The 56,465-nt window shown below is 67.8% G+C and carries 54 protein-coding genes and 1 pseudogene; 33 read left to right on the top strand and 22 right to left on the bottom strand.

Annotation, left to right across the window (positions count from 1 at the left end; genetic code table 11):
* Positions 1-89: 89 nt before the first annotated feature.
* The 5 genes from ACZ7KI_RS37880 to ACZ7KI_RS37860 all read left to right on the top strand — a co-directional run bounded on the left by ACZ7KI_RS37880 (position 90) and on the right by ACZ7KI_RS37860 (position 3,877).
* Positions 90-398 carry a lactococcin 972 family bacteriocin gene (locus tag ACZ7KI_RS37880; protein ID WP_470277824.1) on the top strand — a complete coding sequence of 103 codons (309 nt, stop codon included), beginning with the start codon at positions 90-92 and terminating at the stop codon, positions 396-398.
* An 86-nt stretch (positions 399-484) separates the two neighbouring features.
* Positions 485-2,434, top strand: a complete 1,950-nt coding sequence (locus ACZ7KI_RS37875) for a hypothetical protein (RefSeq protein WP_470277823.1) — start codon at positions 485-487, stop codon at positions 2,432-2,434.
* 17 nt (positions 2,435-2,451) lie between these two features.
* Positions 2,452-3,117 carry an ABC transporter ATP-binding protein gene (locus tag ACZ7KI_RS37870; RefSeq protein WP_470277822.1) on the top strand — a complete coding sequence of 222 codons (666 nt, stop codon included), beginning with the start codon at positions 2,452-2,454 and terminating at the stop codon, positions 3,115-3,117.
* 113 nt (positions 3,118-3,230) lie between these two features.
* On the top strand, positions 3,231-3,527 hold the full coding sequence (locus ACZ7KI_RS37865) for a hypothetical protein (RefSeq protein WP_470277821.1): 297 nt from the start codon (positions 3,231-3,233) through the stop codon (positions 3,525-3,527).
* Positions 3,528-3,643: 116 nt separating this feature from the next.
* Positions 3,644-3,877 carry a hypothetical protein gene (locus tag ACZ7KI_RS37860; protein ID WP_470277820.1) on the top strand — a complete coding sequence of 78 codons (234 nt, stop codon included), beginning with the start codon at positions 3,644-3,646 and terminating at the stop codon, positions 3,875-3,877.
* 30 nt (positions 3,878-3,907) lie between these two features.
* Here ACZ7KI_RS37860 and ACZ7KI_RS37855 read toward each other — a convergent pair whose 3' ends face one another.
* The 4 genes from ACZ7KI_RS37855 to ACZ7KI_RS37840 all read right to left on the bottom strand — a co-directional run bounded on the left by ACZ7KI_RS37855 (position 3,908) and on the right by ACZ7KI_RS37840 (position 7,318).
* A complete protein-coding gene (locus tag ACZ7KI_RS37855) occupies positions 3,908-4,132 on the bottom strand; it encodes a hypothetical protein (protein ID WP_470277819.1) in 225 nt (74 codons plus the stop codon).
* A 58-nt stretch (positions 4,133-4,190) separates the two neighbouring features.
* Complete coding sequence (locus ACZ7KI_RS37850; RefSeq protein ID WP_470277818.1) at positions 4,191-4,340, bottom strand: hypothetical protein; 150 nt, start codon at positions 4,338-4,340, stop codon at positions 4,191-4,193.
* Positions 4,341-4,356: 16 nt separating this feature from the next.
* Entirely contained in the window at positions 4,357-6,009 is a 1,653-nt protein-coding gene (locus ACZ7KI_RS37845) for a glutamate--tRNA ligase (RefSeq protein ID WP_470277817.1), read from the bottom strand.
* Between the two features lie 367 nt (positions 6,010-6,376).
* Positions 6,377-7,318 carry an MBL fold metallo-hydrolase gene (locus tag ACZ7KI_RS37840; RefSeq protein WP_470277816.1) on the bottom strand — a complete coding sequence of 314 codons (942 nt, stop codon included), beginning with the start codon at positions 7,316-7,318 and terminating at the stop codon, positions 6,377-6,379.
* A gap of 82 nt (positions 7,319-7,400) precedes the next feature.
* On the opposite strand from ACZ7KI_RS37840, the gene ACZ7KI_RS37835 reads away from it, so the two are divergent.
* The gene (locus tag ACZ7KI_RS37835) at positions 7,401-8,285 is read left to right on the top strand and encodes a LysR family transcriptional regulator (RefSeq protein WP_470277815.1); all 885 of its coding nucleotides are present in this window, start codon (positions 7,401-7,403) and stop codon (positions 8,283-8,285) included.
* A 29-nt stretch (positions 8,286-8,314) separates the two neighbouring features.
* Entirely contained in the window at positions 8,315-8,731 is a 417-nt protein-coding gene (locus ACZ7KI_RS37830) for a hypothetical protein (protein ID WP_470277814.1), read from the top strand.
* Positions 8,732-8,743: 12 nt separating this feature from the next.
* Here ACZ7KI_RS37830 and ACZ7KI_RS37825 read toward each other — a convergent pair whose 3' ends face one another.
* The 3 genes from ACZ7KI_RS37825 to ACZ7KI_RS37815 are packed head-to-tail and all read right to left on the bottom strand — an operon-like array spanning position 8,744 to position 10,387.
* Positions 8,744-8,953: a hypervirulence associated TUDOR domain-containing protein gene (locus tag ACZ7KI_RS37825; RefSeq protein WP_470277813.1), complete on the bottom strand. Its 210-nt coding sequence runs from the start codon at positions 8,951-8,953 to the stop codon at positions 8,744-8,746.
* A gap of 2 nt (positions 8,954-8,955) precedes the next feature.
* Positions 8,956-9,444 carry an MSMEG_6728 family protein gene (locus ACZ7KI_RS37820; protein WP_470277812.1) on the bottom strand — a complete coding sequence of 163 codons (489 nt, stop codon included), beginning with the start codon at positions 9,442-9,444 and terminating at the stop codon, positions 8,956-8,958.
* 37 nt (positions 9,445-9,481) lie between these two features.
* Positions 9,482-10,387, bottom strand: coding sequence for a glutaminase (locus ACZ7KI_RS37815; RefSeq protein ID WP_470277811.1), 906 nt, complete (start codon positions 10,385-10,387; stop codon positions 9,482-9,484).
* Positions 10,388-10,557: 170 nt separating this feature from the next.
* On the opposite strand from ACZ7KI_RS37815, the gene ACZ7KI_RS37810 reads away from it, so the two are divergent.
* Complete coding sequence (locus ACZ7KI_RS37810; protein ID WP_470277810.1) at positions 10,558-11,940, top strand: amino acid permease; 1,383 nt, start codon at positions 10,558-10,560, stop codon at positions 11,938-11,940.
* Between the two features lie 76 nt (positions 11,941-12,016).
* On the opposite strand, the gene ACZ7KI_RS37805 is transcribed toward ACZ7KI_RS37810, so the two are convergent.
* A complete protein-coding gene (locus ACZ7KI_RS37805) occupies positions 12,017-13,513 on the bottom strand; it encodes a CoA-acylating methylmalonate-semialdehyde dehydrogenase (RefSeq protein WP_470277809.1) in 1,497 nt (498 codons plus the stop codon).
* Positions 13,514-13,533: 20 nt separating this feature from the next.
* On the bottom strand, positions 13,534-14,403 hold the full coding sequence (locus tag ACZ7KI_RS37800) for a Cgl0159 family (beta/alpha)8-fold protein (RefSeq protein ID WP_470277808.1): 870 nt from the start codon (positions 14,401-14,403) through the stop codon (positions 13,534-13,536).
* A 117-nt stretch (positions 14,404-14,520) separates the two neighbouring features.
* Here ACZ7KI_RS37800 and ACZ7KI_RS37795 point away from each other — a divergent pair, with 117 nt between their 5' ends.
* Positions 14,521-15,270 carry a GntR family transcriptional regulator gene (locus ACZ7KI_RS37795; protein WP_470277807.1) on the top strand — a complete coding sequence of 250 codons (750 nt, stop codon included), beginning with the start codon at positions 14,521-14,523 and terminating at the stop codon, positions 15,268-15,270.
* Here the strand turns inward: ACZ7KI_RS37795 and ACZ7KI_RS37790 are convergent.
* Positions 15,250-16,707: an APC family permease gene (locus ACZ7KI_RS37790; protein WP_470277806.1), complete on the bottom strand. Its 1,458-nt coding sequence runs from the start codon at positions 16,705-16,707 to the stop codon at positions 15,250-15,252. The two genes, ACZ7KI_RS37795 and ACZ7KI_RS37790, sit on opposite strands and share 21 nt — an antisense overlap.
* A gap of 355 nt (positions 16,708-17,062) precedes the next feature.
* Here ACZ7KI_RS37790 and ACZ7KI_RS37785 point away from each other — a divergent pair, with 355 nt between their 5' ends.
* The 9 genes from ACZ7KI_RS37785 to ACZ7KI_RS37745 all read left to right on the top strand — a co-directional run bounded on the left by ACZ7KI_RS37785 (position 17,063) and on the right by ACZ7KI_RS37745 (position 26,765).
* Positions 17,063-18,052, top strand: coding sequence for an AraC family transcriptional regulator (locus ACZ7KI_RS37785; protein ID WP_470277805.1), 990 nt, complete (start codon positions 17,063-17,065; stop codon positions 18,050-18,052).
* Between the two features lie 47 nt (positions 18,053-18,099).
* Positions 18,100-18,933 carry an EamA family transporter gene (locus ACZ7KI_RS37780; protein ID WP_470277804.1) on the top strand — a complete coding sequence of 278 codons (834 nt, stop codon included), beginning with the start codon at positions 18,100-18,102 and terminating at the stop codon, positions 18,931-18,933.
* Positions 18,934-19,239: 306 nt separating this feature from the next.
* Entirely contained in the window at positions 19,240-20,370 is a 1,131-nt protein-coding gene (locus tag ACZ7KI_RS37775; RefSeq protein WP_470277803.1) for a hypothetical protein, read from the top strand.
* Positions 20,371-20,390: 20 nt separating this feature from the next.
* The gene (locus ACZ7KI_RS37770) at positions 20,391-21,224 is read left to right on the top strand and encodes a prenyltransferase/squalene oxidase repeat-containing protein (protein ID WP_470277802.1); all 834 of its coding nucleotides are present in this window, start codon (positions 20,391-20,393) and stop codon (positions 21,222-21,224) included.
* The gene (locus ACZ7KI_RS37765) at positions 21,221-22,015 is read left to right on the top strand and encodes a tryptophan synthase subunit alpha (RefSeq protein WP_470277801.1); all 795 of its coding nucleotides are present in this window, start codon (positions 21,221-21,223) and stop codon (positions 22,013-22,015) included. The genes ACZ7KI_RS37770 and ACZ7KI_RS37765 overlap by 4 nt, the downstream gene beginning before the upstream one ends.
* A 9-nt stretch (positions 22,016-22,024) precedes the next feature.
* On the top strand, positions 22,025-23,206 hold the full coding sequence (locus ACZ7KI_RS37760) for an acyl-CoA dehydrogenase family protein (RefSeq protein ID WP_470277800.1): 1,182 nt from the start codon (positions 22,025-22,027) through the stop codon (positions 23,204-23,206).
* Positions 23,206-25,791, top strand: coding sequence for an amino acid adenylation domain-containing protein (locus ACZ7KI_RS37755; RefSeq protein ID WP_470277799.1), 2,586 nt, complete (start codon positions 23,206-23,208; stop codon positions 25,789-25,791). The genes ACZ7KI_RS37760 and ACZ7KI_RS37755 overlap by 1 nt, the downstream gene beginning before the upstream one ends.
* Positions 25,791-26,456: a thioesterase II family protein gene (locus ACZ7KI_RS37750; protein ID WP_470277798.1), complete on the top strand. Its 666-nt coding sequence runs from the start codon at positions 25,791-25,793 to the stop codon at positions 26,454-26,456. The genes ACZ7KI_RS37755 and ACZ7KI_RS37750 overlap by 1 nt, the downstream gene beginning before the upstream one ends.
* Positions 26,457-26,468: 12 nt before the next feature.
* Positions 26,469-26,765, top strand: coding sequence for a GYD domain-containing protein (locus ACZ7KI_RS37745; RefSeq protein ID WP_470277797.1), 297 nt, complete (start codon positions 26,469-26,471; stop codon positions 26,763-26,765).
* 215 nt (positions 26,766-26,980) lie between these two features.
* Here the strand turns inward: ACZ7KI_RS37745 and ACZ7KI_RS37740 are convergent, their stop codons facing one another.
* The 3 genes from ACZ7KI_RS37740 to ACZ7KI_RS37730 all read right to left on the bottom strand — a co-directional run bounded on the left by ACZ7KI_RS37740 (position 26,981) and on the right by ACZ7KI_RS37730 (position 29,353).
* Positions 26,981-28,288, bottom strand: a complete 1,308-nt coding sequence (locus ACZ7KI_RS37740; protein ID WP_470277796.1) for an APC family permease — start codon at positions 28,286-28,288, stop codon at positions 26,981-26,983.
* 30 nt (positions 28,289-28,318) lie between these two features.
* Complete coding sequence (locus ACZ7KI_RS37735; RefSeq protein ID WP_470277795.1) at positions 28,319-28,780, bottom strand: MoaF C-terminal domain-containing protein; 462 nt, start codon at positions 28,778-28,780, stop codon at positions 28,319-28,321.
* Positions 28,781-28,879: 99 nt separating this feature from the next.
* A complete protein-coding gene (locus ACZ7KI_RS37730) occupies positions 28,880-29,353 on the bottom strand; it encodes a carboxymuconolactone decarboxylase family protein (RefSeq protein WP_470277794.1) in 474 nt (157 codons plus the stop codon).
* Positions 29,354-29,579: 226 nt separating this feature from the next.
* On the opposite strand from ACZ7KI_RS37730, the gene ACZ7KI_RS37725 reads away from it, so the two are divergent.
* The 10 genes from ACZ7KI_RS37725 (at position 29,580) to ACZ7KI_RS37680 (ending at position 43,190) form a co-directional block, all read left to right on the top strand.
* Positions 29,580-30,461: an SIS domain-containing protein gene (locus ACZ7KI_RS37725; protein WP_470277793.1), complete on the top strand. Its 882-nt coding sequence runs from the start codon at positions 29,580-29,582 to the stop codon at positions 30,459-30,461.
* A gap of 7 nt (positions 30,462-30,468) precedes the next feature.
* Positions 30,469-31,359 (top strand): 1-phosphofructokinase family hexose kinase, encoded by an 891-nt coding sequence (locus ACZ7KI_RS37720; protein ID WP_470277792.1) that lies wholly within the window; start codon positions 30,469-30,471, stop codon positions 31,357-31,359.
* 9 nt (positions 31,360-31,368) lie between these two features.
* A complete protein-coding gene (locus ACZ7KI_RS37715; protein WP_470277791.1) occupies positions 31,369-32,250 on the top strand; it encodes a class II fructose-bisphosphate aldolase in 882 nt (293 codons plus the stop codon).
* A gap of 81 nt (positions 32,251-32,331) precedes the next feature.
* A complete protein-coding gene (locus ACZ7KI_RS37710; protein WP_470277790.1) occupies positions 32,332-33,723 on the top strand; it encodes an ABC transporter substrate-binding protein in 1,392 nt (463 codons plus the stop codon).
* Positions 33,723-34,664 (top strand): carbohydrate ABC transporter permease, encoded by a 942-nt coding sequence (locus ACZ7KI_RS37705; protein WP_470277789.1) that lies wholly within the window; start codon positions 33,723-33,725, stop codon positions 34,662-34,664. Before ACZ7KI_RS37710 ends, ACZ7KI_RS37705 begins: the two co-directional genes overlap by 1 nt.
* A 10-nt stretch (positions 34,665-34,674) precedes the next feature.
* Positions 34,675-35,604: a carbohydrate ABC transporter permease gene (locus tag ACZ7KI_RS37700; RefSeq protein ID WP_470277788.1), complete on the top strand. Its 930-nt coding sequence runs from the start codon at positions 34,675-34,677 to the stop codon at positions 35,602-35,604.
* Positions 35,605-35,610: 6 nt separating this feature from the next.
* Positions 35,611-36,678, top strand: a complete 1,068-nt coding sequence (locus ACZ7KI_RS37695; RefSeq protein ID WP_470277787.1) for an ABC transporter ATP-binding protein — start codon at positions 35,611-35,613, stop codon at positions 36,676-36,678.
* Complete coding sequence (locus ACZ7KI_RS37690; protein ID WP_470277786.1) at positions 36,675-38,531, top strand: DUF5107 domain-containing protein; 1,857 nt, start codon at positions 36,675-36,677, stop codon at positions 38,529-38,531. Before ACZ7KI_RS37695 ends, ACZ7KI_RS37690 begins: the two co-directional genes overlap by 4 nt.
* Before the next feature lie 125 nt (positions 38,532-38,656).
* Complete coding sequence (locus ACZ7KI_RS37685) at positions 38,657-39,442, top strand: DeoR/GlpR family DNA-binding transcription regulator (RefSeq protein WP_470277785.1); 786 nt, start codon at positions 38,657-38,659, stop codon at positions 39,440-39,442.
* Positions 39,443-40,094: 652 nt separating this feature from the next.
* The gene (locus ACZ7KI_RS37680; RefSeq protein ID WP_470277784.1) at positions 40,095-43,190 is read left to right on the top strand and encodes a TIM-barrel domain-containing protein; all 3,096 of its coding nucleotides are present in this window, start codon (positions 40,095-40,097) and stop codon (positions 43,188-43,190) included.
* Between the two features lie 271 nt (positions 43,191-43,461).
* Here the strand turns inward: ACZ7KI_RS37680 and ACZ7KI_RS37675 are convergent, their stop codons facing one another.
* Positions 43,462-44,016, bottom strand: a complete 555-nt coding sequence (locus ACZ7KI_RS37675) for a hypothetical protein (protein WP_470277783.1) — start codon at positions 44,014-44,016, stop codon at positions 43,462-43,464.
* 34 nt (positions 44,017-44,050) lie between these two features.
* The gene (locus ACZ7KI_RS37670) at positions 44,051-44,692 is read right to left on the bottom strand and encodes an FMN-dependent NADH-azoreductase (RefSeq protein ID WP_470277782.1); all 642 of its coding nucleotides are present in this window, start codon (positions 44,690-44,692) and stop codon (positions 44,051-44,053) included.
* Between the two features lie 82 nt (positions 44,693-44,774).
* Between ACZ7KI_RS37670 and ACZ7KI_RS37665 the strand changes: the two genes are divergently transcribed.
* Genes ACZ7KI_RS37665 through ACZ7KI_RS37655 form a run of 3 tightly spaced genes read left to right on the top strand, consistent with a single transcriptional unit; the run spans position 44,775 to position 46,423 of the window.
* On the top strand, positions 44,775-45,254 hold the full coding sequence (locus ACZ7KI_RS37665; RefSeq protein ID WP_470277781.1) for a MarR family winged helix-turn-helix transcriptional regulator: 480 nt from the start codon (positions 44,775-44,777) through the stop codon (positions 45,252-45,254).
* A 42-nt stretch (positions 45,255-45,296) separates the two neighbouring features.
* The gene (locus tag ACZ7KI_RS37660) at positions 45,297-45,890 is read left to right on the top strand and encodes an ATP-binding protein (RefSeq protein WP_470277780.1); all 594 of its coding nucleotides are present in this window, start codon (positions 45,297-45,299) and stop codon (positions 45,888-45,890) included.
* On the top strand, positions 45,887-46,423 hold the full coding sequence (locus tag ACZ7KI_RS37655) for a DUF4352 domain-containing protein (RefSeq protein WP_470277778.1): 537 nt from the start codon (positions 45,887-45,889) through the stop codon (positions 46,421-46,423). Before ACZ7KI_RS37660 ends, ACZ7KI_RS37655 begins: the two co-directional genes overlap by 4 nt.
* 46 nt (positions 46,424-46,469) lie before the next feature.
* On the opposite strand, the gene ACZ7KI_RS37650 is transcribed toward ACZ7KI_RS37655, so the two are convergent.
* From ACZ7KI_RS37650 to ACZ7KI_RS37630, 5 genes are all read right to left on the bottom strand, one after another.
* Entirely contained in the window at positions 46,470-47,183 is a 714-nt protein-coding gene (locus tag ACZ7KI_RS37650; RefSeq protein WP_470277777.1) for an ABC transporter ATP-binding protein, read from the bottom strand.
* Positions 47,173-47,946: an ABC transporter ATP-binding protein gene (locus tag ACZ7KI_RS37645; RefSeq protein WP_470277776.1), complete on the bottom strand. Its 774-nt coding sequence runs from the start codon at positions 47,944-47,946 to the stop codon at positions 47,173-47,175. Before ACZ7KI_RS37645 ends, ACZ7KI_RS37650 begins: the two co-directional genes overlap by 11 nt.
* Positions 47,943-49,082 (bottom strand): branched-chain amino acid ABC transporter permease, encoded by a 1,140-nt coding sequence (locus tag ACZ7KI_RS37640; RefSeq protein ID WP_470277775.1) that lies wholly within the window; start codon positions 49,080-49,082, stop codon positions 47,943-47,945. The genes ACZ7KI_RS37645 and ACZ7KI_RS37640 overlap by 4 nt, the downstream gene beginning before the upstream one ends.
* Positions 49,079-50,050, bottom strand: coding sequence for a branched-chain amino acid ABC transporter permease (locus tag ACZ7KI_RS37635; protein WP_470277774.1), 972 nt, complete (start codon positions 50,048-50,050; stop codon positions 49,079-49,081). Before ACZ7KI_RS37635 ends, ACZ7KI_RS37640 begins: the two co-directional genes overlap by 4 nt.
* A gap of 116 nt (positions 50,051-50,166) precedes the next feature.
* Positions 50,167-51,321: a branched-chain amino acid ABC transporter substrate-binding protein gene (locus ACZ7KI_RS37630; protein ID WP_470277773.1), complete on the bottom strand. Its 1,155-nt coding sequence runs from the start codon at positions 51,319-51,321 to the stop codon at positions 50,167-50,169.
* Positions 51,322-51,959: 638 nt separating this feature from the next.
* Here ACZ7KI_RS37630 and ACZ7KI_RS37625 point away from each other — a divergent pair.
* Positions 51,960-52,139 carry a hypothetical protein gene (locus ACZ7KI_RS37625; protein ID WP_470277834.1) on the top strand — a complete coding sequence of 60 codons (180 nt, stop codon included), beginning with the start codon at positions 51,960-51,962 and terminating at the stop codon, positions 52,137-52,139.
* Here ACZ7KI_RS37625 and ACZ7KI_RS37620 read toward each other — a convergent pair.
* A pseudogene (locus tag ACZ7KI_RS37620) lies at positions 52,064-52,723 on the bottom strand (LysR family transcriptional regulator); the annotation flags it as partial. The gene ACZ7KI_RS37625 and the pseudogene ACZ7KI_RS37620 overlap by 76 nt on opposite strands.
* Positions 52,724-52,815: 92 nt before the next feature.
* Positions 52,816-53,244: a PaaI family thioesterase gene (locus ACZ7KI_RS37615; protein ID WP_470277772.1), complete on the bottom strand. Its 429-nt coding sequence runs from the start codon at positions 53,242-53,244 to the stop codon at positions 52,816-52,818.
* 131 nt (positions 53,245-53,375) lie between these two features.
* Here ACZ7KI_RS37615 and polA point away from each other — a divergent pair, with 131 nt between their 5' ends.
* On the top strand, positions 53,376-56,117 hold the full coding sequence (polA, locus tag ACZ7KI_RS37610; RefSeq protein WP_470277771.1) for a DNA polymerase I: 2,742 nt from the start codon (positions 53,376-53,378) through the stop codon (positions 56,115-56,117).
* Positions 56,118-56,465: the final 348 nt, after the last annotated feature.

The raw sequence follows: 56,465 nt of genomic DNA, 5'->3' as shown, positions 1-56,465 counted from the left end.
GCCTTGTGGTAATCGGTGTATTCTCAACCTGATGGGGAGCGTGTTCGACAATGGAAGCGAAAGTGGAGACGAATAGAATCAGAAAGGGCGTGGCCGCGGCCGTCATCGCCTCGTTCGGATTCGTGGGTGTCGGCGTGGCGGCACCGCCCGCGATGGCCTGGCTGCATCCCGGCCCGAGCACGCAGTATCCGTCGAGCGGAGGGACGTGGCAGTACGGCTTCTGGAACGTCAAGGTCCGTTCGTACTACACCGTGAACAGGTGTCACGGGTCGTCCGTGAAGCTCAACGGTGACCTGGTGCGCAGCGCCAACACGGCCGCCGGCCAGCGATCCACCGCGGAGAAGTACGCCGTCAACACCCCCGGTGCCGACGACGCGTACTACTACCGCACCTGCTGATCCGAAACCCCGTCGTATCCGGCCGGTCGCGCGTCGGCCGGATACGACGGGGATCGTCGCCCGGTACAGCGATCGAAGGAAAGTCGTTGCACAGAAAAGTAGTGGTCGCGGTTTCGGCGATGCTGTTCGCCTTGCTGGCGGTCGCGGTGACCCTGATGGCGAACCTGCACGACCGGACCTATCCGCAGCAACTCGGGACCAAGTCCGTCGTCGAGCTGGACTTCGTCAGTTCCGGCCTGTCGGACGGAGAGGCGATCGGTGAACTGGGGCGCCTGAGCGATCGTCTGGGGGCCGGCCTCCTCAAGGTCGCGCCGGATCTCGGCGGCGATCAGTCCGGCCAGGTCTTCGTGAAGGTCGGTGCCGCGGACGAATTCCCGGAGCGGATAACACGTTTCGGGGACGAGAAGGACGCCGAGATCAGGAGCAACGCGGCGCTCGAACACTCATACGCGAGCGGTCAATACCTCGTCACCGGTTCGGCCGACCGGCTTCCCGAGTTCCGGGAGTGGCTGACGGCGCATCAGGTGATCGCCAAGTGGAACGACAACGATCTCGGTACGACACTGGAATCGGTGGCGCGGCAGGGCAGCTTCCTGATGAGCCTGCTGGCGGCCACCGCCCTGATGGCTTCGCTGGTGCTGTACTGGCTTTCGGTCAAGGCCAGGGGCCGGGCGCTCCGTGCGCTCGCCGGCGTTTCGACCTGGCGGATCCAGTACGAGGATCTGCGGGGCTTCCTGTTCGCGATGGTTCTGGCCGCCGTCGTCGTCGACGCGGCCGCCGTCGTCGTCATCGGTGCCACGCAAGGGTGGGTCTTCGCGCCGCTTTACCTCTCGATCCTGCTGATGTTCGACGCGATCGTGATCGTCGTGACGATGCTGTGCGCGCTGGTGATGTCCGTGGCGTCCTGGCCTGGGCCCGCGATGCTGGCCAACCGCGATCCCGCCGTCAAATCCCTGCGCGGGGTTTCGGTGGTGCTCAAGGCACTCACCTTCGTTCTGGTGCTGGCCGCGGTCTCCCCGGCGTACACCGCCTACGCGAACGCCAGGAACACCGCTCTCCAGCAGTCCCAATGGAAATCCCTGGCGGATCAGGTCGCCCTGTCCTTCCCCGCGGCGATGGGCGAAAGCGGGTTCCAGGAGATCATGGGCAAGGTGGGCGACGTGGTGCGCGACGCGGAACAACGCGGCGACGTCGCGCTCTCCTACACCTGGAACGGGGAGACCGTGGAAGGTGTCGACCTGGGGCCCTCCGGCCACCTGGCGCTGGTCAGCCAGGGTTGGCTGAAACTGATGCTGGGCAACGGGAAAGGCCAGTTGGCTCCGCTCCCTTCGGAGCAGATCCCAGGCAGTGCGCAGAAGTTCCTGGTGGAGAACCTGGAGCTGTGGAAGCGCGGAGGCGGGACCGCGGCCGAGGTGCTCGGCAAGTTCTCGTTCTACCACTTCTCGCAGCCGGAACAGCTTCCGCTGGCCGTGGCCGGAAGCGGTGAACTGGTGTTCCCCGCGGACGCGATCGTCGCCGTCGTCCCGGATCTGCACGCCACGTTCAACGACGACTTCCTCGCGTCCATCGCGTCCAGCCGGAATCTCGTGTTCACCGGGCTCGGCCCCACTCAAGCTCTGCTGGCGCAGCACGACCTGCAGTACAAGGCGAACGTGAAGTACGCGGCGGAGGAGGGGATCCTGCTCGCCCAGTTCACCGCGTACTTCGCTTGGCTCGAAGGGGTTTCCTTGGTGGCCCTTCTGGTGGCACTGGTCGTTTCTTCGCTCATCGCGGCGTTCATCGCGGCGGTCCTGCACGCCCGGCGGGACTTCCCGCTCCGGCTCGCGGGGCAGCGCTGGTCCGAAATCCTCGCCGGGCGGGTCGCTCCGGAATGGCTTGTGGGCGCCGCGCTGGCCGTGATGGTCATCCTGCTCCGCGGCGGCGATGGCGCGCTGCTCGCGACGGCGGCGGCGGTACTCTGCCTCGTCGCCTCACCGGTCACGCATCTCCTGGCCACTCGCTGGACCTTCGCCAACGTCCGGCGACGCACTCTCTAGACGGGAAGACCTCCATCATGGAAATACGAGCCGACGCCGTTTCCGTCGTCATCGACGGCCGGGAAATCGTCCACGACGCCTCGCTCTCCTGCGGTCCCGGGACCATGACCGCGCTCGTCGGGCCCAGCGGCTGCGGCAAGACGACCTTGTTGCACTGCCTGGGTTTGCTGCAGCGGCCGACCTCGGGCCGGATCCTGGTGGACGGCGCCGACACCGGCGGCTGGAACGCACGGGCCCGGCGACGGTTCTGGAAGGATTCCGGGGCCTTCGTCCTCCAGGACTACGGCGTGATGGAGGAGGAGTCGGTCGCCTTCAACGTGGTGATGAAGGCCGGGGTCTTCGGCTCGCGAGTGATCGGGGACCAGCAGAAAATGAAGGCCGTGCTCGAGCTGACCGGGCTGACCGGCCGGGACGAGGAACAGGCCGCGCATCTCAGCGGCGGCGAAAAACAGCGTCTCTCGATCGCCAGGGCCCTCTACAAGGACGCCCAGGCCGTCTTCGTCGATGAGCCGACGGCGTCACTCGACGAATCCAATCGGGCGCGGGTCATCCACCTCCTCGGTGATCTGGCCCGGCGCGGCTGTGTCGTCATCGTGGCGACCCATGACGACGAGATGATGAGCGCGTGTGACGTCCGCTATTCGCTGCGCGCGGACAAGGGCGTTCGGGCCTCTCGCCGCTGAGGATCTTCGCAGTGAGGGCTCCGGCGGGTGACCGTCGCACACGGTGCCCGATTTGTCCTGTACGGTGAACTTTCACCCGTTCCGTGCTCGACCGATCCGAGGAGTACCCCCTGATGAGCCTGTTCGACTCGCTGAAGGAGAAGGCCGCAGAACTGCTGGGCGGGGCGGGAGACAAGGTCAGCGAGCTGACCGGAGTCGACCTTTCCGGCGCCGCCGACCAGGTCACCCAGTCCGCCGAGGGGCTGACCGAGACCGGCCAGGGCCTCGCCGAGAACGCCACCGCCGCGGGACAGGGCGCCGTCGATTCGGCCACCGCCGCAGGTCAGGGCGTCGTCGACTCCACCGGTGCGCTCGGCGACGCCGCCACCGGACTGGCCGGCGACGCGATCAACCCGAACGCCAGGGGCTGATCGCCCGCGCTCTCCCGGAATCGCGAGATTCCCACGGATGCCGCGGAAAAGGCCTCCGTGGGAGGGGCTCGGTCGCGCTACCCTGGGGAACTTGACTCATCTGCGGGGGAGCGGACATGGTCGTGATCTGGGTCCTACTCGGTGTACTCGTACTGGTGATCGGCATCGCCGTGGTCACCGATCTGCGCGATCGCGGGCGAGGCGGGACCCGCAAGATCATGATGCCGAGCTGGGCCTCGCGGCGTGCGGACTACACGGAGAACGACCTGGTCCACGGCCGCTGGGTCGACAAGTCGCCGCGCGAGCAGGAGGAAGAACTCCGGCGGCGGTACAAATCGGGCGAGGAGTGAACCGGTCGTAGACCGTCCGAAGTGGACGGTCTACGCGGCGTTCCTGCTCCAGCGCCACGCGGCGTGCAGGACCGCGATCAGGGCTTCGTCGTCGGCGAAGGTGGGTTCTTCCCCGACCGGTAGCCAGGTCCGGTCGACGATTTCGCCTTGCCTTCGGCGGACCACCGAGATCCCGGGGTACGACAGCGTCGCTCGGCCGTCTGCGGCCACCCGCCGGAACTCCCAGCACAGTTGAACAACGCGATCAGCGCTCATTGACCACAACTTTCCCTACTTGCGTGATGGGTAAGTCGTCTGTCGGTGCTCGCGCGTTTCAGCCGGTCAATTCTCCGGAGAGTTTGCCGTGCAGGATGGCGCTGTGCTCGTCGAGGCCGGTGGGGTCGATGACGACGGAATCCGGGTCGCCTCCGTAGTCGAACCGGTGGGCAAGGTCGTTACTGGAGGCGGCGCGCGAAATGATCATGGCTAGTCACGACCGGCTAGCCGACGAGACCGGCGAACCGGCTCAGCGTCTCCTCGCGGCCCAGCGCCTGCGTGATCGAGTGCAGGTCCGGGCTCCGGGTCGAACCGGTGATCGCGATCCGGATGATCTGCGAAGCCTCGCGAATGGAGCCCGGGAAGCCCTCGGGGTTCTTCTTGAACTCCTTGGCGTTCTTCGCGAAACCGTGCTTCGCCGCCACCTCGCGGATCTGCTGGAACCACTCCTGGCCGTCGTCGAGCTGCTGGTAGTTCCCGACGAAGTCACGCGCGACGGCCTGGACGACCTCGCGGTCGACGCCGAGCGCGGCGATCCGCTCGTCGTCGGGGCCGGCGACGGCGGCGTGCAGCTGCGGGAAGAAGAAGCCGTAGACGGCGCGGAACTCGCTCCACTTCTTCAGGTCCTTGCGCGGGTTCTCGGCGCCGTCGCGCTCGACGGCGAGCGCCCGGAGCGCGAGCTCGGGCTCGGCGTCGAGGACGGTCCGCAGCGCCGGGTCGAACCGCTCCGCCCAGGCGCGGACCTCTTCGAGGATCTCGGCGCCGGACAGCGTGGCGATGTGGTCGGCCGAGATGTCGTCGAGTTTGACGAGGTCCACCAGCGGGCCGGCGACACCGCATTCGTCGAGGTTGATCGGCTCGCTCAGGGCCTGGTCCAGCGGCATTTCGGCAAGACGGCCGTTGGCGAGGCCGCGCAGGTAGTAGAGGACGGCCTTGGCGGGGTAGCCGGACTCGATGTAGAAGTCGACGCTCGCTTCCGGGTCCTTGCGCTTGGACAGCTTGCGCTTGCTGCCGCCTTCCTGCTTCATCAGCGGCGCGATGTGCGCGTAGGTGATCGGCTCGAAGGCGAGCGCGTCGAACAGCTGCTGGTGCACCGGCACCGAGGAGATCCACTCGTCACCGCGGATGACCAGGTTGACACGCATGAGGTGATCGTCCACCGCGTGCGCGAAGTGGTAGGTCGGCAGCCGGGGGCTCTGGTCGGAGCTCTTCAGGATGACGACGTCGTTGCGGTTCGCTTCGGCTTCGAGCGGGCCGCGGATGGCGTCGGTGAACCGGGCGCGGGCGCCGGTGTCGTCCGGTGCGCGGAACCGGACGACGTACGGGTCGCCAGCGTCGAGTTTGGCCTGGACGTCGGCGGGGTCGGCGTCGCGCCAGATGGCCCACGAGCCGTAGTAGCCGGTCGGCAGCTTCGTCGCCTGCTGCCGCGCGGTGATCGCCGCGAGTTCGTCCTTGGTGGCGAAGTCGAGGTACGCGCGGCCGAGGCGGAGCAGGTGGCGGACGTAGGTCAGGTAGATCTGCTCGCGCTCGGACTGCTGGTACGGGCCGTAGTCGCCGCCGCGGTGGATGTCCTCGTCGGCGGCGAGGCCGAAGTAGCCGAAGCCGCGCTCGAACTGGTCGATCGCGCCTTCGACCTCGCGGGACCGGTCGGTGTCCTCGACCCGGACCAGGTAGCGGCCGCCGCTGCGACGGGCGACGTCCTGATCGATGGTCGCGACGTAGATGCCGCCGATGTGGACGAAGCCCGTCGGCGACGGGCCGAAGCGGGTGACCAGTGCGCCCTCGGGGAGATCGCGGGCGGGGTAACGCTGCTCCCAGTGCTCGGGTTCGGGCAGGTCGGCGGGGAAGAGGGCGTCGATGACTGCTCGGTCCAGCATGGCGGTTCAGATCTCCCGGCGTCGTGGTGCATGGCGGTTTTCGCCATCGAAGAGACTAGCCGTCCGCCCTCCTGAGCGGGCGGGGGTGGTCCCGATGACGGGTGCTCCACTTGCGCGCCCCGGTTCACGCGAGTGGAGCAGACGAAAGCCACACGTCGTCCATGCTGCTTCGCACTGTCGGCGGAAGGGGCCGAACCTGCACGATTTCGGTACCGAACACCGCAGGTTCAAAGGGAGATTTCCAATGCAGAACACCGTTTCCGAGGCTGTCCACCGCTTCTTCGCCGACTCCGGGGTCGACGTCTCCTCGCTGGGTCAGACCGAAGTGGACCTCGTGATCGATCACTTCGACAATGCGAAGAACTCGTCAAGCGGAGGGGCTTTCGGCTGCTTCACCGGCGCTTGCTGTCTCATGGCCTGAGTGCTCCGCGCAGAGGCAGCCGACGCCCTTCGAGATCCAGTCCCGGCCTTCCCATTCCGGATGGAGTTCGATCATCAGCGCTTCGACCTCCGCGGCGATCGTCTCTTCGGGGAGAGCCGAGTCGCGCCGCTTCCAGGTCTCGTCACGCAGCAGTTCGAGGTATTCGCGGACGTCGGTCAGGATCCGCCGTCCGGAGACGTCGCCATGGCCAGGGACGACGAGGTCCGGCCCGGCGGCGTCCAGCCGTCGCAGCACTTCGATCCACCGCTTTCCCGAGACGTCGGTGTCGTACGGCGGAAACCACGGGAAGATCGCGAACTGACCGGTTTCGACCAGATCCCCGGTGAAGAGCACCCCCGCGTCCGGGACGGTCACCACCTGGTCACCCTTGCTGTGGGCGCGTCCGGTGGCCGCCAGCCGCACGACCCGGCCGCCGAGGTCGAGCTCGTGGGCGTCGTCGTAGACCACGTCCGGAGCGACCAGTTCGACGCCTTCCAGGTTCCGCGCGACCGGTGTGCCGAGGCCGCGGAACATCTCCAGATAGCCGGGTCCTTTGTGGACCAGGTCCGCCGCCTGGGCGCTGTTGACGAGGTAGGTCGCGTGGTCCGCGAAGACCTGCGCGCCGAACGCGTGCTCGGGGTGGAAGTGCGTCGTGGTCAGGTACAGGCGGCGGCCGCGGGCGTGTTCGGCGGCGAAGGCGAGCACCTTTTCGGCGTTGCGCGGCCCCAGTCCGGTGTCGACGACGAGCACCGAGTGCGCACCGCCGATGACGCCGATGTTGGGGACGAGGTCGACGCCGTGATTCGGGATCACCACCAGGTCGCGGGCGATTTCGACGGCCTGGCCCTGCTCGACGGCGGGCTCGTGGGTGAGAGGTTCGAAGGGCATGATCCGAATGTCCCGCCACTACCCCTTCGCCGTCCAAGACCGATCTCGCCGGTCCGATACCTGATGGGTATCATCGCCGGTGATGGAACTCCGCCTGCTGCGCTACTTCGTCGCCGTCGTCGAGGAGCGGCACTTCGGTCGGGCCGCCGCGCGGCTGCACATGACCCAGCCGCCGCTGAGCAGGGCCATCCAGCAGCTGGAAGGCGACCTGGGGGTCGTGCTGCTGCTTCGCTCGGCCGCCGGCGTCGAGCTCACCGCGGCCGGAACCACCCTGTACGCCGAGGCCCGCACCCTGCTGGACCGGGCAGAGCGGGCCCGCGCTCGGGTGAGCGCCGCGGCGGGCCCCGCGACGCTCACCGTCGGCACCTTGTCCGACGGCGCGGGGGAGGCGGGCACCCGGCTGGCCGAGGCGTTCCGCCGTCGGCACCCCGAGGTGTCGATCAGGTTCCGCGAGGCGGATTTCACCGATCCCACCACCGGCCTGCGCGCCGGGCTGGCCGACGTCGCGCTGACCCGGTCGCCGTTCGACGAAACGGGCCTCAGTATCCGCGTCCTGCGCAAGGACCCGGTCGGAATCGTCCTGCGCACCGGTGATCCGCTCGCCGGTCGTGACTCGCTACGGCTTGCCGACGTCGCCGATCGCCCGTGGTTCCAGCTGCCGGACGGGACGGATCCGCTCTGGCGCGTGTACTGGAACGGGGCGGCGCCCGTCGGCGACCGGCCGTCCGGCCCGGTGGTGCGCACGGTCAGCGAATGCGTGCAGGCCGTACTGTGGAACGGCACGGCGGGCATCGCGCCGCTCGGGCATCCCTTGCCGGACGGGCTCACCTGGGTGCCTCTGGAAGACATGCCGCCGAGCCCGCTCGTCGTCGCGTGGGTGACCGGACAGGAGAGCCCGCTGGTCCGCTCGTTCGCTCGCATCGCCCTTGAAAGTCACCGAGGAGAGTCACCGATGAGGGCGGTGTAAAACCGTCGGTGCCGGGGAATCACCCGATCATGCCGGAATCACCCTCAGAACCCGACGACGCGACCGTCGACGCCGTCGGAAAACTGGTCTTCGCCCTCGAGACGGTCGAACAGGCGCGCGGCCACCTGTACGCCTTCCACCACCTCACGGGAACCGCCGATTTCGCCCTCGGCGAGGCCGTCGAAGCACTCCGGAAGGCCGGGCACCCGGACTGGGCGGAGCGGATCCAGACCGAACTGGTCGGGCTCAACGTGCTGCCGGAGCGGTGGACCTTCCAGCTGATCGAGGAATACGACGACGGCTACTACACGGCCTACCGCGAGATGACGCGGGACGTCACCGGTGACTTGACCGGAGGGCGGCGGCATCTGCACGAAGAGAGGATCAAACGGGACCGGCGCACCGACGGACGGCCGGGGCACGAGATGGGAAAACCCAGTACCTGAGCCGCGAGCGGCTCACAGCTTCTCCAGCGCGTCGGGCTTGTGGACCGCTTCGCCGCCGCTCTTGTCGCTGCGGACCAGGTATTGCGGTTCGTCCTTCGATGCCCGCACGGTGCGTCCGCCCGCTTCGGTGTCGGAGGTGATCTCCTGCAAGACCTCGCCTTCGGCCTGCCCGCCGTGACTGTTCCAGCGAACCTTGTCTCCCTTGTGGAAGCGTTTCATCATCGTCATCCCTTCTCGGTGGGTGTCCGTCGTGGACGGTCTGACGCGGGCCAGACGTACGGGAGGTCGTCGGGAACGTCCGGAAAGCGCGGCCGGTAGTGTTCCGGATCCTTGCGGACCAGCGCGGACCGGTGACTGCGATGGAAGTCGGCGTCACCGAGCCAGGGCGGGAGTTCGCCCTCGTCCGCGAGTTCCGCCTGCGTGCGGACCTCCGTCAAACCGGTCGTGCGGAGCAGATCGGCCCGCAGCGTGTCGTGGCAGGTGTCCTGCCTGCCCGTCGCGCACCAGATCTCGCAGACGTCGAACCCGTACCTGACCAGGGCTTCTTCGTAGCCCGCCCACATCGTCGCGGCCGGATGGTGACGCCAGCCGTAGTCCGCGACCGTCAGCGCGCGCAGCACCTGGATGGTCTCCACCCGCTGCTTGCCTAGCCGCCGTGCGTCGAGCACTTCGGCCGTGGCGCGAAAATCAGCGCAAGGAAGGAAAGTCTGCACACTGTCGTGCTTCCCCGGTCTCCGGGATTCAAACCGCTCAGAAGATCGACCAGCCGGTCAGTGTGGTGAAGCGGTCCAGCGCCGCGACCCCCGCGACGGAGTTGCCGCGCGGGTCCAGTCCCGGGCTCCACACGCAGACCGCGCACCGGCCGGGGACGATCGCGACGATGCCGCCGCCGACACCGCTCTTGCCGGGAAGTCCGACGCGGTAGGCGAATTCGCCGGCCGCGTCGTAGGTGCCGCAGGTCAGCATCACCGCGTTGACCCGCTTGGCGGCGCTGAGCCCGAGCAGCCTGCCGCCGTCGTTGCGGACGCCGTGACGGGCGAGGAACACCGCCGAGCGTGCGACGTCTTCACAGTTCATCGTGATCGAGCACTGGCGCACGTACTGATCGAGGACGTCGGGGACCGGACGGCGCATGTTCCGATAGGACGCCATGAAGTACGCGAGCGCGCGGTTGCGGTCGGCGTGCGCGGCCTCCGACGCGGCGACCTCGGCGTCGATGCCGATGTCCGCGCGACCGCTTTCCTCGCGCAGGAACCGAAGCAGGATTTCCGCCGCGTCGCCGTGATGCGCCAGTTCGTCGGTCACCACCAGCGCGCCGGCGTTGATGAACGGATTGCGCGGGATCCCGTCCTCGTTCTCCAGCTGTACCAGCGAGTTGAACGGGTTGCCGGACGGTTCGCGGCCCACCCGCGTCCACACGCCGTCGCCGTGCGAGAGGGCGAGCGCCAGGGTGAAGACCTTCGACATGCTCTGGATGGAGAACGGTGTTTGCCAGTCACCGACACCGTGGACCCGACCGTCCACTTCGGCCACGGCCATCCCGAATTGCCGGGGTTCGACCCTGGCCAACGCGGGGATGTAGTCCGCGACGGAGCCGCGGCCGATCTCCGGCGCGACGTCGTCGGCGATCCGGTCCAGCAGCGCTGCGAGGTCCACGGCGGTAGCGTATGAGGCCTTCTTCGCGCGCGAAAATCGGGGCTCGCGGGTGAACTTGTCAAATCGAAAAGGGAAATACCAGAAGAACCGGCGCAGTGATGTGCCACACACCTTAAGTCTTCCTTAGCAGTGTTGGTGACCTGCCGCACACGCTCTAGCGTCTGGCAACCATGGATTCCTCGCTGCTCACCGAAAAAGGTGAAAGCTACTCAAAAGCGCTGGGCAACCGCCAAGTGCAGATGATCGCCATCGGCGGCGCGATCGGCGTCGGGCTTTTCCTCGGTGCCGGTGGCAAGCTCCACCAGGTCGGGCCGTCGCTGGTCCTTTCGTACGCGCTCTGCGGTATCGCCGCGTACTTCGTGATGCGCGCACTGGGTGAGCTCGTGCTGCACGAGCCGACCTCCGGCAGCTTCGTCACCTACGCCCGCAAGTTCATCGGGCCATGGGCGGGTTTCGCCTCCGGCTGGATGTACTGGGTGAACTGGGCGATGACCGGTATCGCGGAGATCACCGCGGTGGCGATCTACGTGCACAAGTGGCTGCCCGACGTGCCGCAGTGGATCACCGCGCTGGTCGCCCTCGGCGTGCTGATCCTGGTGAACCTGCTTTCGGTGAAACTGTTCGGTGAGCTGGAATTCTGGTTCTCGGTGGTCAAGGTGCTGGCTATCGTCGTCTTCCTGGTCACCGCCACCGGCCTGGTGCTGACCGGCGCGGACATCGGCGGGACCGAGGCGGGTGTGCACAACCTGACCGCCCACAACGGCTTCTTCCCGGCCGGTATCGGCATCGCGCTGATGACGCTGCAGGCGGTCATCTTCGCGTATTCGGCGATCGAGGTCGTCGGCATCGCCGCGGGCGAGACCAAGGACGCCCGCAAGGTGCTGCCGAAGGCGATCAACGGGGTGGTCTGGCGGATCGGCGTGTTCTACGTCGGTTCCGTGCTGCTGCTGGCGATGCTGCTGCCTTGGCCGTTCTACAACGGCGGCGAGAGCCCCTTCGTCACCGTCTTCTCGCGGCTCGGGATCCCCGGCATCGGTGACGTGATGAACGCGGTCGTGCTCACCGCCGCGTTGTCGAGCTGCAACTCCGGGCTCTACTCGACTGGCCGGATCCTGCGCGCGCTGGCGGACAAGGGCGAGGCGCCGAAGTTCGTCGGCCGGATGAGCGGTCGTCACGTGCCCTACGGCGGCATCCTGTTCACTTCCGGCGCCTACGTGCTGGGCGTGGTGCTCAATTACCTGGTGCCGAAGGACGCTTTCGACATCGCGATCGCGATCGCCTCGCTCGGCGTCATCACGACCTGGGCGACGCTGATCTTCTGCCAGATGCGACTGCGCCAGGCGGCGCTGCGCGGGGAGCTGGAACGGCCGTCCTACCGGATGCCGTGGGCGCCCTACAGCGGCTGGGCGACGCTCGGCTTCCTCGCGCTGGTCGTGATCCTGATGGGCTTCTCCGACGGTGCGGAGAAGATCGCGTTCTACTCGATCCCGGTGCTGGTCGTCGTACTGGCGGTGGGCTGGCGAATCATCGGGAAACGGCAACGGGTGAACTGACGCATTCAGTCCTCTACTTGCGGTAGTTCGCGTTGCCAACTACCGCATTTAGAGGACTGAATGCGGGTCGTGGCGGTCACTGGGAGGTGGGGAAGTTGAAGCCCGCGGTCCCGCGTCCGGCCGTGTGCGGCCAGCGGGTGGTGACGACCTTCGCCCGCGTGTAGAACCGGACGCCTTCCGGGCCGTGGATCGGGCTGTCCCCGATGAGGGAGTCCTTCCAGCCGCCGAAGGAGTAGTAGGACATCGGCACCGGGATGGGCACGTTCACCCCGATCATCCCCACCTTGACCTCGCGCTGGAACTTCCGCGCCGCCTCGCCGCTTCCGGTGAAGACGGCGGTCCCGTTGCCGTAGGGGTTCGCGTTGATCAGCGCGATGGCCTCGTCCACAGTGGACACCCGCACGATCCCGAGCACCGGACCGAAGATCTCCTCGCGATAGGCGGCCATCTCCGCGGTCACATGGTCCAAAAGGGACGGTCCGACGAAGAACCCCTCCTCGTGGCCCTCGACCCGCAGCGCCCTGCCGTCGACGACCACGGTCGCACCCTGGTCCGCGCCGAGGGCGACGGAGTCGATCACCCGCTGCCGCGCGGCCTGGGTGACGACGGGGCCCATGTCGTTGCCGTCGTCGTGACCGGGCCCGACCTTGATCTCGGCCGCCTTGCGCTTGAGGATCTCGACGAGTTCGTCGCCTGCCGAACCGACGGCGACGCCGATGGAGATCGCCATGCAGCGTTGCCCGGCGGAACCGAACGCGGCGGCCGTGAGGTGGTTGGCGGCGTAGTCGAGATCCGCGTCGGGCAGGACGACGGCGTGGTTCTTGGCCCCGCCCAGTGCCTGCACGCGTTTGCCGGTGGCCGTCGCGCGTTCGTGGACGTACTTGGCGATCGGGGTGGACCCGACGAAGGACACGGCGGCGATGCCGGGGTGGTCGAGGATCGCGTCGACCGTGACCTTGTCGCCGTTGACGACGTTGAACACGCCGTCGGGAAGACCCGCCTCGGCGTAAAGCTCGGCGACCAGCCGCGACGCGGACGGAACGCGTTCGCTGGGCTTGAGCACGAAGGTGTTGCCGGTCGCGATGGCGATCGGGTGCATCCACAGCGGGACCATGATCGGGAAGTTGAACGGCGTGATCCCGGCGACGACCCCGAGTGGCTGCCGGAAGTCGTGCACATCCACGTCCCGCGAAACCTGGTTGGAGAAACCGCCTTTCAGCGCGTCGGCGATCCCGCAGGCGTACTCGACGATCTCGCGGCCGCGGACGATCTCGCCGCGCGCGTCGTCGATCACCTTGCCGTGCTCGGCGGAGATGATCCGGGCGAGTTCGTCCTCGTGTTTCACCAGCAGCTCGCGGAAGGCGAACATCACCTTCGTCCGCTGCGACAACGACGAATCGCCCCATGTCTCGAAAGCCTTGCCCGCGGCCGCCACCGCGGTGTCCACATCGGACGGTTCCGCGAGAAGCACCTCGGCCCGCGGGCGCCCTTCGGCCGGGTCGTAGACGAGGGCGGTGCGGGTGGAGCCCGCCGTCGTCGCGGTGCCGTTGATCCAGTGTTCGATGGTCTTCACGCGTTGTCCTCCACAGGTGTTCACAGCAGCCCGACGGCCGTGTCGACGGCCTTCGCGACGTCGCCGTCGTGCGGGTAGAGCAGGGACCGGCCGACCACGAGGCCCTGCACGGTCGGCAGCGCGAGCGCCCGCTGCCAGGCGGCGAACGCCGCGTCGGGATCCTTGACCTCGCCGCCGAGCAGGACGGCGGGCAACGTCGAGGCGGCCAGCACCCGCTCCATGTCCTCGACCACCGGGAGTTTCAGCCAGGTGTAAGCCGACGAGCGGCCGAGTCCGGAGGCGATGGTGATGGAGCGGATCACGGCCTCGGGGGAGAGGTCGTTGCGGAGACGTCCGTCGACCCAGTCGGCGAGGAACGGCTCGACCAGCGCGATCAGTTTCCGGTCCGCCAGCTCGTTGATCGCGTGCGCGGTGTTCTCGAGGACGGCGGGCGTCGCCGGGTCGGTCAGGCAGATCCGGGTGAGCGTCTTGCCGCCGTCGAAACGCATCCGCTCGATCGTTTCGGCGTCGTAGGAGGCGAACCGGTCGTCGACCTCGAAACTCGATCCGGCGAGGCCGGTGCGGTTCATGGAACCGATGACGGTTTTGCCGTCGAGGACGCCCAGGATCAGCAGATCGTCGATGATGTCCGGGGTCGCCAGCACCCCCGTGACGCCGGGGCGCTCCAGTGCCAGGCAAAGGCGGTCCAGCAGTTCGCCGCGGTCGGCCATCGCGAGGGGATGGGAGCCGACGCCGTTCGCGCCGCGCGCCGGATGGTCCGCGGCGATGATCATCGCGGCGCCTTTGTCGTTGAATGGCGATTTCGCGCGGACCCGGCCGGCGGCGGCCGCCGCGATGGCCTCCGGAGCGCGTACCCGTGCGGCGACTACCCGCCGTACTGTGTCGGACACTGTTCGTTCCTCCCGGCTCGCGTGGTCTCTCGACCTTCGCAAGAGGTCAGAAACTTTGTCAAGACATATGGACATAAGGTCATAACGACCACAGCGTCTTCGCGGTAGGCTCCGCGCATGAATCCCTGGGTGCCCGGCGAGATCGAGGTGGATCCGAACCGCCCGGAGCCGCTGTACGCCCAGGTCGCCCGGCAGCTCCGGGCCGCGATCGAAGACGGCAGGCTGCCGAACGGCGCACGGCTGGACAACGAAGTGGAACTGGCCGCGCGGCTCCATCTGTCGCGGCCGACCATCCGGCAGGCGATCCAGTCGCTGGTCAATCAGGGGTTGCTGGTCCGCAAACGCGGTGTCGGCACGCAGGTCGTCCGCACCAAGGTCGCCCGCCCGCTGCGGCTGAGCAGCCTCTTCGACGACCTCAGCGAACTCGGCGACAAACCCGAGTCCGTCATCCTGGTCAACCAGGTCGAGCCCGCCGGTGAAGACGCGGCCGAGCGGCTCGAGACACCGGGCCTGACCCATGTCCGGCGGCTGAAGCGGGTGCGCTCGACCGATGGCGAACCGCTGGCGATCATGAACAACTACCTGCCGGACGGCATCATCGACCCGGACGACGACGAGCTGCGGGACAAGGGGCTCTACCAGCTACTGCGCTCCGCGGGCGTCCGCCTGCACGCCGCCCAGCAGAACGTCGGTGCCCGGGAGGCGACCGAGGAGGACGCCGAACTGCTGGGGGAGAAGCCGGGGGCGGCGCTGCTCACCATGCGGCGTACCACCTACGACGACGCCGGCCGGGTCGTCGAGTACGGATGGCATGTCTACCGCGCCTCGCGCTACTCGTTCAATCTCTCACTGACCAACAACGTCTGACGGCTTCGGCGCGGGATCGCGTTCCAGATCGGTCTCCAGCGCCGCGTACACCGACGGGCGGAACCGGCGCAGCCAGCCCGCGAGCGCGAGCCCGGCCAGCGCGACGATCAGGAGCAGCCACGGCAGCTGCGGGACGACGCCGTTGCTCGATCCGGCGAGCGTGGGGAAGTTGACGATGGCCAGCGTCACGATGACTCCGAGTCCCACCGCGCCCAGCCCGGGTGCGATCAGCGTCTTCACGATCCGGCGGTCGCGTGTCCGGCGGAAGTGGACCAGGATCGCCACCGCCGCGAACAGTTGCAGGGTGAGGATGCCGAGGGTGCCGAAGCCGGTCATGCTCGCGGTGAGATCGGCGACCGGGTCGAGTCCGGCGAGCCGGAAACCCAGCGCCACCACCGAGCCGAAGGCCAGCTGGACGATCGAGGCGTAGCGCGGCGCGCCGTTGCGCGGGTCGGTCCTGCCCAGCGACCGCGGCAGCACGCCGACCCGGCCCAGCGCGTACAGATACCGGGTCGCCGAATTGTGCAATGCCAGCAACGCCGCGAACAGGCTGACCACCAGGAGCAGCAACATCACCTTGGTCAGCGGGCCGCCGAGATACTCCTGGGCGACCGAGAGCACGAGGTCCCCGCTCGAAAGATGCGCGATGGCGACGTCCTGCGCCTGTTCTGCGCCGATCGCGCTGACCACGGCCCAGGTCGTGAACGCGGCGAACACGCCGATGAACCCGATGGCGATGTAGGTCGCCCGTGGGATCGTCCGCTTGGGATCCTTGGCCTCTTCACCGAACAACGCCGTCGCCTCGAACCCGATGAAAGCGTTGGCGGCGAACAACAACGCCAGACCGCCGGCACCCTGGAACAGCACGGACGGGCTGAACGCGGCGAACGAGAAGCCGTGCCGGAACAGCACGCTGAAGTCCATGATCAGCAGGATCGAGACTTCGAGGATCAGCGAGACTCCCAGCACCTTCGCGCTGACCGCGATGCCCCGGCGGCTGAGCAGGAGGACCAGCACGACCGAAAGCGCGCTCCAGAAGAGCCAGTCGAGGTGGAGCCCGAAGACGTCGTCGATCGCGGTGGAGGTGAAGAATCCGCTCGTGCCGATCGCGCCCGCGACGAAACAGTTGTAACCGAGCATCGCGACGAAACCGGCGACCAGCCCCGGTGTCCGGCCCAGCCCCTTGACCACGAAGGCGTAGAAGCCGCCCGCGCTGGTGAGTACCTTCGACATCTGCGCGTAGCCGACCGCGAACAGCAGCAGGACGACCGTGGCCAGCAGGAAGGCGGCGACCATACCGCCGCCGTTCCCGACCGCGATGCCGATGGCCGCGATCACGACCATCCCGGTGAGCGGCGCGACCGCGGCGAGCACCAGGAAGACGATGCCGGGTACGCCGAGGACGTTCTTGGCGAGGGACGTGTCGTCTCGGCTCATTCGCTGCTCCTCATCTCCGCCGGAGGAGCCAGTATGGGAGCGGCGGGGAGGCTGAGCTTTGTCTCTGTGCGCGTATCGCTTGCCCGTCAGCGCTGGGTGACGGCAGGAGGTGCGGAGGCTGCGAGGATTGACCCGAATCGACGCGTTTAGAAATCTCGTGAATGGTCACGGTGACGCGCCTCTGTGGGTGTACTGCGCTATTCGAACGTATTTATCCCTTGGCGCACGTCACCTGATCGATTCGGGGTACACGGGAGAACGGGCCTCTTCGTGAATCGGTGGCCCGGTGTTCCGGTCGATGGGGGTACTTCACGGCAGTGCCCCGTTCGCCGCTGTCCGAAAAGGGGGCACTCGAGTGGACAGGCCGCTCGGAAATTACACGCTGCTGGTTTCGGAAGACCCCGACGAGATAGGAAACGAACTCGCCGGACTGCTCGGGGAATGCCGGTTCCGGCCGCATTCCGCGCCGAAGGGTTCGACGGGTCGTGTGCACGCGCGCCAGACGAAGAACTTCACCGTCGCCTACCTCGAGTATCCGGTCGCGGCCGCGCTGTGGGTCGAATGCCCTCGCCGCCGGTACCTGATTTCGCTCCCGGTGACCGGCCACGCCGCCGTCAGCGGTGGCAAACGAAGGCTGCACATCCGGGAGCGGCGCGGTTACGTGGTCAATCCCGGTGCGGCGATGGAGGCGCGCTGGACACGGCAATTCGCCCAGTTGATGGTCGTCATCGATCGCGGGGTCCTGGAAATGCGGCTGAGTTCGATGCTCGGACGTGCACTGCCGCAACCACTGCGCTTCGAGGAGCTGCTCAACCTCGCTCGTCAGCCCGCGAAGGGCTGGTACGACGCCTTGGGTGCGTACCTCGGGTCGTTGGACGACACGGACAGCGCCCTGGAAATCGACGCCGTTGCGGATTCCGTCGAACAGGGATTGATGACAACGTTTTTGGCATCGCAAAGGCATACATATTGGGATGTCGTGACCGGTGATTCGAAACTCGTGTCGTCGCGGACCATTCGCGAGGCCACCAGGCTGATCGACGGACAGCCGCACCGGAACCATTCGGTGACGAGTCTCGCCCGTGAACTGGGGGTGAGCGTCCGTGCGCTGGAGAAGGGCTTCAAACGGCATCTGGGGACCACTCCCAACGCCTATCTCCGCGATGTCCGGTTGCAACGCGCCCACGCCGATCTGTCGTCGGGCGAACCCGACGTGGTCACCGTGGCACAAGTGGCGCAGCGGCACGGTTTCTTCCATTTCGGCCGATTCGCGGCCACCTATCGCGACCGGTTCGGCGAGGCCCCTTCCCATACGCTGCGGCGCCTTGTCGTCCCTTTTCGCTGAGGCCGGCGAAGTTGCGGGGCCGGTGATCGTGCACTAGGCAGGAAAGCATGGGTGAGACACTCGCGTTGTTCTCCGCCCTGTGCTTCGGGCTCGCCGACTTCGCCGCCGGTCTCCTGTCACGGCACGCCAAACCCGAACTCGTCGCGCTGATCGGCCAGGTCGGCGGCCTGATCGCCACGGCCGCCGTCGCGTTCTTCGTCCCGGCCCCCGCCGTCGGGGTCGCGGACCTGGGGTGGGGCGGGCTTTCCGGGCTCGGAACCGGGATCGGCGTGCTCTTTCTCTACCGGGGCATGAGCCGCGGCCGGATGAGCGTCGTCGTGCCGCTCAGCGTCGTCGGCGGGGTCGCGGTCCCGGTGCTCGCGGGGGTCGCCCTCCTGGACGACCGCCCGGACCCGCTCGCCTGGTGCGGGATCGCCGTCGCCTTCCCCGCGCTGTGGCTCATCGCGCGCGGTGGGAACGACGGCGACGGTAACACCGCGCACGGCGCCGTCGACGGACTGATCGCCGGTGCCGGGTTCGCCCTGCAGAACATCGGGCTCGGACAGGTCGATCCGTCGGCCGGGCTGTGGCCGATCGTGGCCAGCCGCGCGATTTCGGCCCTCGCCCTGCTCCCCATGGCACGGTCGGGGCCGCCCGGACGCGGTCTGCGGCCGAAGCTGGTGCTCCCGGCCGTGGTCACCGGAGTGCTGGGGGCGGCGGCCATCGTGCTGTACACCTTGGCGACCCAGCGGCAATTGCTCGCCATCGCGGTGGTGCTGTCCTCCTTGTACCCCGCCATCCCGGTGCTCCTCGGTATCGCCGTCCTCAAAGAACGTCTGAACCGGCCACAGGTCCTCGGGCTCCTCGGCGCGGCCGTCGCCGTCGTACTCCTTGCCGGCTAGTCGGGGTGGCGGGTCTCGCGATTAGTCCTCTGATGGCGTTTCGGGAGCAGGTCACTGTCGTCGCAGGGTAGGGGAGGAGACCCTCACGGGGTACGGATCATGGACAGGACCGTGCGCCGAAGTGATCGCCACGGCTTCTCCCGGCTCATACGGTGAAACCAGCGAACGACGGCGTCACCCACCGGTACCCCGTTCTTCCCTTCCACCCCGGATCCGCGGTGTGGCGCCCCCTGTAACACCGATCGAAGGGCCAGGCGTATGCCACAGGAGCGTGAAACACGATCTCGAAGAGGAGGCGCCGCGGCCGTGCTGGCCGACGGCTCTCGGGTGCCGGTCGCCGACGTCCCGGCGTGGCTGACCGGCTTGCTCGTCGACTGTCCGAAACACGACGCGGTCAGCGCGTCGGCCGAGTGGGCCCGGATGGGCGAGTACTGGATCCGCAATTGGTGCGCCATCACGGGTTCCGCCGCGCCGGACATGGACGAGGCGATCCATGACTTCATCGAAACCATGCGCGGGGAAGGTGATCTGTCCGAAGTCCAGATGGCGCAGGTGTGCCACGCGGTCGATCCCGGTCGCGAGCGCACCGGCGCGGACGGTGTCGGCTCGGCGATCGAGCGGTTCCTTTGGCGGATCCGGCCCTGGATCCCGCTTTGGGTGTCCTTCGCGGACTGGGTCGTCCGATGGTGCGTGCACCGGCAGCGCCGCCACGTTCTCTTCCTCGCGCGCGACATGCTGACCACCTACCTCACGGCGCGACGGCTCGAGCCGTCCGCCGGACTGGACATCCGGCTCGCCCATGCCTCCCGCGCCGACCACGGCACGCTCGAAGACGTGCTGGGGCTGCGGGACGGTGAGCGGTTCGAGCCCGAAAGCGTCGCCTTGGTCGACTCCGGTTGCTACGGCACCGTCATGTCCCGGCTGGCCGGGCAGGTGGACGCCGAGACCCGTGCCGAGGAAGAAGCCGCCTGCCTGTTCTATTTCAGCCGCAACCCCAAGATCTTCGGCTACCTCAACTATCTGCTCAGCCCCAGCATCCTCGAACTGGACATCGCGGGCACCGACGTCGCCGACTTCGTCATCTACTCCGGGGATCTCCTCGAAGCCATGCCGAAGCCGTACCGCGTGGTCCGTACCGGGGCCGGGCTGGTCACCGAACCGCAGGACCTGCTGACCTTCTGCCTCGGGATGGCCGTGCTGAAGGAGGTCGGTGACTTCGTCGACGCCGGGCCGCTGGTCTCGGTCCCGCAGGCACAACGCCGGGCGCTGGATCTGTACAACGCCTACACCCACGCCTCCGGGAACCGCCTGCACGCCGATTCGCTGTTGTTCCACACTCCCGCGCCGCAGCAATTGCCCGCCCGCTACGGATTCGAAGCACTCGACTTCCAGAGTTTCCCGCCGCAGAACGAGATCTTCGGATCCGCGCCCGGCTGAGGAAGAAAGGAACGATCACGATGACCGACGTCATGTCCTTCGTCGAGGACTGCCGTGACAACGACGGGTTGCTCGTCGAGACCGACGAGAGCGCCCCCAGCCTCGAAGCGACCCGGTTCGGCGCGGAGATCCGCGCCATGCGGGGACACGGCATCACCCGGCAGGAACTGGAATTCGCGTCCGCGGCGAGGACCGGCGGTGCCTACGCCATGTTCCGCGGTGGCGGGCCTTCCCTCGGGGCGACGTATTACGCCTTGCGGTTGTATCAGCTCGCCGGGGTCACCGTGCCCGATTCCGCCGCGGTGGTCCGTTGGGTAAGCGAGGCGCTCTGCTCGGGAGACCGGACCGTCGTGGACATGGACGACCTGTTCTACGGCGTGCGGTGCCTGATCATCCTCGGCGCCCGGCCGGAGCCGTCCGCGGCCGGTGCGATCCGGGCGTTCCTCGGTGCTTGCACCAAGGACGATCGAGGGTGCGCGCTCCTGCCCGATCGCCCGTCCGACATCGAGCGGACCTACTGCTCGGTGGCGATCCGGCAGTGGCTCGGCACCGAACCCGACCACGCCGACGCGCGGGCGAGTGCTCCGTTCGTGGTGTCGTGCGACGACGGTTTCGGGCACATCCGGATGCGGCCGTCCGAAGCGGAATGGTCGCTCGCGAGCGCCTACTGGGGTGCGCGAACCGTGCAGCTGCTGAACCTGACCTGGCCGTGGGCCGACCTGGACGCCGCAGTCCGGCGGTGCGCGCAACCGGACGGCGGATTCGGGAAGAATCCCGGTTCGACGCTGTGGGAGACCTACTGCGCGCTGCGGGTGATGGACATCGCGGCCGCCCGTCAGGAGCTGCCGGTATGACCGCCGCTCTTCGCGAGAGTGCCACCATCGACGGCAGGCTGGGGTTCGGCGTCTATCTCGTCCCGGGTTTCCCGGACTGGGACGCCAGTCTCGCCGCCATCCGTGCCGCTGTCGCCGGGGGAGTGGACTTCGTCGAATTCCCGATCCTGCTCGACACGCACTTCTCCGCCAGCACCGGCGGGGTAGTCGCAACCGCGCTGGCGCGGGCGGGGACGGGCGATCTCGACCCACGCTCACCACGGCTTCACGACTGGCTGGCGGAGGCGCCGGTCCGGGTCGGCATCGTCTACCGGTCGGCCTGGCCGTCCGTGGACGACTGGCGCGCCGGTGACGAGATTCTGTCCGGCTGCGCGGGTCTGCTCTGCGAGCACGACATCCGGCCGTTTTCCGAACACGCGGAACGCGCACGACGCCGGGGTATCGCCCTGGTCCCGCCGCTGCGCGTGACCGCGGACCCCGTCACCGTCGACGAGCGGGAGACGCTCGAAAGCGGCGACGGGTTCGTGTACCTCGCGCTCAGTTCGGAGACCGGACGGACGGGCACCGTCGACAGTGGACTCGGCCGCAGGATCGACGACATCCGCGAGATTCGCCCGGATCTGCCCGTGTACACCGCCTTCGGCATCCGGGACCCCGGTGACGTCGCCGCCGTCGCCCGGCAAGGCGCCGACGGGTTCATCGTCGGCAGTCACGCGCTCACCGTCCTCCGCGACGACGGGCCATCGGGATTCGAACGCTGGTTCGCCGGGATGGCCGCCGCGCGGTCACAGTCCGCGCGGGTACGTACTTGAGGAGACTCGATGTTCACACCACCCTTCACTTTCACTCCCGAACAGGAGCGGTTACGGCAGGACGTGCGCGAACTCCTGCGGGTGCACTGCCGCGAAGACCTCGTACGCGCCAGGCGCGCCCGGCCCTGGCGACATCCGGACCTGACCTACCGCGCGCTGGGGGAGCGAGGCTGGCTCGCGCCGGACTGGCCGACCGAGTACGGCGGTCTGGGACTGTCCCTTGTGGAGTCCGCGATCGTCGCCGAGGAGATGGCGTTGGCCGGCGTGCCGGACAGCGCGCGGGTCAACACCGTGGACAACGCCGGATCGACCCTGCTCGTGGCGGGCACCGACGAACAGAAGGCCCGGTTCCTCCCCGAGATGGCCGCCGGGAGACGGCTTTTCGTCGTCCTCTACAGCGAACCGGACGCGGGCTCGGACCTGGGTGGTCTCGCCACGCACGCGGAACGCGACGGAGACGGCTGGCGTTTGTCGGGCGAGAAGATCTGGAACGTCGGCGCGAACAAGGCGGAGTACGGCATCTGCCTGGCCCGCACCGGCGAGGGCAAGAGCAAGTACGCCGGGCTCAGCATCTTCCTGGTGCCGCTGCACGTCGACGGCGTGCGGATCGGCGAGATCCCGGGGTTCAACCCGGAGGCGTTCGACCACATCGTCTTCGACGACGTCCGGTTGCCCGCGGACGCCCTCGTCGGTGCCGAGGGCGAGGCCTGGCAGCTGGTGAACGAGGTACTGGCGGTGGAGCGGACCGGTGTCTACTTCTACGGGCACGCCCAGCGGTGGTTCGAACTGCTCACCCGGTTCGATCTGCCCGCGCGCGCCGTCTCCGACGTGCGGGCGTTGCAGGCCGACCTTCCCGCCGCGCGGCTGCTGACCTGGCACGCCGTCGATCTGCTCTCCCGTGGCGAGGACGCCGCCGCGGCCGCCGCCGGGGCGAAATGGTGGACCAGCGAACTCACCAGCCGGGTCGCCGCCCTCGTGTGGTCGGTCCGGGAGGCGTTCAGCGGACACGAGCAGGTCGTCGCCCGCCGTCCCGCCGCCGCCGACCGGGTGGACGGCCTGCCGACGGACGACGTCGAGCTCACCACCGCACTGAGCGAGGCGCCCGGGCTCACGGTCGCGGGCGGGACCTCGGAGATGATGCTGGCCACCGTTTCGGCCGCGCTCTTCGACGAAGCGCGGGAGGTGGCGTGATGCGCACGGGATTGTCCAACGCACAGGAAGAACTCCGCACCCGGCTGGCCTCGGTGTTCACACCGTCGGCGGAAGACGACCTCTGGAGCGGTTGCGCGCGGCACGGTGTGCTCGGCCTGACGCTCGACGCCGGCCGTGGCGGTCTCGGCCTCGGGGAGACCGAAGCCGTTCTGACCGCGGAAGAACTCGGCTTCGCGATCCGCGACACCTCGGTGGCCGAGCACATCACGACCGCCGAAATCCTGGCGGAGCAACAGAACACGGTCACCGACGGCCTGATCGGCGACGCGATCGCCGGGCGGCGCAGGCTCCGGCTCGATCTTCCGGCCGTCCCGCCCGGACGTGCCGAACGTCCGTCGTGGTGGCTGCGGCTCAGCGCGCATCTGCTCGGACTCAGCCGCCGTGCGCTGCGGCTCGCGGCGGCCAGGGCGCGGGAACGGAAGCAGTTCGGCGGCCCGATCGCCCGGTTCCAAGGGGTCGCCCTGCCACTGGCCGCGCGGTCGGTGACGATCGACGGGCTGCGCCTGCGGCTCTACCAGCTCGCGGGCGAGGCCGACCGGGGCGTCGCCGACGCCCGTGAGGTCGCGTTGTTCGCGCGGTCGGTGCGCGGCCACGCCTACGACGCCGTCGTGCAGGCCGTGCACGTCTTCGGCGCTTCCGGCCTCACCGACCCGCAGCCCGTGAGCGCCTGCCATCGACGGATGCTCGACACCGGCGCCCGCCTCCTCGCCGACGTCGACGCGGTCCGTGACATGCCGGCACCCGCGGCCACCTCCTACCGGCGGACCGCGCTCGAACGCCGGATTCCGGCGTCGTGGCAACGCGGCACCCAGGTACCGCTGGAGTTCGAACGCGTCCACGACCTGGTCGGGGCGGCGGCCGCGGAACACGGTGACCAGGTCGCCGTCAGCATGGCCGGTGAACCGCCCCTGACCTACGCGGGACTCGAAAGCCGGGCCAACCGGCTCGCGCACCTGTTGCGCGAACACGGAGCCGGACCGGGTTCCCTGGTCGCGGTCTGCCTGCCGCGTTGTGTCGACCTCGTCGTCGCACTGCTGGGCGTGCTCAAGAGCGGCGCGGCCTATCTGCCGCTGGATCCGGAGTATCCCGAGCAGCGGCTCGGCTTCATGCTCACCGACAGCCGGGCCCGGATCGTGCTCACCCAGGACTGGTTCACCGAATGGCTTCCCGAAACGGAAGCGACGGTGATCCGCCTCGACACCGACCCCGCCGTCCGGGAAGGACCGGACGATCCGCCCCCGGAACGGGCCACCGCCGACGATCTCGCCTACGTCATCTACACCTCGGGGTCCACCGGCGAGCCGAAGGGGGTCGAGATCGAACACCGCGGTCTCGTCAACCGGCTCTCCTGGGATACCAGGGCGTTCCCGCTGGGGCCCGGCGATTCGGTGCTCCAGCACACGTCGCTGTCGTTCGACATCGCCGAGATGGAGATCTTCGGCGCGCTGGTCAACGGGGCCCGCGTCGTCCTCGCGCCGCTGGGATCCGAACGCGACACCGCGACCCTCGCCCGCACGATCGTGGACGAGGGGATCACCGCGGTACCGCTCGTACCGTCCCTTTTGGACGTTCTGCTCGAAGAACGCCCAGGGCTCAAGGAAGCGACCTCGCTGCGCTACCTGTTCTCCGGCGGCGAAGCCCTCTCACCCGAGCTGTGCCGCCGCGTGTTCGACACCGTCCCTTGGGCCGGACTGCACAACTTCTACGGCCCCAGCGAGGCCAGCGTCGACGTGACGTCCTGGCACTGCACGCCGGAGAACGTCGGCGACGGCGTCCCGATCGGTGTCCCGCTCGACAACGTCACCGTCTACCTCGTCGACGACACGGGGATGCCCGTCCCGCGCGGTGCGGCCGGGGAACTGCTGGTCGGCGGCGCCGGTCTCGCGCGCGGCTACCGGTTCCGTCCCGGCCTGACCACCGAACGGTTCCTGCCGGACCCCTTCTCGCCCGATCCGGCGGCCCGGGTCTACCGCAGCGGCGACCTCGCCAGGTATCGCGACGACGGCGCCATCGAATTCCTGGGCCGGGTCGACGAGCAGGTCAAGATCCGCGGCTTCCGCATCGAACCCGGCGAGGTCGAAACGGCGCTGGAGAGCCTGGACGCCGTCCGGCAGGCGGTGGTCAAACCGGTCGAGAACGTCCGGCTCGACGCGTTCGTCACCTGCTTCGGCGACCGGCCCGACACCGGGGACCTGCTGGCCGAACTCCGCACCCGGCTGCCGTCGCACCTGGTGCCGAGCCGGATCGAGGTGATGGACACCTTCCCCTTGATGCCCAACGGGAAGATCGACCGCTCCGCGCTTTCGGCAGGCTTCGACGGTGCCGAGGAGCTTCAGGACGAGGACGGTCCGCGCGGTGTGGTCCGGCGGATCATGGCCGACGTGCTCGGGCAGGGGTCCGTCGATCCCGGTGAGGACTTCTTCGAGCTGGGCGGGACATCGCTGCAGGCCGCCCGGTTCGTCGCCAGGGTCCGCAACTCGACGTCGCTCGAGATCAGCCTGGCCCGGTTCATCCAGGATCCGACCTGTGACGGGATCCTCGCCGACACCCGATCGGAGGCATGATGACCAAGCTTTACTGTCTTCCGCACGCCGGCGGTACTCCGGCCGGCTATCGCACCTGGATCAAGGCGCTCGCGCCGGAGATCGAAGTGGTCCCGCTCCAGCATTCCCGGCCGTCCGAAGACGAGCTGTCGAGCCTGCGGGACGCGGCGGAATCGGTCGTCGAGCAGTGTGCGACCGAGGAGGATTTCGCGTTCTTCGGGCACAGCCTCGGTGCCGTCATCGCTTTCGAGGCCGTACGTATGCTCTCCCGTTCGCCTCGGCGCCTGTTCGTCTGCGGCAGCGCCGTGCCGCCGGTCGAAGCGTCGCGTGGCCGTGACCTGCGCTCACTGCCGGATCGCGAATTCCTGCGGGAGGTGTCCCGGCTCGGCGGGCTGCCGCCGGAGATCCATGCCGACGCCGAGCTGCGGGAGGAGTTCCTGCCCGGCCTGCGTGCCGATTACACGCTCGCGGAGACCTACGAATACCAGGAGGGACCACCGGTTCCCTGCCCCATCTCGGCGTTCCGCGGACTTTCCGACGGCCATGTCGACAAGGACGGACTGCGCCGATGGGGCGAGTTCACCACCGCGGACGTGACCGCTCGCGAGGTACCCGGCGACCACTTCCCGCTGCGGACTTCGGAGACCTTCCTGCACCGCGCGATCCGCAAGGACCTCGCCGCCTGAAAGGAGTAGACCGTGCACACCGTCGTTCTCGCCAACGCGACCGATGAAGCCTGCAAGACCGAAGCGGAGGAACTGGCCAGGTTCACCGAACTGACCGGACGTCTCGAGGAACAAGGCGTCCGGATCGTCACCGCGTGGAATCTGCTCGGGAAGTACGACTACCTGATCATCCTGGAGCTGAGCGACGATCCGCGCGCGGCCTTCGGCGCGATGTCGCTCATCGCCCAGTCGGGCTCGATGCGCACCGAAAGCATGGTGGCGATGCCGCTGAAGGAGTACTTCGACCTGGCGAAGTCCGTCGCCGCCTGAGTCGTGATAGCACAGGCTCAATCGGACGAATCGACCTCGGCGTTGTGAAGCCTCTTTCGTAACCTTCAACGTTGCGAAAGAGGCTTTCACAACGTCTCGTTGGTGAGCCTGGGGGCGGCGAATCGGGACCCCTGCACCAGACCGCGGCGTGAGTCGACGGCGCACGCAACACGCCACGTTGCCTCTCTTCCCCCGAAGCAGGAAAAGGGCCCCGTTCAACGACCTGACTGACGCTCCTCGGCAGCCGCACCGGAGCGTTTGGAGAACTTCAGATAGAGCAGCGCTCCCAGCGCCAGCGCCGCCGCGAACAGCAGGTACCAGCCCGCCAGGATGAGGACACCGAACACCAGCACCGTCGCGAGCACGGCGAGCCACCGCTGTTTCCCGCCGGACGGCAGAAGCCGGACCCCGGCGGCCATCGCGATCAGATAGATCCCGATCAGACAGGCGTTCTCCGCGCGCAGTGCCTGCTCCAGTTCGAATCCGGTGAGGATCGCGACGAGGAAGCTGATCGCGGTCCCCACGGTCACCACCAGCAGACTGCGCCGAGGCACGTCGCCCGCCTGGCTGCCCTTGGCCAGCCACTGCGGCAGCGCGCCGTCGCGGCCCAGCGCGGCGCCGAGTTTCGCCATGCTCGCCACGAAGACGTTGAGCACCCCCAGCGTCACCACCACGGCGATCACCGCCGCGACCACGCGGACCGAAGTCCCGAGCCCTTCGCCGAGCATCGCCGCGAGCGGTGCCTGGGTCTCCCCGGCGCGCGGTCCGAGCACGAGAATCGTCATCCCGCCGACGGCGAGATAGAGCACGCCGATGATGATGATGGAGATTCCCGTCGCGAGCGGCATGTCCCGCTTCGGTTTCCGGAAATCGGGGGCCAGATGAGTCACGGTTTCCCAACCGGTGAAGGACCACACCAGCAGGCTGATCGCGGTCGCCACACCGGCGAATCCGTGCGGCGCGAACGGCTGGAGATTGGCGGTGTCCGCTTTCGGTGCCGCGACCACCACGGCACCGACCAGGAGAATGGCGAGAAAACCGGTGAGCACCAATTGCACGCGGCCGGACAGCTGCACCCCGAACAGATTCACCCCGATGGCGATGAGGATCAGGACGGCGGCCAGAATCATCGTCATGGTCCGGCCGCCACCGACCAGTTCGGTCACATAGGTCGCCCCGAAAGCACTGGCGGCGGGCATTCCCGCCAGGGTGCCGAAATAGAACCACCAGCCGGTCACCGCGGACGTCTTCGGGCCGAACGCCCGCAAGGCGAACGTCGCGGGCCCACCGGCGTCCGGATGCCGTCCGGCCAGCGCGCCGAAGGTCGCCGCGACCGGCGCGGATATCAGCACCAGTACCAGAAAGGCGATCAGTGACGCCGGGCCCGCCGCCTTGGCGGCGAGTGACGGAAGGACCAGCAAGCCGGTGCCGAGGACCGCGCCGACGTACAGCGCGACACCTTGCGGCACCGTCAGATGCCGGCTCTTCGATCGGGACGGCTGCTCGACCGTTGATCGACTCATATTCAGCTGATACCCGCCGGGCGCTCCGGGTTAACTGCCCTCGGAGAACTTTGTCGCGGGAAATGACGGCCACCCGTGCGGCGGCTCCAGAATCTCGATGGTCGCCTGGTCGACCAGGAAATACTGCCCGCCGTCCTCGCGCGGATTCGTATACGCCGCCGTCGCGACCGACCGGCCGAAATCCGCCATCACCGCGATGGGGTAACCGCCGTCGAAGATCTCACCGTGCGCGGCCGTCGCGACGGTCCCGGTTTCGTACCAGGTGACGAAGTACTGCGCCGGTCCGGTTTCGAAGACGCGCAGTGTCGCCTCTTTCTGCCGGACACCGGCGAAGTCGCCGGAAACGCCCGTCCAGATCATCGTCGTCCGGTCCGCGTAGTGCTGCTCCAGCACGTTTCCGGAGCCGTAGTGGAAGTTCGCGCGGAGCCCGACGAGGTCGGTGCAGAGCGGATGGGTCCCGGTCACCGGGAAGAAGCGGACGTCGAGTCGCACGGGCTGAACCTCCGGATGGCGTGTTTCCGCAGGTTTATCAGCCCGTGGCGGCTCGATCGTTGTCCGGCGAAGCGGTCCTGTTGTCGCTGGACGCGAGGATCAGCCGAACATGCCGGGCTGGTAGTCGCCAGCCGGGGTCCTGGCGATGACGTTGAGCCGGTTGTACGCGTTGATCGTGGCGACCAGCGCGATCAGGGCACCGATCTGCTCGTCGTCGTAGTGCTTGCGCACCTGCGCCCAGGTCTCGTCGCTGACGCCCTCGTGCGCGTCCGCGATGCGGGTGCCCTCTTCGGTGAGCGCCAGGGCCGCGCGCTCCGCCTCGGTGAACACGTTCGCCTCCCTCCAGGCGGCGACCAGGTTGAGCCGCACCGAGGTCTCGCCGGCGTGCGCGGCGTCCTTGCTGTGCATGTCGGTGCAGAAGCCGCAGCCGTTGATCTGGCTGGCGCGCAGCTTCACCAGCTCCTGGGTCGCGTGCGGCAGCGAGGACTCCTCGATGGGACGGCTCGCGGCGCCGAGACGCTTGACGTACTTGACGATGACCTCGTTCTCGAACAGGTTCACGCGGGGTTCCATGATCTTTCCTCTCCGTCGGTTGCTGCACATATGACGGGTCAGCCGGAGAGGTTGTGACAGCTTTCGAAGTGACGCCGGTCACTACCTATGGGGAGCGGTCGGCTCGCTGATCATGCACATCTGAACGCGTCAAATGCGTGAAACTGCACTCGCAGAGCATTGACGTTGCACAAAACTGCACCTAACGTGACAGCTATTGCGCACAACTGGCACGGATGGGGAGTTCATGAGCGGGACCTTCATGGCGGCGGAGATCGCGAGCCAGCCCGGCTGCTGGCGGGACGCGGCGGCGCTGGCCTCGGCGAACACGGAGCTGCTGCCGCCGCCGGGCGCGCGGGTCGCGATCGTCGGCTGCGGTACGTCGTGGTTCATCGGCCAGGCGTACGCCGTCCTTCGCGAGAGCGCCGGGCTCGGTGAAACCGACGCTTTCGCGGCGTCGGAGTTCCCGGTCGGGCGCGGCTACGACCACGTCGTGGCGCTGACCCGGTCAGGGACGACGACCGAGGTCCACGCCTTGCTGGCGAAACTGCGGGGCAAGACGCCGACCATCGCGATCACCGGCGTGCCTCGCGAGATCGAGGAAGCCGCGGACACCATCGTCGACCTGTCCGTGGTGGACGAACGTTCGGTCGTGCAGACCCGCTTCGCCACCACGGCGCTGGCGATGCTGCGCGCGCACCTCGGCGAGGACCTGAGCCCGGTCATCGACCAGGCCGAACGCGTACTGACCGAACCGCTGCCCGACGCGCTGGTCGGCGCGGAGCAGTTCAGCTTCCTCGGCACCGGCTGGTCCGTCGGCATCGCGAACGAGGCCGCGTTGAAGTTCCGCGAGGCCTGTCTGCTGTGGACGGAGTCGTACCCGGCGTGGGACTACCGGCACGGGCCGATCAGCATCAGCGAACCCGGCCGCGTCACCTGGATGTTCGGGAAGGCGCCGGACGGCCTGGCCGACGACGTCACCCGCGCGGGCGGCCTGTTCGTCGAGAGCGGTCTGGACCCGCTCGCCGACCTGGTCCGCGCGCAGCGGGTGGCCGGGGCCATCGCCGCCCGCAAGGGCCTCGACCCGGACAACCCCCGCAGCCTCACTCGTTCCGTCGTCCTCACCTGAGGCGACCGTGATCGTCACCGTCACGCCGAACACCGCGCTGGACGTCACGTACACAGTGGACGGTCTGCGGCCCGGCGAGGTGCACCGCACGCGGGACGTCCGGCTCCGGGCGGGTGGCAAGGGGGTCAACGTCGCTCGCGTGCTCCACGCGCTCGGTGCCGACGTTCGCGCGATCCTGACCGCGGGTGGCGCGAACGGGACCGCCGTCGTGGACGACCTCACGGCGGTGGGGGTCGCCGCGGATGTCGTCCCGATCGCCCGCGAAACCCGGCGTACCACCACGGTCCTGGCCGGCGACGGCTCGGTCACGCTGCTCAACGAGCCGGGGCCGCGGCTCGTCGGTGACGAATGGCAAGCGTTTGCGGCGGCCGTCCGGGCGCGGAGCGCGGACGTGCTCGTCTGCTCGGGCAGTCTTCCGCCGGGAGCCGGTGGATACGCCGAACTGCTCGGTGAAACACCGTCCATTCTGGACACTTCCGGTGAGGCGCTGCTCGCCGGACTGGCCGGACGTCCGTCCGTGGTCAAACCCAACGCCGACGAACTGCGTGAGGTCACCGGTCTGCGCGATCCGGTGGCCGCCGCGGCCGAACTCCGCAAGGCCGGGGCGGAAGCGGTCGTCGTCTCACTCGGCGCCGAGGGGCTGCTGGCGGTCACGCCGTCGGGCACCTGGCACGCGGCACCGTCCACTGTGCTGCGTGGCAACACCACCGGCGCGGGTGACGCCGTCGTCGCGGCGCTGGCGCTGGGGCTGAGCCGCGCCGAATCGTGGCCGGACATCCTGCGCCGCGCCGTCGCGTTGTCCGGGGCGGCGGTGCTCGGCCCGCTCGCCGGGGACGTCGACCTCGCGCACTACCGCCGTGAACAGGGGCTGGTCGCCGTGCGCGCCCGCCCGGATTAGGAGAACCTCATGTCTCTGGTGGGAACCGGGGAGATCGTCGGAGCCGCCGCGGCGGCCCGGCACGGCTGCGGCGCGTTCAACGCGATCCAGCTCGAACACCTCACCGCGATCGTCGACGGCGCGGTCGCGGCCGAAGCGCCGGTGATCGTGCAGCTCAGCCAGAACGCCGTGAAATACCACGGCGCGCTGGCGCCGGTCGGTTCCGCCGCGCTCGCCGCGGCCAGGGCGGCCGGTACACCGGTCGCGGTCCATCTCGATCACGCCGAATCGGTCGACCTCGTCCGCGAGGCGGTCGCGCTCGGCTTCGGCTCGGTCATGTTCGACGCGTCCAAACTGGACTACGCCGACAACGTGCGCGCCACCAGGGAAGTCGCCGCGTACTGCCACGACCACGGAGTGTGGATCGAGGCGGAACTCGGCGAGGTCGGCGGGAAGGACGGCGTCCACGCGCCCGGCGCGCGCACAGATCCGGACGAGGCGGCGGAATTCGTCGCTTCCACCGGGGTGGACGCGCTGGCGGTGGCGGTGGGCAGTTCGCACGCCATGCTCACCCGCGACGCGGCGTTGGACTTCGAGCTGATCGCGCGGCTACGGGAGCGGGTACCGGTGCCGTTGGTGCTGCACGGCTCGTCCGGCGTCCCCGACGAGGGGCTGGCCGAAGCGGTGCGGGCCGGGATGACGAAGATCAATATCGCCACCCAGCTCAACAAGGTGTTCACCGTGGCCGCGGTCGACGACTGGCGCGCGCATCCGGAACGGGTCGACCCGCGGAAGTACCTCGGTGCCGGGCGCGCGGCCGTCGCGGCAGAGGTGCGACGTCTGCTCGGTGTGCTCAAACTTGGGCGTACTGAACCGGAAAAGGTGACGATTGAGCAGACTTTGCGCGATTGACTGTTGACATGTGCGTGAAACCTCACAAAACTGCGCAATAACAAGCAGAACTTGTGTGATCTTCGATCCAGGTGGTGGCGGATGCGGGTAGGCAAGCTCATGGCATTGACGGCGGGGGCGTCGCTTCTGCTCGCGGGATGCGGCGGCGGGGACGCGGGTGGCGGCACCGGCGAGAACGCGCTCCCGGGAGTCGACCAGTTCCTCAACGCGCCTTGTCCCGAGGCGGCGGTGAAACCCGCAATGGACAAGGAATTCACGTACTGGTCCATGTGGACGGCCGACGAACCGCAGGGCAAGGTCCTGCAGAAGGCCTTCAAATGCTTCCAGGAGAAGACCGGCGTCAAGGTCGACGTGCAGTGGCTGGGCCGCAAGGCCTACACCCAGAACCTGGTGCCCGCGCTGAACACCGACGCCGTGCCGGATCTGTTCGACCAGGACGTCAGCAAGGTCGGCGCGGCCATCATGACGCCGGGTGGCACGCAGAGTGTCGACGACGTGTTCGGCATGAAGGTCGGTGAGGGCGACAAGACCGTCAAGGACGTGCTTTCGCCCAGTTCCTACGACTTCCCGCAGAACAAGGACCGCGAGGGCCACAACTTCATGGTCCCGTACACGATCCAGTCGAGTGCCTGGTGGTTCAACAAGGACACCGCCGGTGACCTCCAGCAGCCGAAGACGATGGACGAGCTGATCGGGCTGTTCGACAAGGCGAAGACCGACGGCAAAGCCGCGATCAGTCTCGACGGCGACATCCCGTTCTACAACATGTACTACTACACCCAGCTCGCCGAGCGGTACGTCGGCGCGGGCGGGCTGTACAAGGCGGCGACCGACAAGACCGGCCAGGCGTGGAAGACCGACCCCGGCTTCCTCAAGGCCGCGGCCGAAACCGCGAAACTGCCGAAGTACTTCATCGACGGCTGGGACGCGGCGAAGTTCCCGCAGGTGCAGCAGCGCTGGGCCGACGGCGACTCCCGCTTCCTCTACGTCGGCAGCTGGGCGCCGAGCGAGACCCGGGAGTACCTGGACAAGCAGGGCGCCGGGACGAAGATCAACTACGGTTCCTTCCAGTTCCCGATGCCCGCCGGTGCCACGCATGACACCGTCGAGCAGATGTCGATCGGCTTCTCGGTGACCAAGAAGGCCAAGCATGCCGAGGCGGCCAAGGCGTTCATCGCCTACTTCCTCAACAAGGACCTGCTTTCCGGGATCCCCGCGGTGGCCGACAACCTCGTGCCGCGCGCCGACCTCGCCGTGCCCGACGACCTCAAGCAGGTCAAGGCCGCGATGGACGATCCGAAGAAGGAACACGTGCTGCAGTACGACGGGATCGACGGCATCGCCGGTGGCAAATGGCAGACCGACGTCTTCGACCCGGCCGACATCGCGTTGCTGAAGGGGCAGCTCACCCCGGAGCAGTTCGTGGACCAGCTCGCCACCAAGGGCGCCGAGTTCTGGAAGAACCAGGGTTGATGGCCACGGTCCCGACGACGAAGGTGCGGGTCCCGGAGGCCGGGGCTCATCTGCGCCGCAAGAAACGGCTGTTCTGGCCGTTCGCCGCGCCGGCGCTGGTGCTGTACCTGGCCTTCCTGGTGCTGCCGACGATCGCGACCGTGGTGCTGAGCTTCACCAGCTGGGCGGGTGCCGGGGACACGCCGGAACCCAACGGGGTCACCAACTACACGCAGATGTGGTCGAGCGACTCGTTCCAGTACGCCTTCCGCAACACGCTGGTCTACGTGTTCCTCGGCGGGATCGGCACGTTCGCGCTGGCGTTCCTGTTCACCATGGTGCTGCGGGACATGAAGGGCGGGAAGACCGTCCGCGCGATCCTGTTCTTCCCCAACATCGTGGCGCCGGTGGCGCTCGGGATGTTCCTCGGCTTCGTGTTCAAGTACCAGCCGGGGAAACAGGGACTGGCGAACTACGTGATGGAGAGCCTCGGCGCGGACGCGGCGAAGTTCCTGGCACCGTCCAATGTGACCGGTGTGGTGACGGCGTCGCTGATCTGGGCGAGTTCGGGGTTCTACATCACCATCCTGATGGCCGCGGTCGACCGGATCCCGCCGTATCTCTACGAGGACGCCGAACTGGGCGGCGCGTCGCCGTGGCAGAAGTTCCGCAACATTACGCTGCCGATGACGTGGGACGTCGTCGGTGTCGCCGGGGTGCTGTGGACGATCAACGCGCTCAAGATCTTCGAGCTGGTGTTCGTACTGGCCGGGCCGGGCACCTACGCCCCGCCCAACGAGGCCTGGACGCTGGGGATCTACGTGTTCGACCGGACCTTCGGCTCGAACGGCACCCCGGACTTCGGGGCCGCCTGTGCCTGTGCGGTGGCGATGATCGCGCTGGTGTCCGTGCTCGTCGTCCTGTTGCGCCGGTTGATGCGCCGTGACGCGATCCAGTTCTGAGGGAGACGACATGTCCATCACCGACATCGAGGCGCCGGCGCGGTCCTCGCCGAAACCGGTGCGCAAGCCACCGCGCAAACCGCGTCCGGCGCCCGGCTCCAAGAAGTTCAGCCCGTTGCGGGTGCTGGGTTCCACCATCGTGTGGCTGTTCACCGCCGGGAACATCCTGGTGCTGTACTGGCTGCTCACGGCGTCGTTCAAGACGCCGGTGGAGATCTTCACCAAGCCGTTCGCCCTGCCGTACCAATGGTTCCACGTCGGCAAGCCGTTCCGGAACTTCATCTACGCCTGGAGCAACGCCGGGTTCGGCGACGCCGTGGTGACCACCGTGGTCCTCGTCGGGCTGGCGACGGTCGTGACGGTCGCAGTCTCGGCGCCCTGCGCGTACGCGCTGACCCGCCTCGGGGTCCGCGGCGCCGGGCCGATGACCAACGTCGTCGCGATCGGGATGGGCGTGCCGTTCCAGACGGTGATCATCCCGCTGTTCGTGGTGCTCAGCAAAGTGCGCCTGGACAACGAATACGGTCTGTTCGTGCTGTACGTGGCCCTGTCCATCCCGTTCACCGTGTTCCTGATGACCGGGTTCTTCCGGTCGTTGCCGGACGAACTGGAGGAGGCGGCCGCGCTCGACGGCGCGTCGCCGATGCGCACGTTCTTCTCGGTCATGCTGCCGCTGACGCGCGGCGGCATGATCACCGCGCTGACGCTGAACGCCATCGGCCTGTGGAACGAGACGTTGCTGGCGATCGTGTTCCTCAAGGACCAGGCGCACTTCACGCTGTCCCGCGCCCTCTTCACCTTCTACGGGGCCGCGAGCTATCAGTCGGAGTACGGCGGCCTGATCGCCGGGGTGGCGATCGTCGTGCTCCCGATGCTCGTGCTCTATCTCGTGCTCGCCCGCCGGATCATCACCGGCCTGACCCTCGGCGCCGGAAAGTAGGACCTGATGGCCACCGTGACCTTCTCCGACACCACGCGGTTCTACGCCGGGGTGGACCGCCCGGCGGTCGACGGCCTCGACCTCGAGGTCGCCGACGGCGAATTCCTGGTACTGGTCGGCCCCTCCGGCTGCGGGAAGTCGACCACGCTGCGGATGCTCGCCGGTCTGGAAGGCGTCGACGACGGCTCCATCCACATCGGCGACCGTGACGTCACCGCACTGCCGCCGAAGGACCGGGACATCGCGATGGTGTTCCAGAACTACGCGCTCTACCCGCATATGACGGTGGGGGAGAACATCGGCTTCCACCTCAAGCTGGCCAAGCTCGGCAAGGCCGAACGCGAGCGCAAGGTGCGCGAGGCCGCCGCCGTGCTCGACCTGACCGAGTACCTCGACCGCAAACCCGCGAAGCTGTCCGGCGGGCAGCGGCAGCGGGTCGCGATGGGCCGGGCGATCGTGCGGGAACCGAGTGTGTTCCTGATGGACGAGCCACTGTCCAATCTGGACGCCAAACTCCGGGTGCAGACGCGGACCCAGATCGCCTCCCTGCAGCGGCGGCTGGGCATCACGACGCTCTATGTCACGCACGACCAGGTCGAGGCGATGACCATGGGGGACCGGGTCGCCGTGCTCAAGGACGGGATCCTGCAGCAGTGCGACACGCCGGTCGGGTTGTTCGCGCGGCCGGTCAACGTGTTCGTCGCCGGGTTCATCGGCTCGCCCGCGATGAACCTGCTGGAGACCACTGTGGACACCGATGGTGCCGTCGTCGGCGGTACGCGGCTGCCGCTGACCCCGGCGCAGCGGTCGGCGCTGACCGGACCAGGCATCGTCGTCGGCGTCCGGCCCGAAGGCTGGACGATCGGCGACGGCGGCTACGAGGCCATTGTCGAGGTCGTCGAGGAACTGGGCAGCGACCAGTACCTTTACTGCCGGGACGGTGACCGCGTGCTGACGGTCCGCACCCCGGGGATGGCTCCGTGGCAGCGGGGCGAGCCGATCTCGTTGACGCCGCAGCCGGGAGCGGTGCACCTGTTCGACGCCACGACCGGCGACAGGCTTCCGGACGCATGACCCGCCTGTACCGCACCGGGCTGGTGCTCCCGGCCGCCGAACTGGGGCCGGAGAACCCGCTGCCGCCGTTGCGGAAACCCGAGGCGGTGGCGAAGGTGTCCAATGTGGACGAGCTGCCACCGGACCTGGCGGAGGGCATCGGGTACGGCCGCTTGGACACCACGCTGCCGTGCCTGCTGCAGGACGGCTACACCCGCGAGCGCACCGAACGCGAGCTTCCGGCGCTGGTGCTGGAGAACGACCGGCTCCGCGCCACCGTGCTGCCTTCGCTGGGCGGGCGGCTGTATTCGCTGGTCCACAAACCGTCCGGCCGTGAGCTGCTCTACCGCAATCCGGTGTTCCAGCCGGCGAACCTCGCCCTGCGGGACGCGTGGTTCGCCGGCGGTGTCGAATGGAACCTCGGCAGCACCGGGCACACCACGCTGACCTGCGAGCCGATGTTCGCCGCGGAGATCGAAGGTCCCGACGGCACGCCGGTGCTGCGGCTGTGGGAGTGGGAACGCACCCGCGATCTGCCGTACCAGATCGACTTCTGGCTGCCTGACGGCTCGGATCACCTGCTCGTGGCGGTGCGGGTGCGGAATCCGCATCCCTACGACGTCCCGGTGTACTGGTGGTCGAACATCGCGGTTCCGCGGAACGGCGGCACACGGGTGCTGGCGCCCGCGACGCAGGCGTGGCACTACGGCTATTCGGGGCGGCTGGATCTGGTCGACGTGACCGGAGACCTGACCTATCCGGCCCGCGCCGAAGCAGCGGCGGACTACTTCTTCGAGGTGACCGGAAAGCCGTGGATCGCGGCCGTCGAGAGCGACGGCACGGGGCTGGCGCAGCTCTCCACCGGCCGGTTGCGCGGCCGGAAGCTGTTCCTGTGGGGCGAATCCGCCGGTGGGCGGCGCTGGCAGGAGTGGCTGGCCCCCGGCGCGGGCGGCTATCTGGAGATCCAAGCCGGTCTCGCGCGCACACAGCTGGAGCACCTGCGGTTGACGGCGGGGGAGAGCTGGGACTGGCTGGAGGCCTACGGTCCGGTCTCCGCGGATCCCGCGCTGGTGCACGGGGACGACTGGACGGCGGCCCGAGGCGCGGTCGCCGCGGGACTGCCGTCGGCCGAGGCACTGGACGAATACCACGACGCTTGGCGGAAGATCGCCGACGTCACTCCGGAGTCCTTCCTGTCCACCGGATCCGGCTGGGGCGCGCTCGAGAACCGGCGGGCGCCGATGTGCCTGCCGGGCACGCCGTTCCCGGACGAATCACTCGGTCCCGACCAGGAGCCGTGGCTCGCGTTGCTCGACGGAACTCCGCCGGACGGCGATCCGCTCGCCGTCCCCCCGCCGACGCTGGTGAACCGGTACTGGGCGGATCTCATGGAGTACGCGCCGAAGAACTGGCTGACCTGGTATCACCGCGGCGTCGCGCACTGGGCGGCCGGACGGCATTCGGACGCCGTCCGTGCCTGGCGCGAGTCCGTCGCCGCCGACGAGAACCCTTGGGCACTGCGGAATCTCGCGGTCGCCACGGCCGGCCCGGAGGCCGCCTGGCTGTACCGGCGAGCGGTCACCCTCGCGCCGTCGCTGCGGCCGTTGGTCGTCGAGGCCATCGCGGCGCAACTCGCCGCCGGGCTGCCGCGAGAAGCGGGCGAATTGCTGGACGGGCTTCCCCGGCAGGGCCGGATCGCCTTGCTGGCCGCCCGTACCCGCCTGGCACAAGGCGATATCGCCGGTGCCAAGGCCGTCTATGACCACGGCTTCGAGGTCGCGAACATCAGGGAAGGGGAAACGTCTCTTTCGGACACCTGGGCGGCGGTTTCGGAGGAACCGCTGCCGGAACAGTACGACTTCCGAATGAAGTGACCGGCCGGGCCGCTGACCGGCGTGCCGCTCGCGGTGGACAACCGCGATGCAGCATACTGCTCGAAACAGTGGCCAACAGCGCAACCTCATGCGCGATAGGCCGCAGCGAGCTAGGAGTGGCGCGAATGGCCCGGCACGAACGGCTGAGCACCCTGCTGGACCTGCTGGGGCAGCGGGAAAAAATCGATGTCGAAGAGGTGGCCGAGGAGCTGAACGTCTCCGCGGCCACGATCCGGCGCGACCTCGACCACCTCGCGGAACAACAGCTGCTCACCCGCACCAGGGGTGGCGCGGTGGCCAACGATCTCGCCTACGACCTGCCGTTGCGGTACAAGACCGCACGGCACGTGCCCGAGAAGCAGCGGATCAGTGTGGCCGCGGCGGCGCTCGTGGCGCAGGGCATGGTGGTCGGCCTCAACGGCGGGACCACCACGGCCGGGGTCGCCCGCTCGCTGGCCACGCGGTCCGATCTGGCCGGTCTCCGTGATTCGCCCGGACTGACGGTGGTCACCAACGCGCTGAACATCGCGCACGAACTGGCCGTGCGGCCCCATGTGAAGATCGTGGTGACCGGCGGTGTGGCGCGTCCGCAGTCGTTCGAACTGAGCGGCCCGCTGGCCACGCGTGTGCTCAGTGAACTGACGATCGACCTACTGTTCCTCGGGGTGGACGCGTTCGACGCCGAGGCCGGCGCTTTCGCCCACCACGAAGGCGAAGCGAGTATCAACCGGCTGATGGTCGAACGGGCCGAGCGCGTCGTCGCGGTCGCCGACGGTTCGAAGCTGGGCCGTCGCGCGTTCGCCCGGATCTGCGCGACACCGCAGGTGCACGCCCTCGTCACGGATTCCAACGCCGACCCGAAGGTGTTGCGGGCTTTCGAAGCCGCCGGGGTCGAGGTCCAAGCCGTCTGAGAGTGCAGGCTGACTCTGGGCGCCTGCCGGGCTTCAGCGTCCACAAGGGACACATCTCGACGACTGGATGTCCGGTTTGCACCTCTATGTGCGGTTCTGTCGGAGGTCGTGAGTGTTGATGAGGGTTATTGAGGGGTAAGGCCCCCGAAACTGGTTTTCACGACACCTCGGCGAAGGCTCCGGGACCCTGACCTTCAGCCAAGGGCCCGGCAAAGTCGGGATGCTGCAGGTCGGGGATCTCTTGGTCCTGGCGCAGGCCGACGTCTATGAAGGAATTGGTTCAGGGGCGTGCCCCTGAACCTGGTGCACCTCGAGTGTGGAGGATTTGGGACGTTCACCGTCCCGAATCCTCCACACTCGGACCCCGCGGGCATCAGTGATGCCACATCCGGACCACCAAGAACAAGTGCCGACCAGCAACTCTGCGACTTTGCCGGGACCCTGACCTTCAGCGTGGGGAAGGGGCCTTCACGTCTTTCGCGCACTCCTTGTGACATAAGGATCTTCGTGCGACCCGACGAAAGTCGGCAGCACCGCTTCGGCGGATGACTTTGCGCGATCCGTGCGCTATACAGAGACCATCTTGCGTATTCATGCGCGAAAGGTGTCTGGAATGAGCAGAGTTGCGCAATCCCTGAGTTGTTTGGCCGCAGTGGCTTTACTCGGGCTTTCCCCGGTCGCCGCCCACGCCGACCCGGCCGCGGCGGCGTCCGGCAAGCTGGGCGATCTGACCGGAATCTCCGGCGACGGTGCCACGGTCACCCTGAACTCGGGAAGCGCCGCGGTGCGCGTCAGCTTCCCGGCCGAAGGCGCCGTCCGGGTCTGGCTGGCGCCGGACGGCACGTTCACCGATCCGGCCGGAAGCAAGATCGTGCTGCCGCGCACGGGCGACCCGGTCACACCGAAGCAGACCGACAAGGGGGACTACTGGGCGGTTTCCACGGCCAAGGCGACGCTGCGGGCGTACAAGCACCCGATGCGGCTGGCGCTGTACGACGGCGCGGACCGCAAGCGGCTCTGGGAGGAGTCGGCGCCGCTGTCCTGGACCGACAAGCAGACCACGCAGACCCTGGCGCGGACGGCCACCGAGCAGTTCGTCGGCGGCGGTGAGCAGAACGGCCGGTTCAGTCACCGCGGCCAGACGATCCGGATCTTCGCCGACTACAACTGGAACGACGGCGGCGCACCGAATTCGCAGCCGTTCTACGCCTCCACGGCGGGATACGGCGTGCTGCGCAACACCTTCGCGCAAGGCACCTACGCCTTCACCGAGCCGGTGCGCACCACCCACGACGAGCGCCGCTTCGACGCGACCTACGTGGTCGGCGACGGCCTCAAGGACGTCATCACCGGTTACACCGATCTGGTCGGGAAGCCTTTCCTGCCACCGCTCTACGGCCTCGAGCACGGCGACGCCGACTGCTACCTGCACAACGCCAACCGCGGCGAACGGCACACGCTGGACGCGGTGAAGGTCGCGGAGGGGTACACCGAGCACGGGATGCCCAACGGCTGGATGCTCGTCAACGACGGCTACGGCTGCGGGTACGAAAACCTCCAGCAGACCGGCGAAGGCCTGCGCAAGAACGGCATGCAACTCGGCCTGTGGACCGAGAACGGCGTGCCGAACCAGGTCGAAGAGGTCAAGGCCGGGGTCCGGGTCCGCAAACTCGACGTCGCGTGGGTCGGCCCGGGCTACCGGTTCGCGCTGGACGCCTGCGACACCGCGCACAAGGGCATCGAGGACAACAGCGACGCGCGCGGCTTCGTCTGGACGCCGGTCAGCTGGGCGGGCGCGCAGCGCTGCGGCGTGCTGTGGAGCGGCGACCAGGCCGGTTCCTACGACTACATCAAGTGGCAGATCCCGACCTACGCCGGTGCCACGACGTCGGGGATCGCGTACAACACCGGCGACATCGACGGCATCTTCGGCGGCAGCCCGCAAACCTACGTCCGTGACCTGCAGTGGAAGTCGTTCCTGCCGGTCTCGATGACTATGGACGGCTGGGCCGCGTCGGACAAGCAGCCGTGGCGGTACGGCGAGCCGTTCACCTCGATCAACCGCAAGTACCTGCTGCTCAAGGAACGGCTGCTGCCCTACACCTACAGCCATTCCGTAGAGGCGCATCAGACCGGCGTCGGCCAGGTCCGGCCGCTGGCGCTGGAATACCCCGACGACCCGAACGTCTGGGGCGCGAAGGCGAAGTACGAGTTCTTGTCCGGCAAGGACTTTCTGGTCGCTCCGGTCTACGAGAACTCCACCGTCCGCAACGGCATTTACCTGCCGAAGGGGACCTGGGTCGACTACTGGAGCGGCAAGACCTACACCGGACCGACCACTGTGGACGGTTACGACGCGCCGCTCGACACGCTCCCGCTGTTCGTCCGCGCGGGTGCCGTGGTCCCGATGTGGGCCGAGGGCACGAAGTCGTGGCAGACGCGGGACACGGGTGTGCTCGACCTCGACGTCTACCCGCAGGGCAAGGGTTCGTTCACGCTCACCGAGGACGACGGTGTCACCCGGGCCTACAAGAAGGGCGACCAGGCGAAGCAGACGTTCACCGTGGACGCGCCGACGTCCGGTCTCGGCACGGTGACGGTCGGCATCGGTGCCAGTTCCGGCTCCTACGCCGGAAAGCCCACCGCGCGGAACTACCAGCTGACCGTCCACACGGGAAGCAAGCCCGCCACCGTCCAGGCCGGGACGTCGCCCCTGCGGCAGTACGGCGGCAAGGCCGAACTGGACGCGGCCCCGTCGGGCTGGTGGTTCGACCCGGCCGCCGGTGGGGTCGTGCGGGTCAAGACCGGTGTCGTAGGTGCCGGTGCCCGCCAGGACGTCCGGTTGTTCGGCACCAGCGCCGTCGGCGGGATCTTCCCCGAGGACCGCAACGGTTCGGTCGCCCTGTCCCTGCCGGCGGTCGCCGGTCCCGGGCAGACCGCGACGGGCACGCTGAGCTTCACCAACGGCACGCCGCTGCCGGTGCGGGACGTCGCGTTCTCCGTTCCCGCCAATGGGTTCCGTGTCGAGGTGCCCGCGGGCCCACGGCTGGTGATGCCCGGCGCGACCGTACGGGTCCCGGTGAAGGTCACGCCGGACGCGGGCATCAAACCGGACGACTACCAGCTCACGGCGTCCGCGTCGTACCAGGCGCGGCTGGGGGAGAACCGGGTCACCGACTCGGTGACGGTCACCGTTCCGCACGGTTCGCTGGCGGCGGCCTACGGCAATGTCGGTGTCACCGACGCGGCCCACGTCGCGGTGGGTGACCTGGATGGTGGCGGCAGCAGTTTCCGGGCGGAGGGACTCGCCGAAGCCGGTCTCGAACCCGGCGCGGGCTTCTCCGCGCTCGGTGCTCAGCTGACCTGGCCGCAAACCGGCACCGGGCAGAAGGACAACGTCCTCGCGTCCGGCCAGACGATCGCGGTGCGCGGGACGGGCGCCAAGCTGGTGCTGGCGGGAACCGGCACCGGCACGGCGAAGGGCACCGTCGTCGTCCGCTACGCCGACGGCAGCACGAGCCAGGCCGAACTCGGCTTCCCCAACTGGTGCTGCGCGGATCCCGCCCAGTACGGCGCGACCACGGTGGCGACCGTGATGGGCAAGAACACCCGCGCCGGCGCCGCGTATCCGACCGTGCCGTACCGGGTGTTCGCGAACTCCGTCCCGTTGACCGCGGGGAAGGAGGTCGTCGCGGTGACCCTCCCCTCGAACACCGCCATGCACGTGTTCGCGGCGGGGATCAGCTAGTCAGCCGCTGTTTGTGAAGGCCTCCTTGAGGGACTCTGAGTCCCTCAAGGAGGCCTTCACGGACTTACTTCTGACCTGGACGAGGGTGGTGGTCGTCGCCCCGGTCTCACACCTTGATCAAGCTCGTGTCCCTCACGATCTGCGGACCGGCGACCGAGCGGGGAAGATTCCGGCCGTCCAACGGCCGGAACCCTCCCCACCCGGCCACACCGGCCACCCGCACAAGCTCCACACCAGTGGGTAAACAAAGACAAGTCCCTCAAGGAGGCCTTCACGGATTCGTGCCCACGGCCGAGGCGACGAGTGTCATCGGCCAGCGGGCATCGCCGGTCCGGCGAGCCAGTACGACGTCCAGTTGTTCACCGGTGAGCCTGCCGCCCGTTGCGATGCATTCCCGCACAAGGGATCGCGTCTCTTCGTCCGCGAAATCCGGTCCATGCTCCCGCTCCCAGAGCTTGAGCGCGTGGACTGCCGCGCGTTCCGGCAGATTCGGGAGCGCCGCGTACCAGTGCCCGCCCATCCTGCCCGGCGGTGGACCGTCGTCCGGCGGCACCCGCCTGCCGAGCCGCTTTTCCTTCAGGCGCACGGTTCTGTAGTCGGCGATCTCCGCAAGCCAGGCCGCGCGGCTGGCTTCCAATGCCTCCAAAGCCCGCGAGAGCGCCTTCTCGTGCCGTTGATAAGGCCCGGCCAGTTCCTCGAGAAAGCTCAACGTCGCCCGGTGACCGATCGGGTGGTACAGGCTCACGCACGAGCACAGCGCCGCGACCCGGCGACCGTGCGCCAGACGTTCGTTGCGCACCCTGCGCGCCCGCTCGCTGAACCCCATCCGCCCAGATTAACGTCGTGAGTCCCGACCCACTTCAGGCCGCCACGGGAGTCCACAACGCGTCGATGGCGCGTTCGGCCTCGGCCTGGCTGGCGTCGGCCAGCGGGATCAGGTCCGCCATCGCCGGGTTGACCTTCGCCATGGTCAGCTCGGCGATGACGACCCGCGGTTCGAGGCCGGTCAAGGCCACACCGTGCGGGATCCACGATTCCGCGTGATCCCAGCCCGCGCGAGGGGTGCCTTCGCCATAGCCGCCGCCGCGTGAGGCCAGGACGATGAAGTCACGGCCGCCGAGCAAGCCCTGTTTGGTCTCCGGGTCGAAGGACAGCCCGGGCACGATCAGATGGTCGACCCAGGCCTTGACCGTGCTCGGCGGGCCGAAGTTGTACAGCGGCAGGCCCAGCAGGATCGTGTCGGCCGACTTCACCTCGCCGACCAGTTCCGTGAAGAGCCGCCACCTCTCGGCCTGCTCCGGCGTGTGCTGGTCCGGCGGAGTCAATCTGGCCACGTTGCCCACCGCGTCGAAATGCGGCAGCGGGTCGGCGCCCAGGTCGCGGTAGGTGACGGTGCCTTCCGGATGGGCGGCGCGCCAGGCCGCGGCGGCCCGTGCGGTGAGACGGCGGCTGGTCGAGTTCTCGCCCGTGATGCTCGAGTCGATGTGCAGGAGATGCGTCATGCGTATTATCTTGCACGGATCGTTTGTGTAACGCAAACCATTGATGCTGCGGGGTTCATTATGTGGAACGTACACTTGACGAGTGCCCGAGCTCCCGGTCGTCAACCAGCCCCCGCATCGTTGCGGCGCGCTGCTCGACCACGTCACCCGCCGGATCCGGCTGCGCAGCGAATCAGTCCTGGCGCCGCTCGGCCTGCGCCCGCGGCATCTCGTCGCGTTGACCGTGTTGCGCGACTTCCACGGCTGTTCGCAGCAACAACTGGCGAAGACGCTGGAGATGGACGGCACGAACATCGTCGGTCTGCTCAACGACCTCGAAGCGGCGAACCTCGTCGAGCGCCGCCGCTCGCCCGAGGACCGGCGGCGGCACATCGTCGAACTCACCGACGTCGGCGCGAAGCAACTCGTGAAGGCGGAATTCGCGCTTGCCGGTGTCGAGGACGAGGTGCTCGGCGCATTGGACCACGATCAGCGCGAGACGCTGTACACCCTGCTGCACCGCGCGACCAGCCGGACCGAGCGCGGTGCGTGCCTCGAAGCCTCCCACGTCGACGACTGCTGAGATCTGCCGCACAAGTGGCCGCCGACCGGTCAGAATGTCAGGGTGAGTGACACGAGCGCCGGGTGGCGCAACACCACGCACGACTGGGCCGGTTCCGTCGATGCCGACCATTTGGCGCGGATCTGCCGGAAACCGGGGGAGTTCGCTCCCGGCGGGGTCGCGCACCTCGTCCTCGAAGTACTCGCCTACGCGGCGGAAGAAGCCGAAAGCAAGGGAGGCGGGTGCGCCACCGTCACGGTCCATCCCGACGGTTCGATCTCCGTGGCGGACAACGGTCGGGGCACCGCCACCCGGGACGACGGGCGCGGTGGCTTCGTGAAGAAGCCGGTCATGTCGACGAAGGATCTGCGCTTCTTCGACTTCCCCGACGCGCAATGGCTCCCGGACGGCCATCCGCGGCGCGGGATATCGGTCGTGGCCGCGCTGAGCGACTGGCTCGTGCACACCAACCGACGGGACAACGGCTCCTGGACCCAGCGCTACGAACGTGGCGTCCCGGTCACCGATCTGACGCCGATCGCGGACGACGGCACGACCGGGACGACCGTGCGTTTCCTGCCCGGCGCGGAAGTCGGCCCGGCGCGGCTGCCGGACGTCGACGGCTGGCTGCACCTGAGCGTGGAGGTCGTCCGATGAGAAAGCCCGTGGCGGTGGCCGCGGCGGCCCTCGTCCTGCTCGCCGGGTGCTCCGGCGGCGAACCCCAGCAGGCGCCACCGAAAGCGGTCTACGACCTGCCCGCCAGGGAGGTCCGGCCGGACGAGACCGCGCTGCACCTGCCACCGGTGATGAACGGCGAGACCGAGTTCTCGGTGATCGGGCTGGCCGCCGGGCTCCCCAGTCTCACCGGCAGCCACGCCGAGTTCGAGGCCAAGGGACAGTTCGTCCGGCTCCGCCTGGTGGTGACCGGAAAAGGGCTGTCCGGCATTCTTTTCGACACGCGGCGCCAGCAACTGATCACCGATTCCGGTGCGGTGATCGCGGTCGACAACCAGGCCATGACGATCAAGCGGCAGCCCGACAAATTCGAACTCGGGCGCGGTGTCCGGGTCGAGTTCGATCTCTACTTCGACCTCCCGAAAGAGGCGAAACCCGTGGTACTGCGGGCTTTCGGCGGCCCCACGCTCACCGATATGAAGAACCTGACCGGCACCGACATCAAGCTGACATGAGAAGGGCCCCGCCGCGAGAAGCGACGGGGCCCTTCTTTCGACGGCGTCAGACGCCGAGGTCACCACCGAGGTAGGCGGCCCGCACCTGCGGGTCGTCCAGCAGCTCGGCACCGCGGGCGCTCTTGACCACTTGACCGGTCTCCAGCACGTACGCGCGGTCGGAGAGCTTCAGCGCCTGCTGCGCGTTCTGCTCCACCAGCAGAACCGTGGTCCCTCGCTTGTTGATCTCGCGGATGATGTCGAAGATCTGCGCGATCAGCATTGGCGCCAGACCCATGGACGGCTCGTCGAGCAGCAGCACCTTGGGTTTGGTCATCAGCGCGCGGCCGATGGCGATCATCTGCTGTTCGCCACCGGACATCGTGCCGCCGAACTGGGTCTTGCGTTCGTTCAGCCGCGGGAACAGCTCGTAGACCTCGTCGAGGTCGGCCTTCAGGTCGTCCTTGCGGGTGTAGGCACCCATCAGGAGATTCTCCTGCACCGTCATACCGGGGAACACACCCCGGCCTTCCGGTGACTGGCCGATCCCGAGTTCGACCCGCTTGTGACCGGGCGTCTTCGAGATGTCCTTGCCGTCGAAGAGGATCCGGCCGCTGGTCAGCGGACGCAGGCCCGAGATCGTCTTCAACGTCGTGGTCTTGCCGGCACCGTTGGCCCCGATGAGCGAAACGATCTCGCCCTCGCCGACCTCGATGCTCACACCCTTGAGCGCGGCGATCTTCCCGTAGTGGACGTTGATGTCCTGAACCTCAAGAAGCATCTTCCGCCACCCCCAGGTAAGCCTCGATCACCTTTTGGTTGTTCTGCACCTCGTGGGGGAGCCCTTCTGCGATCTTCTGGCCGAAGTCGAGCACGGCCAGCCGGTCGGCGATCTGCATGACCAAGCCCATGTCGTGCTCGATGAGCAGCACGGTGCGGCCGTCGTCACGGATCTTGCGGATCAACTGCTGCAACGAGTTCTTCTCCGCCGGGTTCATGCCGGCGGCGGGCTCGTCGAGCAGCAGCAGCTTCGGGTCGGTCGCGAGCGCACGCGCGATCTCCAGACGGCGCTGGTCGCCGTAGGAGAGGTTCTTCGCGGTGTTGTGCTCGACCCGGCCGATTCCGACGAAGTCCAGCAGGTCCCTCGCCAGCTCGCGGCCCCGCTTCTCTTCCTTGCGGTGCACGGGCAGGCCCAGCGTCGCCGAGATCGCGCCGGTCTTGTGGTGCGAGTCCGCACCGACCATCACGTTTTCGAGCGCCGACATGTTGTGGAACAGCCGGATGTTCTGGAACGTACGGGCGATCCCGGCCTGGTTGATCTTGAACCGCTTCATCCCGTCGACCCGGGTGTCGCCGAAGCGCACCTGGCCTTCGGTCGGCCGGTAGACACCGGTGACCACGTTGAAGACCGTGGTCTTTCCCGCGCCGTTCGGGCCGATCAGGGCGAAGATCTCACCCTGGTTGATGGTGAGGTTGACTTCCTTCAAGGCCGTGACACCGCCGAAGCGCATCGTCACGTTGTCGAATTCGAGCAGTGCGCTCACTTCGTCACCTCCGCCGAAGCCTCGGAATCCGGACCCGCGACTTCGGCGCCCATGGCACCCATCCCGCCCGTTCCTTCGTGTAGTTCCGCCTTGCGCTGCCGCGACGGCAGCAGACCCTCCGGCCGCAGCGCCATCATCAGCACCAGCACACCACCGAAGATCAGGATGCGGTACTCGGACAGGAACCGGAATCGCTCCGGAAGCCAGGCGACCAGGAAGGCACCGAGCATGACGCCGGGCAGGTTGCCCGCACCACCGAGCACCACGGCCGCGAGGATGGTCGCGGACAGGATGAACGGGAAGTTGTTCGGCTCGATGAAGACAGCCTTGCTGGCGTAGACCACACCGGCCATACCGCCGAGCATGGCGCCGATGGCGAACGCCAGCAGCTTGAACTTGAACGTCGGGACGCCCATCAGTTCGGCGGCGTCCTCGTCCTCGCGGATGGCCGCCCACGCCCGCCCGACACGGCTCTTGTGCAGCCGCACCGAGAAGACGATCGCGATCACGATCGCCGCGAGGATCAGGTAGTAGTACGGCGCCGGGTCGAGCAGGAACTCGGTCCCGAACATCGGCTCCGGGTGCGGGATGTTGGTGATCCCGCGGGCGCCACCGATGGCGTCGGTGTTCGTGGCGGTGATCCGGACGATCTCACCGAAGCCGAGGGTCACGATGGCCAGGTAGTCACCGCGCAGCCGGAGCGTCGGAGCGCCGAGGATCACTCCCGACATCGCCGCCAGGAAGATACCGAGCACGAGCGTGCCCCAGAATCCCCAGCCGTGCTGGGTGCCCATCACGGCGAGCGTGTAGGCGCCGATCGCGAAGAACGCGACGAACCCGAGGTCCAGCATGCCCGCGTGACCGACCACGATGTTCAGGCCGATCGCCAGCAGGATGTACACCCCGACCGGGAAGATCAGGACCGTGGTCCAGTCCGACGCCGGGGACATGAACGAACCGATCGCGGGCGCGGGCAGGATCAGCGCGCCGATGATCAGGGCCAGGTACACGCCATAACGTTGCCAATGCGGGGCGCGTGCCCACCAATCCCGCATGCCGTCCACGGGGTGAAAGCCGGCGCGCGTCGGCTTTCCGTTCTCTGGGGACTTTTCAGCCACTTCTTCGTTGCCCTTCATGCGCGTGCCCGCTGCAGCGATTCACCGAGGATGCCGGTGGGACGGAACATCAGGACCAGCACCAATACCACGAAGGCGGTGACGTCCTTCCAAGCCGAACCGAAGAAGATGGAACTCCAGTTCTCCACCAAGCCGAGCACGACGCCGCCCAGCAGAGCGCCGCGCAGGTTGCCGATACCTCCCAGCACGGCCGCGGTGAACGCCTTGATGCCGAGGAGGAATCCGATGCGGTAGTCGGTGTTCTCGTACTCCATCACGTACAGCGCGGCGGCGACACCGGCCATCGCGCCGCCGAGCAGGAAGGTGAGGCGCACGATCTTGTCGATGCTGACGCCCATCAGCACGGCGGCTTCGGGATCCTGCGCCGTGGCGCGGATACCTCGGCCGATGCGGGTGCGGCTGACCAGCTGGTCGAGCACGATCATCATGATCACGGCACCGACGACGACGAACACGTGGTCCGTGCGGACCACACCGTTGCCGATGTGGAACAGCTCCTCGTGCGGGATGAAGCGCGGCGCGTTCTGTTGCACGCGGCCGGACCTGCCCGTGATCCATTCGATGATCTCGAGGCCGAACAGTTCCTGCAGGAACAGCGAGGCGCCGATGGCGGAGATCAGGGCGGCCAGCCGGGTGGCGCCCTTCTTGCGGAGCGGCCGGTACGCCACTTGCTCCAGCAGCACCGCCGCGCCGCCGGACACGGCGGCCGAAGCGATGATGATCAACAGCAGTACGGCGATCATCCCGAACACGCCGAGCGTGATCGGTGCGGTACCGCCCGCGATGGTGATCAGGACGAACAGGGACGTGACCGTCCCGATCATGAAGATTTCGGAATGCGCGAAGTTGATGAGCCGGAGTACGCCGTAGACCATTGTGTAGCCGAGGGCGATGAGGGCGTAGATGCTTCCGGCGACCAGTCCGCCGATGGTGCTACCGAGGAACTGGGCTTGCAGATCTTGAAGCATGACGTGGATGCCTTACGGGACGGGGCGAGGATTTCTTTCGCCACATTTGCGGGAAGCGGGGGTGCTGTGTTCGCACAGCGCCCCCGCTTCCGTTAGGTGTTCCTCTATCTGCTCCGTCAGCCGTTGAGCTTGGCTTCGGTCGAGACGCCGAGGTTCTTCAGGACGCCACCGGTGACCTGGTAGATGTTGATCGCGTCCGTCGACGGTTCGCCGTTCTCCTTGAACTTGATCTGCTTCGAGGCACCCTTGAAGTCGATCGTCTTGAGGGCCTCGTTGATCTTCTCCGAGGTGGTGGCGCCCGCCTTGACCGCGTTGATGATGGCGGTCGCGGCGTCGTAGCCCTCGCTCGCGTAGATCGCCGGGTCGAGGTTGAACGCGGCCTTGTACTTGGTGCTGAACTCGTCGGTGGAGCCGGCGTCCGGGATGTTGCAGGGGCAGCCGACGACGGCCTTCTCGGCGGCCGCGGCACCCGCGCCGCTGATCAGCTGGGCGTCGAGCGAACCGTCACCGGTGGCGAAGGTGGCGGTCACCTGGCTGTCGCGCAGCTGCTTGAGCAGACGGCCACCCTGGGCGTAGTAGCCACCGAAGAGGATGATGTCGGGGTTCGCGGCCTTGACCTTCTGCACGGTCGAGGAGTAGTCCGACGCGTCCTTGGCGAACTTGTCGCGCTCGGACGGGACGTTCTTCTCCTTCAAGGTCTTCTCGAAGTTGTCGGCCAGGCCGACACTGTATTCCTGGTCGTCCGAGATGATGTAGGCCTTCTTGGGCGACTTCGCCGTGATGAGGAAGTTGGCGATGGCCGGGCCCTGGCTGGCGTCGCTCGCGACGACGCGGTGCCAGTACTTCCATCCGTTCGAGGACAGACCCGCGTTGGTGGCCGACGGCGAGACGCTCGGGATCTTGTTCTGCTCCAGCTGTCCGCCGATGGCCTTCGACTCGCCGGAGAAGGCCGGGCCGATCAGCGCGGTGATCTTGTCCTGGCCGACGGCGGTCGCGATCAGCGACGTCGCCTGCTCGGGCTTGCCCTGGCTGTCGTACTCCTTCAGCTCCAGCTTCGTCGCCGGGTTCGTCTTGTTGTACTCGTCGATAGCGAGCTTCGCGCCGTTGCGGGGCGGGATCACGATCCCGGAGTTCTCACCGGTGAGGTCACCCATGAACCCGATCTTCAGCGTGCTGCTGTCACCGCTGCCGGACGAGCTGCTGCCGCCAGCGCAGCCTGCCAGCGCAAGCGATGCAGCCGCCGCGACGGCGAATACCCGTCCAAAACGCACTCCTGACACCGACTACCTCCCATGACCAACCAGCCGCCGGTAGGCGTTGCCCCCGACACAGGGGCTAGGTTAGGGCAGGAAGATATCCCCCTACGCCATGATCTGCACAGACGCCCATCACTCTGTGTCCACATCGTGACGGTCGAAACCAGCACGAATTGCACGAAAAGACGAATGTTGCCGGTTGGCGAGTCGTCGCTGGTCACGCTGGGGATTCACCGTTACCACGTGGATCATGCTTGTGGGTAATGATCTTGTTTCAGCCGCGTATCTTGGGCGTCTTCGCCACCTTCGTGGGCGGCCGTTCGCCGTAGCAATGTTGCCCCAAAGGGCGTCAACGGTGCCCTCCTTCTCCTTGAGGCTTGACAACAGATGGCGGGTGCACTTCGGGTTGCCGCTGACCGGCAAACGCTTTCCCGAAGGCGGCTTCGAGGGCTTCTTCCGCCTGGCGAGCGAGGACAACGTGCTCAACGTCGTCGAACCGCTCACCAGGCAGGTCGAGGCGGAGTTCCCCGAGGCACTGGCGGAGCTGCGCTCTCGTTTGTCCATTGAGGACGGCCCGATCGGGCTGGCCGGCGGTTCGCGGGGCGGCGGACGAGTACGACTACGTACGGCGGGCGGAGGAACTGAGCGCGCCGGTGCTGCTCGTCATCGGCGAGGAGGACGACGTCTCGATCATCGAACCGGCCGAAGCGCTGCACAAGGCGCTGGGGGAGCGGCGATCCGAACTCGTCACCATTCCCGGGATGGCACACGGGTTCGCCGAGGCGCCTGACTTCGAGCCGGCGCCGACGAGGGTCACCCGTCGCTTCCCGTAACGGGTTCGCTCCAGTGTGTGCCTGAGGTCGTAGCTGACGCTCGAGTCGTCGATCGGGACGCCGAATTCTTTGCATAGGCGTTGCAAATAGGAAAGCCATTCGATCGGGCCACCCGATTGCGGGATCCAGATGCCTTCTTCCCTGAGGTCGGACAGTTCGAGTACGTCATTTCGCGCCAGCGGATGCTCCGGGGCGAGAAGGGTCACCAGCGGTTCGAGCCGGACGAGCCGGTGCTCGAGTTCGGCGGGTACTTCGCGGCCGAGGTCGGCGACGCGGCCGAAAGGGAGGTCGAGCTCGCCGCGGAGTCGAGACGCGGCGGGCGGTCCCACAGGCCCATCGCGGCGACGGCGGCGTCCGAGGCGCGGAGCAGCGCGCGCGTGCGGGAGGAAACGGTCGCCGTCCGGGGTCAGCTCGACCGACCGGTTGGTACGCCGGAAGAGCTGGACCGACTGGGTGTCCTCGAGCTTGCGGATCCGCTTCGACAGCGCCTGCTGGGTGAGGAACAGGGATTCGGTCGCGCGACCGAAATGCCCGTGGTCGGCGGTCGCGACAAACGCCCGCACCTGAGCCGTGTCGAGATCCACGCCCGCTCCTGCTCCCGTGTCGTGCGATGAAGGGGCCTCTCATAGCAAAATTTGCGAGGAAAGGCCCCTTCATCGCACACCTGGACCGGCCCTCAGGCGCCCGGCGGCCGCTCCCGCACGACGCAGGTCAGCCGCGCGGTGCACGAACGACGCCCCTCGTCATCGGTCAGCACGATCTCCGCGGTGATCGTCCCGCGCCCGACGTGCACCGGCGTCGCGACCCCGGTCACCCGGCCGGAGCGGATCGCCCGATGGTGGGTGCACGAGAGTTCGAGGCCCATGGTCGCCTTGTCGGTGCCCGCGTTGAGCGCGGCGACCAGCGAGCCGAGCGCCTCGGCGACGACGGCGTTCGCGCCGCCGTGGAGGAGGCCGTACGGCTGGAGGTTGCCCTCTACCGGGATACTGCCCACGACACGTTCGGGGCCGAGTTCGCTGATCTCGAGCCCGAGCTTGTCGTTGAGCTGCTGGCCGGCGTAGGCCGGGTCGATCCCGGCGAAGGATTCGAGGGCTTGTTCGGTCACGCAAAGCTCCTTAACATTCGTGAACCCGCCACCCCGATCGCGGGGCCTCCGGCCTGGCGGGCAGCTCCGCCGACAGCCCGCAACGGACACGACAGGTAGGACTGTCAGACCCTCACCCTAGACTCGCTCCCGTGAGCCCGAGTGAGAACACGACCGTTGCCAAAGCCACACCTGCCACCGCACAGGCCGAGCGGCCCAAACTGCTGCTGATCGATGGCCATTCGATGGCGTATCGCGCCTTCTTCGCCCTGCCCGCGGAGAACTTCAAGACGAAGACCGGGCAGACGACCAACGCGGTGTTCGGGTTCACCTCGATGCTCATCAACCTGCTGCGCGACGAGGCGCCGACCCACCTCGCGGTGGCGTTCGACCTCTCCCGCAAGACCTTCCGGTCCGAGACGTTCAAGGAGTACAAGGCCAACCGCAGCGCCACACCGGACGAGTTCAAGGGCCAGGTCGGGCTGGTCGAGGACGTGCTGAAGGTCCTCGGCATCCCGGCGCTGACCAAGGAGAACTACGAAGCCGACGACATCATCGCCACGCTCACGACACAGGCGACCGCCGAAGGTTTCGACGTCCTCATCTGTACGGGCGACCGTGACGCGCTCCAGCTGGTGACCGACCAGGTCACCGTGCTGTACCCGAAGCGCGGCGTGTCGGAGATGACCCGGTTCACCCCGGAGGCGGTCGAGGAGAAGTACGGTCTCACCCCGGCGCAGTATCCGGACTTCGCCGCGCTGCGTGGCGACCCCTCGGACAACCTGCCCAGCATCCCCGGCGTCGGCGAGAAGACCGCGGCCAAGTGGATCAGGCAGTTCGGGTCCTTCAACGACCTGATCGACCGGGTCGACGAGGTCAAGGGCAAAGTCGGTGACGCGCTGCGCGAACACCTCGGCGCGGTGATGCTGAACCGCCAGCTCACCGAGCTGATCCGCGACGTCGAGCTGGAGCTCGGTCCGTCCGCGCTCGAACTGCGTCCCTGGGACCGCGAGGCCGTGCACGCGCTCTTCGACGAGCTCGAGTTCCGCGTCCTGCGTGACCGTCTCTTCGCGACCCTGCAGAGCGCCGAACCCGAGGCCGAAGAGGGCTTCGAGGTCAGCGGCGCGAAACTCGCTCCGGGCGCGCTGAGGGACTGGCTCTCCGCGCACACCGGTCAGGACGAGCCGGTGGGCCTGGCGTTCCGCACCACCGGGGCCTCGGTCCGCTCCGACCTGAAGGCGATCACCTTCGCCGCACCGGACGGCGAAGGTGCGTACGTCGACGTCACCGCGATGGACGCCGAGGACGACAAGGCGCTCACGGCCTGGCTCGCCGACGAGAAGATCCAGAAGATCGGCCACGAGCTCAAGACCCCGCTGCACGCCGTCCGCGCGCGCGGCTGGACCTTCGCCGGGCTCGTCATGGACACCGCGCTCGCGGCGTACCTGGTCCGTCCCGGCCAGCGCACGTTCGAGCTCGACGACCTGGTCCTGCGCTACCTGCACCGCGAGCTGCGCTCCGAGGCCGACACCGGCGACGGGCAGCTGTCCCTGCTCGACGGTGGTGCCGAGGACATGGAGCAGAAGGAGATCCAGGCCGAGCTGGTCAAGGCCCGCGCGGTCGCCGAACTGGCAGGCGCGCTGACCAAGGAGCTCGGCGAACTCGGCGGCGCACAGCTGCTCGTCGAGCTGGAACTGCCGCTGCTGCAAGTGATCACCGGTCTTGAAGCAGCGGGTATCGCGGTCGACATCGAGCACCTGACGGATCTGGAAGCGCACTACCTCAGCCGGGTCACCCAGGCCGCGGAGGAGGCGTACGCGGTCATCGGCAAGCAGGTCAACCTCGGTTCGCCGAAGCAGCTGCAGGTCATCCTGTTCGACGAGCTCGGCATGCCGAAGACCAAACGCACCAAGACCGGCTACACCACCGACGCCGAGGCGTTGCAGAGCCTGTTCGAGAAGACCGAGCACCCGTTCCTGCAGCACCTGCTGGAGCACCGGGACGCGACCCGGCTGCGCACCACGGTCGAGGGCCTGATCAAGGCGGTCGCCGACGACGGCCGCATCCACACCACACTGCTGCAGACGATCGCCGCCACCGGACGGCTCTCCTCGGTCGACCCGAACCTGCAGAACATCCCGATCCGCACCGAGGAAGGACGCCGCATCCGCGACGCGTTCGTCGTCGGCGACGGGTACACCGAGCTGATGACGGCGGACTACAGCCAGATCGAAATGCGCATCATGGCGCACCTCTCGAAGGACGAAGGACTGATCCAGGCCTTCAACAGCGGCGAGGATCTGCACACGTTCGTGGCGTCGCGCGCGTTCTCGTTGCCGCCGGAGGAGATCACGCCGGAACTGCGATTCCGGGTCAAGGCGATGTCGTACGGCCTGGCGTATGGCCTTTCGGCGTACGGCCTTTCGCAGCAGCTGCGGATCTCGACCGAAGACGCCAAGGAACAGATGGAGGCGTACTTCTCCCGCTTCGGCGGCGTACGCGATTACCTCCATTCGGTCGTGGGCGACGCGGCGAAGGTCGGTTACACGGAAACGATCTTCGGCCGCCGCCGCTATCTGCCCGATCTCAACAGCGACAACCGCCAGCGCCGCGAGATGGCCGAGCGGATGGCGCTCAACGCCCCCATTCAGGGCAGCGCGGCCGACATCATCAAGGTCGCCATGCTCAACGTGCACCGCGCGCTGACCGAGGCGAAGCTGAAGAGCCGCGTGCTGCTGCAGGTCCACGACGAACTCGTCCTCGAGGTCGCCGACGGCGAGCGCGAACAGCTGGAAGCCTTGGTGCGCCAGGGAATGGGCTCGGCCTACGAGCTGGCGGTGCCGCTTGAGGTCTCCGTCGGGTACGGCCGGTCTTGGAACGACGCCGCGCACTAGGTCTCGTGAGTGGTGATGACGGTTAGAACGAACCTCTCTTAGGTGCCTACTTGTGGCCTGCGGCCTGGCTCGCGTGAAGTACATGATGGCTCGGTCGACTATTCCTGCACTGTGGCGGGGCCGCACGCATCGGTGGTGGAGCTTGATCAAGGGCAGGCCTGATTCTGGACGCCGGAGAGGTTTCACTGTCCACAAGGGACACCGCCGGGCGATTAGATGTCCGATTGGTGCCGCTATGTACGTTTCGCCGCGAGGTCGTGAGTGTTAATGAGGGTTATTGAGGGGTAAGGCAAAGGTGGCGTGGTGGGTGGTAAGTCCGTGAAGGCCTCCTTGAGGGACTCTGGGTCC

The sequence above is a fragment of the Amycolatopsis sp. NPDC039088 genome, from assembly GCF_055598845.1.
Note: the sequence above shows the minus strand (reverse complement) of the source record. Positions and strands in the feature narration are given on the sequence as shown.

Excerpts from the sequence above, each read along its gene's own strand:
- ACZ7KI_RS37870 (WP_470277822.1), top strand. The coding sequence starts at position 2,452 with ATGGAAATACGAGCCGACGCCGTTTCCGTCGTCATCGACGGCCGGGAA.
- ACZ7KI_RS37865 (WP_470277821.1), top strand. The coding sequence starts at position 3,231 with ATGAGCCTGTTCGACTCGCTGAAGGAGAAGGCCGCAGAACTGCTGGGC.
- ACZ7KI_RS37860 (WP_470277820.1), top strand. The coding sequence starts at position 3,644 with ATGGTCGTGATCTGGGTCCTACTCGGTGTACTCGTACTGGTGATCGGC.
- ACZ7KI_RS37855 (WP_470277819.1), bottom strand. The coding sequence starts at position 4,132 with ATGAGCGCTGATCGCGTTGTTCAACTGTGCTGGGAGTTCCGGCGGGTG.
- ACZ7KI_RS37850 (WP_470277818.1), bottom strand. The coding sequence starts at position 4,340 with ATGATCATTTCGCGCGCCGCCTCCAGTAACGACCTTGCCCACCGGTTC.
- ACZ7KI_RS37845 (WP_470277817.1), bottom strand. The coding sequence starts at position 6,009 with ATGCTGGACCGAGCAGTCATCGACGCCCTCTTCCCCGCCGACCTGCCC.
- ACZ7KI_RS37840 (WP_470277816.1), bottom strand. The coding sequence starts at position 7,318 with ATGCCCTTCGAACCTCTCACCCACGAGCCCGCCGTCGAGCAGGGCCAG.
- ACZ7KI_RS37835 (WP_470277815.1), top strand. The coding sequence starts at position 7,401 with ATGGAACTCCGCCTGCTGCGCTACTTCGTCGCCGTCGTCGAGGAGCGG.
- ACZ7KI_RS37830 (WP_470277814.1), top strand. The coding sequence starts at position 8,315 with ATGCCGGAATCACCCTCAGAACCCGACGACGCGACCGTCGACGCCGTC.
- ACZ7KI_RS37825 (WP_470277813.1), bottom strand. The coding sequence starts at position 8,953 with ATGATGAAACGCTTCCACAAGGGAGACAAGGTTCGCTGGAACAGTCAC.
- ACZ7KI_RS37810 (WP_470277810.1), top strand. The coding sequence starts at position 10,558 with ATGGATTCCTCGCTGCTCACCGAAAAAGGTGAAAGCTACTCAAAAGCG.
- ACZ7KI_RS37795 (WP_470277807.1), top strand. The coding sequence starts at position 14,521 with ATGAATCCCTGGGTGCCCGGCGAGATCGAGGTGGATCCGAACCGCCCG.
- ACZ7KI_RS37790 (WP_470277806.1), bottom strand. The coding sequence starts at position 16,707 with ATGAGCCGAGACGACACGTCCCTCGCCAAGAACGTCCTCGGCGTACCC.
- ACZ7KI_RS37780 (WP_470277804.1), top strand. The coding sequence starts at position 18,100 with ATGGGTGAGACACTCGCGTTGTTCTCCGCCCTGTGCTTCGGGCTCGCC.
- ACZ7KI_RS37770 (WP_470277802.1), top strand. The coding sequence starts at position 20,391 with ATGACCGACGTCATGTCCTTCGTCGAGGACTGCCGTGACAACGACGGG.
- ACZ7KI_RS37765 (WP_470277801.1), top strand. The coding sequence starts at position 21,221 with ATGACCGCCGCTCTTCGCGAGAGTGCCACCATCGACGGCAGGCTGGGG.
- ACZ7KI_RS37760 (WP_470277800.1), top strand. The coding sequence starts at position 22,025 with ATGTTCACACCACCCTTCACTTTCACTCCCGAACAGGAGCGGTTACGG.
- ACZ7KI_RS37755 (WP_470277799.1), top strand. The coding sequence starts at position 23,206 with ATGCGCACGGGATTGTCCAACGCACAGGAAGAACTCCGCACCCGGCTG.
- ACZ7KI_RS37750 (WP_470277798.1), top strand. The coding sequence starts at position 25,791 with ATGACCAAGCTTTACTGTCTTCCGCACGCCGGCGGTACTCCGGCCGGC.
- ACZ7KI_RS37740 (WP_470277796.1), bottom strand. The coding sequence starts at position 28,288 with ATGAGTCGATCAACGGTCGAGCAGCCGTCCCGATCGAAGAGCCGGCAT.
- ACZ7KI_RS37730 (WP_470277794.1), bottom strand. The coding sequence starts at position 29,353 with ATGGAACCCCGCGTGAACCTGTTCGAGAACGAGGTCATCGTCAAGTAC.
- ACZ7KI_RS37725 (WP_470277793.1), top strand. The coding sequence starts at position 29,580 with ATGAGCGGGACCTTCATGGCGGCGGAGATCGCGAGCCAGCCCGGCTGC.
- ACZ7KI_RS37715 (WP_470277791.1), top strand. The coding sequence starts at position 31,369 with ATGTCTCTGGTGGGAACCGGGGAGATCGTCGGAGCCGCCGCGGCGGCC.
- ACZ7KI_RS37710 (WP_470277790.1), top strand. The coding sequence starts at position 32,332 with ATGCGGGTAGGCAAGCTCATGGCATTGACGGCGGGGGCGTCGCTTCTG.
- ACZ7KI_RS37705 (WP_470277789.1), top strand. The coding sequence starts at position 33,723 with ATGGCCACGGTCCCGACGACGAAGGTGCGGGTCCCGGAGGCCGGGGCT.
- ACZ7KI_RS37700 (WP_470277788.1), top strand. The coding sequence starts at position 34,675 with ATGTCCATCACCGACATCGAGGCGCCGGCGCGGTCCTCGCCGAAACCG.
- ACZ7KI_RS37695 (WP_470277787.1), top strand. The coding sequence starts at position 35,611 with ATGGCCACCGTGACCTTCTCCGACACCACGCGGTTCTACGCCGGGGTG.
- ACZ7KI_RS37690 (WP_470277786.1), top strand. The coding sequence starts at position 36,675 with ATGACCCGCCTGTACCGCACCGGGCTGGTGCTCCCGGCCGCCGAACTG.
- ACZ7KI_RS37685 (WP_470277785.1), top strand. The coding sequence starts at position 38,657 with ATGGCCCGGCACGAACGGCTGAGCACCCTGCTGGACCTGCTGGGGCAG.
- ACZ7KI_RS37675 (WP_470277783.1), bottom strand. The coding sequence starts at position 44,016 with ATGGGGTTCAGCGAGCGGGCGCGCAGGGTGCGCAACGAACGTCTGGCG.
- ACZ7KI_RS37670 (WP_470277782.1), bottom strand. The coding sequence starts at position 44,692 with ATGACGCATCTCCTGCACATCGACTCGAGCATCACGGGCGAGAACTCG.
- ACZ7KI_RS37655 (WP_470277778.1), top strand. The coding sequence starts at position 45,887 with ATGAGAAAGCCCGTGGCGGTGGCCGCGGCGGCCCTCGTCCTGCTCGCC.
- ACZ7KI_RS37650 (WP_470277777.1), bottom strand. The coding sequence starts at position 47,183 with ATGCTTCTTGAGGTTCAGGACATCAACGTCCACTACGGGAAGATCGCC.
- ACZ7KI_RS37640 (WP_470277775.1), bottom strand. The coding sequence starts at position 49,082 with ATGAAGGGCAACGAAGAAGTGGCTGAAAAGTCCCCAGAGAACGGAAAG.
- ACZ7KI_RS37635 (WP_470277774.1), bottom strand. The coding sequence starts at position 50,050 with ATGCTTCAAGATCTGCAAGCCCAGTTCCTCGGTAGCACCATCGGCGGA.